This window comes from Lampropedia puyangensis (genome assembly GCF_004833285.1).
GTDB lineage: Bacteria > Pseudomonadota > Gammaproteobacteria > Burkholderiales > Burkholderiaceae_C > Lampropedia > Lampropedia puyangensis.
Window position 1 is genome coordinate 1 of record NZ_STFG01000024.1, and the last position, 49890, is coordinate 49890.

Annotated in this window: 33 protein-coding genes, 2 tRNA genes and 2 pseudogenes; 15 read left to right on the forward strand and 22 right to left on the reverse strand. The window is 51.3% G+C overall.

Annotated elements, in window-relative coordinates; translation table 11 throughout:
• Positions 1-280: pseudogene (locus E9531_RS15105) on the reverse strand (IS481 family transposase); the annotation flags it as partial.
• Positions 281-610: 330 nt separating this feature from the next.
• Between E9531_RS15105 and ftsH the strand changes: the two are divergent.
• The 5 genes from ftsH (at position 611) to E9531_RS15130 (ending at position 8557) form a co-directional block, all read left to right on the forward strand.
• Positions 611-2539 carry an ATP-dependent zinc metalloprotease FtsH gene (ftsH, locus tag E9531_RS15110; protein ID WP_136574605.1) on the forward strand — a complete coding sequence of 643 codons (1929 nt, stop codon included), beginning with the start codon at positions 611-613 and terminating at the stop codon, positions 2537-2539.
• Positions 2540-2708: 169 nt separating this feature from the next.
• On the forward strand, positions 2709-3566 hold the full coding sequence (gene folP / locus E9531_RS15115) for a dihydropteroate synthase (RefSeq protein ID WP_136574637.1): 858 nt from the start codon (positions 2709-2711) through the stop codon (positions 3564-3566).
• Positions 3567-3709: 143 nt separating this feature from the next.
• On the forward strand, positions 3710-5050 hold the full coding sequence (gene glmM, locus E9531_RS15120) for a phosphoglucosamine mutase (RefSeq protein ID WP_136574606.1): 1341 nt from the start codon (positions 3710-3712) through the stop codon (positions 5048-5050).
• Positions 5051-5222: 172 nt separating this feature from the next.
• Positions 5223-7604 carry a Tex family protein gene (locus E9531_RS15125; protein ID WP_136574607.1) on the forward strand — a complete coding sequence of 794 codons (2382 nt, stop codon included), beginning with the start codon at positions 5223-5225 and terminating at the stop codon, positions 7602-7604.
• Positions 7605-7768: 164 nt separating this feature from the next.
• Positions 7769-8557, forward strand: a complete 789-nt coding sequence (locus E9531_RS15130) for an HDOD domain-containing protein (protein WP_158291812.1) — start codon at positions 7769-7771, stop codon at positions 8555-8557.
• 47 nt (positions 8558-8604) lie between these two features.
• On the opposite strand, the gene E9531_RS15135 is transcribed toward E9531_RS15130, so the two are convergent.
• Positions 8605-8919, reverse strand: a complete 315-nt coding sequence (locus E9531_RS15135) for a c-type cytochrome (protein ID WP_136574609.1) — start codon at positions 8917-8919, stop codon at positions 8605-8607.
• A gap of 188 nt (positions 8920-9107) precedes the next feature.
• Here E9531_RS15135 and E9531_RS15140 point away from each other — a divergent pair, with 188 nt between their 5' ends.
• A complete protein-coding gene (locus E9531_RS15140) occupies positions 9108-9800 on the forward strand; it encodes a dienelactone hydrolase family protein (protein WP_136574610.1) in 693 nt (230 codons plus the stop codon).
• Between the two features lie 77 nt (positions 9801-9877).
• Here the strand turns inward: E9531_RS15140 and E9531_RS15145 are convergent, their stop codons facing one another.
• Entirely contained in the window at positions 9878-11263 is a 1386-nt protein-coding gene (locus E9531_RS15145; protein ID WP_136574611.1) for a class I SAM-dependent methyltransferase, read from the reverse strand.
• Between the two features lie 140 nt (positions 11264-11403).
• Entirely contained in the window at positions 11404-13611 is a 2208-nt protein-coding gene (locus E9531_RS15150) for a FepA family TonB-dependent siderophore receptor (protein WP_136574612.1), read from the reverse strand.
• A gap of 520 nt (positions 13612-14131) precedes the next feature.
• On the opposite strand from E9531_RS15150, the gene E9531_RS15155 reads away from it, so the two are divergent.
• Positions 14132-15091: a glycosyltransferase family 2 protein gene (locus tag E9531_RS15155; RefSeq protein WP_136574613.1), complete on the forward strand. Its 960-nt coding sequence runs from the start codon at positions 14132-14134 to the stop codon at positions 15089-15091.
• Between the two features lie 16 nt (positions 15092-15107).
• On the opposite strand, the gene E9531_RS15160 is transcribed toward E9531_RS15155, so the two are convergent.
• Positions 15108-15410, reverse strand: coding sequence for an Rdx family protein (locus tag E9531_RS15160; protein ID WP_136574614.1), 303 nt, complete (start codon positions 15408-15410; stop codon positions 15108-15110).
• Complete coding sequence (locus E9531_RS15165) at positions 15407-16327, reverse strand: 23S rRNA (adenine(2030)-N(6))-methyltransferase RlmJ (protein ID WP_136574615.1); 921 nt, start codon at positions 16325-16327, stop codon at positions 15407-15409. Before E9531_RS15165 ends, E9531_RS15160 begins: the two co-directional genes overlap by 4 nt.
• Positions 16328-16515: 188 nt before the next feature.
• On the opposite strand from E9531_RS15165, the gene E9531_RS15170 reads away from it, so the two are divergent.
• Positions 16516-17469, forward strand: a complete 954-nt coding sequence (locus E9531_RS15170) for an aldo/keto reductase (protein WP_136574616.1) — start codon at positions 16516-16518, stop codon at positions 17467-17469.
• 71 nt (positions 17470-17540) lie between these two features.
• Here the strand turns inward: E9531_RS15170 and greB are convergent, their stop codons facing one another.
• The 7 genes from greB to E9531_RS15205 form a co-directional block, all read right to left on the reverse strand.
• Complete coding sequence (gene greB, locus E9531_RS15175; RefSeq protein WP_136574617.1) at positions 17541-18098, reverse strand: transcription elongation factor GreB; 558 nt, start codon at positions 18096-18098, stop codon at positions 17541-17543.
• Between the two features lie 82 nt (positions 18099-18180).
• Positions 18181-18258, reverse strand: a tRNA-Arg gene (locus E9531_RS15180).
• Between the two features lie 55 nt (positions 18259-18313).
• Positions 18314-18391: transfer RNA gene (locus tag E9531_RS15185), tRNA-Arg, on the reverse strand.
• Between the two features lie 146 nt (positions 18392-18537).
• Positions 18538-19206, reverse strand: a complete 669-nt coding sequence (gene leuD, locus E9531_RS15190; protein ID WP_136574618.1) for a 3-isopropylmalate dehydratase small subunit — start codon at positions 19204-19206, stop codon at positions 18538-18540.
• A gap of 191 nt (positions 19207-19397) precedes the next feature.
• Positions 19398-19529: an entericidin A/B family lipoprotein gene (locus tag E9531_RS15195; protein WP_136574619.1), complete on the reverse strand. Its 132-nt coding sequence runs from the start codon at positions 19527-19529 to the stop codon at positions 19398-19400.
• Positions 19530-19666: 137 nt separating this feature from the next.
• Positions 19667-21118: a 3-isopropylmalate dehydratase large subunit gene (gene leuC, locus E9531_RS15200; protein WP_136574620.1), complete on the reverse strand. Its 1452-nt coding sequence runs from the start codon at positions 21116-21118 to the stop codon at positions 19667-19669.
• Between the two features lie 85 nt (positions 21119-21203).
• Complete coding sequence (locus tag E9531_RS15205) at positions 21204-22235, reverse strand: LysR family transcriptional regulator (protein ID WP_136574621.1); 1032 nt, start codon at positions 22233-22235, stop codon at positions 21204-21206.
• Between the two features lie 338 nt (positions 22236-22573).
• Between E9531_RS15205 and E9531_RS15210 the strand changes: the two genes are divergently transcribed.
• Positions 22574-24385, forward strand: a complete 1812-nt coding sequence (locus E9531_RS15210; RefSeq protein ID WP_244610143.1) for a PHA/PHB synthase family protein — start codon at positions 22574-22576, stop codon at positions 24383-24385.
• Positions 24386-24528: 143 nt separating this feature from the next.
• Positions 24529-25266, forward strand: a complete 738-nt coding sequence (gene phbB, locus E9531_RS15215; protein WP_136574622.1) for an acetoacetyl-CoA reductase — start codon at positions 24529-24531, stop codon at positions 25264-25266.
• 131 nt (positions 25267-25397) lie between these two features.
• Here the strand turns inward: phbB and E9531_RS15220 are convergent, their stop codons facing one another.
• The 5 genes from E9531_RS15220 to E9531_RS15240 all read right to left on the reverse strand — a co-directional run bounded on the left by E9531_RS15220 (position 25398) and on the right by E9531_RS15240 (position 32790).
• Positions 25398-26054, reverse strand: a complete 657-nt coding sequence (locus E9531_RS15220) for a glutaredoxin family protein (protein ID WP_211343458.1) — start codon at positions 26052-26054, stop codon at positions 25398-25400.
• A 235-nt stretch (positions 26055-26289) separates the two neighbouring features.
• Positions 26290-28344, reverse strand: a complete 2055-nt coding sequence (locus E9531_RS15225; RefSeq protein ID WP_136574624.1) for a M3 family metallopeptidase — start codon at positions 28342-28344, stop codon at positions 26290-26292.
• A 108-nt stretch (positions 28345-28452) separates the two neighbouring features.
• Positions 28453-29301, reverse strand: a complete 849-nt coding sequence (folD, locus tag E9531_RS15230; RefSeq protein ID WP_136574625.1) for a bifunctional methylenetetrahydrofolate dehydrogenase/methenyltetrahydrofolate cyclohydrolase FolD — start codon at positions 29299-29301, stop codon at positions 28453-28455.
• Between the two features lie 233 nt (positions 29302-29534).
• Positions 29535-30170 carry a response regulator transcription factor gene (locus E9531_RS15235; RefSeq protein WP_136574626.1) on the reverse strand — a complete coding sequence of 212 codons (636 nt, stop codon included), beginning with the start codon at positions 30168-30170 and terminating at the stop codon, positions 29535-29537.
• 73 nt (positions 30171-30243) lie between these two features.
• Entirely contained in the window at positions 30244-32790 is a 2547-nt protein-coding gene (locus tag E9531_RS15240; protein ID WP_136574627.1) for a PAS domain-containing sensor histidine kinase, read from the reverse strand.
• 475 nt (positions 32791-33265) lie between these two features.
• Here E9531_RS15240 and aceE point away from each other — a divergent pair, with 475 nt between their 5' ends.
• The 3 genes from aceE to lpdA are packed head-to-tail and all read left to right on the forward strand — an operon-like array spanning position 33266 to position 39554.
• Positions 33266-35977, forward strand: coding sequence for a pyruvate dehydrogenase (acetyl-transferring), homodimeric type (aceE, locus tag E9531_RS15245; protein WP_136574628.1), 2712 nt, complete (start codon positions 33266-33268; stop codon positions 35975-35977).
• Positions 35978-36011: 34 nt separating this feature from the next.
• On the forward strand, positions 36012-37685 hold the full coding sequence (gene aceF / locus E9531_RS15250) for a dihydrolipoyllysine-residue acetyltransferase (protein WP_136574629.1): 1674 nt from the start codon (positions 36012-36014) through the stop codon (positions 37683-37685).
• An 18-nt stretch (positions 37686-37703) separates the two neighbouring features.
• Complete coding sequence (gene lpdA, locus E9531_RS15255; protein ID WP_136574630.1) at positions 37704-39554, forward strand: dihydrolipoyl dehydrogenase; 1851 nt, start codon at positions 37704-37706, stop codon at positions 39552-39554.
• Between the two features lie 153 nt (positions 39555-39707).
• On the opposite strand, the gene E9531_RS15260 is transcribed toward lpdA, so the two are convergent.
• Positions 39708-40553 (reverse strand): alpha/beta fold hydrolase, encoded by an 846-nt coding sequence (locus E9531_RS15260; RefSeq protein ID WP_136574631.1) that lies wholly within the window; start codon positions 40551-40553, stop codon positions 39708-39710.
• Complete coding sequence (locus tag E9531_RS15265; RefSeq protein WP_136574632.1) at positions 40553-41854, reverse strand: O-acetylhomoserine aminocarboxypropyltransferase; 1302 nt, start codon at positions 41852-41854, stop codon at positions 40553-40555. Before E9531_RS15265 ends, E9531_RS15260 begins: the two co-directional genes overlap by 1 nt.
• 183 nt (positions 41855-42037) lie before the next feature.
• Between E9531_RS15265 and E9531_RS15270 the strand changes: the two genes are divergently transcribed.
• A complete protein-coding gene (locus tag E9531_RS15270; protein ID WP_136574633.1) occupies positions 42038-42490 on the forward strand; it encodes a CBS domain-containing protein in 453 nt (150 codons plus the stop codon).
• A 226-nt stretch (positions 42491-42716) separates the two neighbouring features.
• Here E9531_RS15270 and E9531_RS15275 read toward each other — a convergent pair whose 3' ends face one another.
• Entirely contained in the window at positions 42717-47369 is a 4653-nt protein-coding gene (locus E9531_RS15275; protein WP_158291814.1) for an isopeptide-forming domain-containing fimbrial protein, read from the reverse strand.
• Positions 47370-47788: 419 nt separating this feature from the next.
• Entirely contained in the window at positions 47789-48823 is a 1035-nt protein-coding gene (locus E9531_RS15280) for a helix-turn-helix domain-containing protein (RefSeq protein WP_136574635.1), read from the reverse strand.
• Between the two features lie 564 nt (positions 48824-49387).
• On the opposite strand from E9531_RS15280, the pseudogene E9531_RS15285 reads away from it, so the two are divergent.
• Positions 49388-49856 (forward strand): annotated as a pseudogene (locus E9531_RS15285) (transposase); the annotation flags it as partial.
• Positions 49857-49890: the final 34 nt, after the last annotated feature.

Below are 49890 nucleotides of genomic sequence, written 5' to 3' on the forward strand. Positions count from 1 at the left end.
GTAAGTATTTGATGTCCACATGCACATAGCCAGGCGCATAGGCTTTGAACTTCTTGGCCCTGGGTTTTTCTACCTTGGGCTGCATGGTGCGCAGGTTGCCAACGCCGTGGCGCTGCTGGCTTCGATCCAAGCCAGAGCGCGAGACATCTGGGCACACGAACTCACGCATGACAGCCAGCAGATCGTCCAACGATAGCAACAAGCTCTTGCGCAGGTGCACCGCAATGGCCTCTTGCGCGGTATTCATCGTGGTCTGCAGCCGGTGGGCTGTATGACTGCGATNCAAGGCGACACTGTTGGTTCATTGACGCCGCTTTGTTGCGCTGCTAGCACTAGATTGGAGTGTGGCGATTTACCGATTTAAGCAAAACGAGGTTGTAGTAGACGGTGTTCTTACGGGTCAATCCCCTACTGGGGCAGTAACCATTTAAGCGGCTCGGAGCCTTGAAAAGCATAGAATTGGGCTTAATTGAAACAGTAAATCAACCCACGGTGCGCTTGTAAGCCATCTGATACAGTGAATGCAGCGCTTTTCTATGCAATGGACAGCGCAAATGCGTGGGTTGAACGTGCAGACAATTGTCGGTGAAATATTTTCAGGAGCAATGGCTTGAATAATCAATGGATCTCCAAAGTGGCGATGTGGCTTGTCCTCATTGTTGTTTTGTTTACGGTATTCAAACAGTTTGATACCAGTGGCAGTGGTGGTGCGCAACAAAAGCCGTACTCTGATTTCATCAGCATGGTGCAAAACCACCAGATCCAAGAGGCTGCCATTCAAGAGACTGGTGCAGGTGGGGTGGAAATCATGGCCACTACTACTGATGGCGCCAAAGTGCGGACTACTGGGACGTTTTTTGACCGTGGGCTGATTGACGATTTGATCAATGCCAATGTCAAGTTCAATATCAAAGAGCGTGAACAGCGTTCGCTGTTGGGATCCATTCTGATCAGTTGGGGCCCCATGTTGCTTTTGATTGCTGTATGGGTGTACTTCATGCGGCAGATGCAAGGTGGCGGCAAGGGAGGGGCTTTTAGCTTCGGCAAGAGCAAAGCGCGCATGCTTGATGAGAGTAACAATACCGTGACTTTCGCAGACGTGGCCGGCGCGGATGAAGCGAAAGAAGAGGTCAAAGAAGTTGTTGATTTCTTAAAGGATCCTCAGAAATTCCAACGCTTGGGTGGTCGTATTCCTCGTGGTCTCTTATTGGTTGGGCCTCCTGGAACCGGCAAAACTTTGTTGGCGAAGTCGATTGCAGGCGAGGCCAAAGTTCCATTCTTCAGCATTTCTGGTTCTGATTTCGTTGAAATGTTTGTGGGCGTTGGCGCCGCTCGCGTGCGCGATATGTTTGAGAACGCCAAAAAAAATGCGCCTTGCATCATCTTCATTGATGAAATTGATGCCGTTGGTCGTCAGCGTGGTGCTGGCCTGGGCGGAGGCAATGACGAGCGCGAGCAGACTCTTAATCAGATGCTGGTTGAGATGGATGGATTTGAAACCAACATGGGCGTGATTGTGGTCGCGGCTACAAACCGACCCGATATTTTGGATGCAGCACTTTTGCGTCCAGGGCGTTTCGATCGTCAGGTTTATGTGACACTGCCAGACGTCAAAGGACGTGAGCAAATTTTGAGCGTGCACATGCGCAAAATTCCTGTGGGACAAGACGTGAATGCCAATGTGATTGCGCGTGGCACACCTGGGATGTCTGGTGCTGACTTGGCTAACTTGTGTAATGAGGCAGCCTTGATGGCAGCGCGCCGTAATGCGCGTGTTGTGGAGATGCAAGACTTTGAGTCTGCCAAAGACAAAATTTTCATGGGGCCAGAGCGCCGCTCTGCGGTGATGGACCCAGAGGAATTGAAAAACACGGCCTACCATGAAGCAGGGCATGCTCTAATTGGTCGGTTGCTGCCTAAGTCTGACCCGGTGCATAAAGTGACTATCGTTCCACGTGGTCGTGCGTTGGGCGTGACTTTTACGCTGCCTGAAAAGGATCGCTATGGCTACGATAAGGAATGGGCGTTGAGCCGTATTTCTATGCTCTTTGGTGGCCGCATTGCTGAAGAAGTGTTCATGAATCAGATGACCACTGGGGCTTCGGATGACTTCAATAAGGCGACCCAATTGGCCCGCGACATGGTGACTCGTTACGGCATGTCTGATGAATTGGGGCCAATGGTTTACGCCGAAAATGAGGGCGAGGTGTTTTTGGGGCGCTCAGTAACCAAAACAACCAATGTCAGTGAGGCTACGATGCAAAAAGTAGACACTGAGGTGCGTCGTATCATTGATGAGCAATATTCCTTGGCGCGTCGTCTGATCGAAGAGAACCAAGACAAGATGCATGCCATGGCGAAAGCCTTGTTGGATTGGGAAACTATTGATTCGACTCAGCTTGATGAAATCATGGCAGGTAAGGCGCCAACACCTCCGAAGGATTGGGTGCCAAAACATCCTTCTGTTGGAGGTGGCAACAACAATTCAGATGGCGGAACGCCATCTGTGACAACAGATCCATCGCCTTCTGCTGCGTAATTACGTGGTTTCAGTTGGTAGGGCGATGAGTTAAACATGCGGGGCTTTCATGCCCCGTTTCTTATTGGTGGGCGCGGCTACTCTCCTACGTGAATGCCATTTGCGTGAGTCCAGTGCGCGTGCATCCTCTCAATCTTTCTGTGATGAATTTCAAAACCGTATCATGCATATGAATACGCCCCAGCCGTATTGGCAAACATCTCGTTTCGATCTCAGCTTGCAGCGCCCACTGGTAATGGGCATTGTCAATTTGACTCCAGATTCGTTTTCTGATGGCGGGCGTTACAACGAGGTGCGAGCTGCGGTGTTGCATGCCGAGTCTTTGCTGGCACAAGGAGCTGATATCTTGGATCTTGGGGCTGAGTCAACCCGACCTGGCAGCCCTGCCGTATCTTTAGAGGATGAGCTTGCACGTCTTATCCCTGTACTCAAGGAGTTGGTGTGCTTGGGGAAACCAATTTCTATCGATACCTATAAGCCTGAGGTGATGCGTGCTTGCCTTGATCTTGGTGCTGACATCATCAATGACATTTGGGCGCTACGACAAAACGGTGCTCTGGAGGCTGTGAGTCAACATCCAAGATGTGGCGTGTGCCTGATGCACATGCACCGCACACCGCAAGACATGCAAGTGCAGCCTATGGCTGGTCCTGTTGTGCAGGATGTGCGCCTTTTTTTGCAGCAGCATGCACAAAAGGTTATGGATGCTGGTGTCGCAGCAGAACGCATCACGTTAGATCCAGGTATCGGTTTTGGTAAAACCGTCGAGCAAAATTTTTCATTAATAGATGGACAGGCCGAATTGTTGTCTTTGGGGTTTCCTGTGCTGGCGGGGTGGTCCCGTAAATCGGCGCTGGGGGCTGTTACTGGCCTAGATGTTGGGCAGCGGTTAGTGGCCAGCGTGACCGCAGCAATGCTGGCAGTTGATAGAGGGGCCCGTATCGTGCGGGTTCATGACGTCGCAAAAACAGTTGAAGCGTTGCAGGTGTGGCAAGCCATGCATGATGCAGGGTTGAGTTTGCGATAAAGGCTTTTTGTGCATGCTGTTGATGCGTGGTCGCAGTTGGCCTGTTTTGTCTATAAAACGTATCAAGTCTGGTAACGTCACGAATGGTTTCAAGGACATTATTTGCCCATGGAACGACTGATTTTTGATTGAAAATACAGCCTATGAGTAAACAATTTTTCGGCACGGATGGCATTCGAGGCACTGTGGGGCAAGAACCCATTACACCTGATTTCATCTTGCAGCTTGGGCATACGGTAGGCCGTTTATTAAAAAAAACACAGGCTAGTCCAACGGTCTTGATTGGAAAGGACACCCGTATTTCGGGCTATATGCTCGAAAGCGCGTTGGAGTCCGGATTCAATTCCGCTGGTGTAGATGTAATTTTGTTAGGCCCCATCCCCACGCCGGCGGTCGCTTACCTCACACGCGCTATTCGCGCTGATTTGGGAGTTGTCATCAGTGCTAGCCACAATCCCTTTGAAGACAATGGAATCAAATTTTTCAGCGCGCAAGGCACTAAGCTGTCGGATGACTGGGAGGCTTTGGTTGAGAGAGGTCTTGGTCAGGCGCCTCAATGGGCGCCTTCGGCCGCGCTGGGTAAGGCACGGCGCCTGAGTGATGCAGCTGGGCGCTATATTGAGTTTTGTAAGAGCACCTTTGCGCACGACTTGAGCCTCAAAGGATTGAAGTTGGTGGTGGATGCGGCGCATGGTGCGGCTTATCAAGTCGCACCCCAGGTGTTCCATGAGCTTGGCGCAGAAGTGATCAGTATTGGTGTGGAGCCCGATGGCCTCAATATCAACAAAGGAGTGGGGGCGACTGCGCCCCAGGCGTTGATAGCCAAAGTCAGAGAAAGCGGTGCTGATTACGGTATCGCATTAGACGGTGATGCTGATCGCCTACAGATGGTTGATGCCAGTGGACGTCTTTTCAACGGGGATGAATTGCTGTATGTGATGGCGTGTGACCGTTTGGAAATGGGTGAATCTGTGCCTGGCGTGGTGGGCACATTGATGACCAATATGGCCATCGAGGAAGCCCTCAAGCAAAAACATGTGGCATTGCTGCGTGCCAAAGTGGGGGATCGTTATGTGCTGGAGGGGTTGGCGCAAAAAGGCTGGCAACTCGGCGGGGAGAGTTCAGGTCATTTGCTGGCACTGGACAAGCATACGACAGGCGATGGCATCATCAGCGCTTTGCAAGTGCTCTTGCGTGTGGTGCGCAGCGGTAAAAGTGTGGCCGATTCTTTGGTTGATGCGGCCTTGTTTCCGCAAACACTGATTAACGTTCGACTCGACAGTCGCGATGGTTGGATGCAGCATGCGAGCTTTCAACAGCGTATACGCGATGCTGAACAAGCGCTGCAGGGGCAGGGCAGGCTATTGGTGCGCCCCAGTGGAACGGAGCCTGTGCTGCGTTTGATGGTGGAGGCCAGAGACGCTAACGTGGCGCAACGTTGGGCGCAAGAATTAGCCGATACGCTGCAACGAGCAGCAGGCTAAGCAGGTATGGTATGCGATGCATGTGTTCATGTTCTCCCAGTGGGAGACACATGTATAGACATGCAAATTTTTCAACCGTTTTCTATTTTATTTTGATGCAGTGATTGTCCGTTTTGCCCTACCGCTTTTGTGAAGCTTTGAGGCAAACGGCTTCATTGACGTGAATTTGCTCATGGCCACGATCGATCTCGCAACACAACAACGCATTACCCAACTGATTGCTCAAGAGTTGAGCGCCTCTGCAAGGCAAGTTGAGTCTGCCATTGCCCTTTTGGATGAAGGCGCTACAGTGCCATTCATTGCCCGCTATCGGAAAGAAGCAACGGGCGGCTTGGATGATGTGCAGCTGAGGGCTTTGGATGAGCGTTTGGGTTACTTGAGAGAGCTCGAACAGCGACGCCAAGCGATTGTAAAAAGCATCGAAGAGCAAGGCAAACTCACACCGATTTTGGCGACTCATCTTGCCCAGGTGATGACCAAGCAAGAATTGGAAGATATCTATTTGCCTTACAAGCCAAAGCGCCGAACAAAAGGGCAAATTGCTAAAGAGGCAGGCTTAGAACCATTGGCGTTGTCGCTTTTTGCAGACCCGAATCTGGTTCCAATTGAGGCAGCTCAAGCTTTTGTGAAAGCGGAAAAAAGTGAGGATGGTGCTGATTTCACAACGGTCAATGCAGTGCTGGATGGTGCGCGGGACATTTTGGTCGAGGCTTGGGCAGAGGATGCGGCACTGGTGCAGCATATGCGGCAATGGCTTTGGGATACCGGGGTACTGGTTAGCCAGTTGATAGACGGCAAGAACCCTGATGAGTCTGAAACAGCCAAATTCAAAGATTATTTTGCTTACGATGAACCGATTGCGCGCATTCCATCGCATCGTGCATTGGCTGTATTTCGTGGCCGCAGTTTGGACATTTTGCACGTTCGCCTGACGCAAGAGATTGAGCCTGAACCAGGCAAACCCAGCTTGGCCGAAGGGCGTTTAGCGTTGCAATTGAAATGGAGTCATCAGCAACGTGCTGCTGATGACTGGCTGCGCAAGGCCGTTGCCTGGCTGTGGCGTGTCAAGCTCAGTTTGTCTTTGGAACGGGACTTGTTTGCTAAATTGCGCGAGGCAGCTGAGGGCGTTGCTATCAAAGTGTTTGGAGACAATTTGCGCGACTTGTTGTTGGCTGCGCCTGCAGGCTCTCACACCGTGATGGGATTGGATCCTGGCATTCGAACCGGCGTCAAGGTTGCCGTTGTGGATGCCACAGGCAAGTTGTTGGACACGGCAACAGTTTTTCCACATGAACCACGCCGCGATTGGCAAGGAGCCTTGCACACCTTGGCAGCATTGTGTGCCAAGCATCGAGTGGTTCTGATCGCGATTGGCAATGGGACGGCCAGTCGTGAGACCGATAAGTTAGCGGCTGAATTGGTCAAAATGCTCGCAGACAAGACTGGGCACCATATGCAAAAAGTGGTGGTCAGTGAGGCTGGGGCATCGGTTTATTCTGCCAGCGCATTCGCGAGTGAGGAAATGCCTGATGTCGATGTCAGTTTGCGCGGCGCTGCCAGTATCGCGCGTCGTTTGCAGGATCCTTTGGCTGAGCTTGTCAAGATCGACCCGAAATCTATTGGTGTGGGCCAATACCAGCACGATGTGAACCAGACTGAGTTGGCACGTGCTTTGGATGCCGTGGTGGAGGATTGCGTCAACGGTGTTGGCGTGGATCTGAATACTGCCAGTGCACCGTTGCTGGCACGAGTGTCTGGGCTGAGTAACACCGTTGCGCGGGCGGTGGTGCGTTGGCGCGAAGCCAATGGGGCGTTTAAAAATCGCCAGCAACTGCTCAAGGTTTCTGGCCTCGGGCCTAAGGCATTTGAGCAAAGTGCAGGCTTTCTGCGTATTCGTGATGGGGACAATCCGCTTGATACCACAGGCGTGCACCCGGAAACCTATCCCATCGTTGAAGCCATTTTGCAGACCACGGGTAAGCCTGTTGACCAGCTCATGGGCAATACGCAATTTTTGAAGACCCTCAAACCCGAGCAGTTTGCGCGCGATGGAGTGGGTTCCATTACGGTCAAAGATATCTTGAGTGAACTTGAGAAGCCTGGGCGTGATCCACGGCCTGATTTTGTTGTTGCCCGCTTCAATGATGGCGTTGAGGATATTGCTGATTTAAGACCTGATATGGTCCTTGAGGGGACGGTGAGCAATGTCGCTCAGTTTGGTGCTTTCGTTGATTTGGGGGTGCACCAAGATGGTTTGATTCACGTCAGTCAGTTGGCCAACCGCTTTGTGGAAGATGCTCGCGAAGTGGTCAAAACTGGGCAAGTCGTCAAGGTCAAAGTGCTGGAAGTTGATGTGCCTCGCAAGCGAATCAGCTTAACAATGCGTCTGGATGCTGTCGTCACTCGCGCTGGTGACCGATCAACAACATCAGACCCGAAAAGCAACATGAGTGCGGGGCGCGATGCAAAAGTGAAAGCTTCTTCACGCGGATCGCAACAGGCCCCGCAGTCGGCCATGCAGTCTGCATTTGCCAAATTGAAGGGCTTGAAATAGTAGATCAGTGGGCAAGTGATCATATGTCACAATGTGTGACATATGATGTTCTTGTTTGCCTTCTAAAATGTTAATTTTGTGCAAATAATTTATTGTGCTTACTTCAATTAATTCGTGTTTCCTAAGAATTTGCTTGACGCGCTCTGGAGATAAAGGGGGCAAGTGTGGCTGATGGCTCGATACTGCCGTCATTGCCATTTTTTGCTGGCAGCTTGGCTTTTTTGCAGCAGGAGTTGCAATCTGCACGACCCCGCATGGACCAGCTTAACCAAGGTTTTGCCAATGAACCAGCATTGACTGCACGTTTATTGGTTGTTTGCAGCCAGCGCTGGCCGCAAACCTGTTCCCATGCGAGCGCAGCGTTAGCATTACTGTCCATAGATGATTTGCGTGCTGCGTTGGTGGGACCTCTTGGGTCTCCGTATGCCAATGCGGTGAACAAGGATAGCCATTACCTAGCATGGCGAAAATATGTATTGGAAGTAGCGCGCATTGCCCGGTCGTTGGCGAGGGACTTACTTCTTAATGAGCAATTGGCCTATAGCGCTGGGCTATTGCATGCAATTCATATGATTGGCTCGACCAATGGTGGGGGGCTGAATGATTTTCCTGAAAAGAAAAAATCCAGTCCGTTGGCTTCGCTGCGAAAGCAGGCATTTGCGTTTATTGCCTCAATGCCATCTGGCAGCAGCTTTAAAGACAGTGCGCTTTTTATAAAACAGTGGGGTATGCCTGAGATTTTGAGCAATATTGTTCAAAATTGTGAAGCGCCGTTAGAGGACGATGAAAACATTAGCCCTTTGGCTGCAGTACTGCATTTGGCTGTATGGCGTGCATGCATTTCAAGTCTTGGCATGACATATAGCACCTCAACCTATCCCGCTGAGGTGGCGCTGTCGCTGGGGATGGATATGGACATGGTCTTGCATCAAGAGCCTATCCGTTGGAAATAATCCAACGGTGTATTTAACGAGTTTTTTTAAATCACAGTTGAAGACCGTTACTTCAACTGCAAAATCCATTCCGCTAGTTTTTTCGCTTCTTCTTCATTGACCCGGGTGTTGGGGGGCATGGGTACAGGCCCGTATACGCCTTTACTGCCGTTGCGAATATGGTCCACCAAAATCTGGAGCGCGCCATCTTCGCCTTGCCGTTTGGCCGCCACATCTTTGAATGCAGGTCCCACAATTTTTCGTTCTACGCTGTGGCATGCGATGCATGCCTTGGACTTCATCAGACTTTCATCTGCCCACGCCGCCGGGCTGAGGCCGTACAGGCTAGTCAGTAAGGGTATGCAAACGAGCAAATAACGCATAGTCGAGAAAGCATCACTTTCGCAATGCAGAAAAGGTAGTCAATACAGCGGCAGCAAGCGTAACACATCCGATCATGACTATGATTTGCCGTGTACAGCGACCTATACTGAGGCGAAGTAAATGGCAATTGCTGCGATGAATGCACTATTGTTGATCAGAGTTAATGTCGATTGGTAAAGGATGTTTTATGGGCGAATGGATCAAACTCACTAGCGCAGATGGTTTTGAATTGGATGCGTACTTGGCGCAGCCGGAAAAACATGCAAAAGGCGCACTAGTGGTTTTGCAAGAGATCTTTGGCGTTAATGCACATATTCGTGATGTAGCTGATCGCTTTGCCAAGGAAGGCTTTATGGTGGTTGCCCCCTCAACGTTTGCGCGAGTGAAATCTGGCATAGAGCTTGGTTATGATGAAGCGGCAATGCAAGATGGGATTGCGCTGAAATCAGCCGTAGAGGCATTGCCAGGCAAAGGTGTGGTGCAAGACATTCAAGCGGCGGTGGATTTTGCGGGCCAGCAGCATGTTGGGAAAGTGGGGGTGACCGGATTTTGTTGGGGGGGACTGCTTACCTGGCGCTCCGCAGAGCTGGTTAGTGGCTTATCGGCTGCTGTAACTTATTATGGTGGTGGTATGACTGGCCCCGATGAGCTCACTCGTCAGCCCAAAGTCCCTGTGATGGCGCATTTTGGTACTAAAGACCATTGGATATCTCTCGACAGCGTGAGTGCATTTGAACAAGTTCAGCCTTCAGTACAAGTACATGTGTACGAGGCGGATCATGGGTTCAATTGTGATCCGCGTGCTGCTTTTGACGCTACTGCAGCTGATCTCGCGTGGCAACGTACGGTGGCCTTCTTCTCCCAACATTTATCGCTGTAAGACATAACCAATTGCCAATTGCCATTTGCTTTATGCGAATTAAGCCTGAAACGGGCTTGTGTTATGGGGTTAAGCAACTAGATCTGACTTGCTAAGTCTGGTTGATTGGCTGCAATGAATATGTTGCGTAGCTGTTGTAAACGTTGGGCAATTGCGTTTGTTTGGGCGTGGTCTTGCTCTGCTGCTGCAAACTGAAGCCAGCCAGCCCAAGCCAATGTTTGTAGCACTGGGTTGAGCGAGCCAGGTGCTGTGCAATAGGGCTCTAATCGGGTTAGTTCGGCATAGGTTTGGCTGCCATTTCGCAGTTTTTGCACAATTGGTTGAACGTGCCCTGCAGGTAATTCCACAGGGCCAATACGTGTAGGGATGCGGATGGATATGTCTCGCTTGCCTGCTGTTTGAGCTGCAGGCAATAGAGCTACGCGTTGTTTCATCAGTTTGGCGCGATGCTCTTGGGCTGAGAGTTGTATTGGACTTTTTTCGGGGGCAGCGGTGGATGCTTGGGGGAGTTTTTGGTACAAATCGCGCCGCATCGTTTGATTGCGTGCGATGTCCTTGGTGGTTTCAATTTGTGCAATGCCTATGCCTTGGTGGTGCATATGGCTGACCAAGTTGCGCAGTTTGGTTGGTAATGAAAACGCGTCGATATTTTCAATTGGAGTGGCACTGCCTGCGTATACACAGTTGCTCTGTGTTAAATCGGCCATGACATCGGAGACGTGCAGCGCCGACCAATTGCGATTGAAAAATTCATGAGCCAGATAAGCTGTGTCCATGTGGCGTATACGCTCAAGTTCGCGCCAGGCGGCAGGTTGTTCTACAAAATAGCCTGCACCTCCTTGGGCTACAGTGAGTGCCAAATCCAGACTATTGTGAATGTGGTCTGCGTGTGCGCCGCCTAGGCGCTGTGCATTCAGGTACATCAACCTCTGAGTAGCTGCGAATGTGGCTGCGCCTGGCTGGCAGTTGTACGCCAGATAAGCGATGCCTTTGGGTTTCAAGTACTGGCCAATGATGGCATGCATGGCATGCCTTGTTTGCACATTTACCCATGAATACACCCCGTGTGAGACGATATAGTCAAATGCAGATACCTGTGCTTGACGCCATTCGTTACCCAGTAGTCTTGGCAAAACACCTTCAGGTGACAGTGCTTCAAAGTTGGCACAGAGAAAATGCACATTCTCGAGTGCGCAAGCTTTTGCCCATTGGCGCGCCTGTTCTATTTCGCGCTCACTGAGGTCTATCCCAACAAATACACTGTGAGGGTATCGTGCTGCTGCGGCCAACAAGTTCACAGCACTGCCACATCCTAATTCCAGCCAAGTAAAAGGGCGCTCGATTGATGGCGCATCAATGCCAATACCGGTCAATGTGGCATGTAGCCAGAGCGGCATCATTTCCCGGTGAAAGTGGGCAGGGTATGCCACATCAGTAATGTAGGCGTTGGCAGGAGTAGTCATCGGAACAATAGCTTGGAAAGTCGCTGCGATTGATCATAAAAGAAAAAGCCACTTGGACATCAAAATGCCCAAGTGGCTGCAGCTCAGTATTCTGGGGCAGAGAAGTGCTGATCAAAACACCTTCACTGTTGTCGTCAGACTCAGAATGAGCCAGTCAATGTGAAGTAATAGGCACGGCCTGGCTCGTTGTAAGAGGCAGCACCTGCAGATTCAGAGTTGGCCGTGCGGTACAAGCGCTTATTACCTAGGTTTTCAACACCAAAGCCTGCGCGCAGATTTTTGTTGATCGTGTAGTTGGCTCGCAAACCAAATAATGCATAGGAGCCACGGCCCTCAGTGGTTAGTTCCTGGCCACGCGAGCCCAGCGTACGAGGTTTTTGCTTGCCATACACAGTCGCAGTCAACTCAGTGTTGAATTTGTCATTGATGCGCCAATCAAGCGTGCTGTTGAGTGTGTACTTAGGAATGATCGACAGCGGTTGACCTGTTTCCTTGTTCTTGTTCTGATCCATTACAGTCAGGTTGTTGAACAGTTTCAGGGTATCACCATGGTTACCCAGCAACGGAATATTCAAGCTGCCTTCCAAGCCGCGTACTTTGGCCTTGCCGGCATTGAACCATTGGAAGCGACGAAATGTTCCATAGTCGTCAGGAGCTGCGTTGGGCATGTCGGCCACGATTTTATTTTTGTAATCGTTGTCGAAGAATGCCAGGCTTGCATCCCAGCCTTGGTGGTTGTTCCAAGCCACACCAATTTCTTTGTTGATGCTGGTTTCCGGTTTCAAATCAGGATTGCCTTGAATGTAGCAAGGACCACTGATGCCAATTGGACAGCCATTGCCCATGGTGGTGTACCAATACTCAGGGTTTGATTGGTAAATATTTGGCGCTTTGAATGCGCGCGCAACACCACCGTTGATAGACCATTGGTCATTGAGTTGGTAGGTGGCATTCAGGCTGGGGCTCCAGTTGCTGCCGAAATTGTCGTGGTGGTCTAGTCGAACACCAGGAGTCAGTACCAAGGCTTCACTCAAAGCAATATTGTCTTCCAGGTAAACGGCCCATGTGTCTGCGCTGGCTTTACCTGTGCCACTGGATTCAAAGCCAGCAGGAGGATTGGCATTTTGTGATCCTGGATCTTTGATCTTTTCCTTGCGGTACTCCACACCAGTGGTTAACACATGGCTCATGCCACCCAAGTTCAATGGCGTGTACATCTCACCATTGAGGTAGTAGTTTTTCAGCTCGGAGTTGTTCCAGGTGATAGGATCGGTGAATGCACCTTCGCTGGAGCCGGCAGCACCTTCGTTGATGTAACGGCGATTGGTGTCTTCGTATTGGAAGATCACGCGGGAATTGCCCAAGTCGCCCCAGTTGCCTCGGTGTGTGACTGATGCGGTGCGGCGCAAAGTGCGATTCGTTTCTGCACCACTGTCTGTCAATTGCTGCTGAATGGGGTTCAATGCGCCTTGGATAAAACGCTCACCAGTGTAGATACTGCCTTGGCGACTCAAACCTGCCTCGAATTCCAACACTTGGTCAGGAGTCAGATCCCAGCGCAGCAAACCATCAATATCCCGGTTGCGTACACCTTCACGACCTGCAGCAGGGCTTGCTTGTTCACCGACCCCGAGGTTGATTCCTGGCTCGTCACGGTCTGTTTTAGCCACATTGCCGTAGAGGCGGAAAGACAAGTTCTCGGCCAATGGTCCTGCTAAATTAAAGCCCAGACGTTTACTGTCGCCCTCATTGCCTTCTTGTGGTGTGCGGTAGTAAACCGTCGCTTCACCGGTGAGTTGGTCGGTCGGTTTCTTGGTAACAATGTTTACCACACCACCGGCCGCACCTGAGCCATAGCGCGCAGCTGCAGGGCCACGCAACACTTCAATACGTTCGACTGCACTGGCAGGAACCCAGTTGCTGTCGCCACGCGTATTGCGCTCGCCTGTGCGGCGCATCATGGAGGAACTGCGTGATTGAACGGGTTTTCCATCAATCAAAATCAGGGTGTTCTCAGGGCCCATGCCGCGGATATCAATTTGGCGTTGGTTGCCAAATGCCCCGGTAGAGCTTGCTCCTGTCAAGTTGACGCCAGGCATGGTGCGAATCAATTCTGACAGGTCATTAGCCGGAGGACGGTTTTCGATGTCTTGCGCCGTGATGGTAGAGACACCGACTGCTTGGCGCAGTTGATCTTCTGCTGTAATCGTGACTTCTTGCAAAATGCTGTCTTCTTCAGCATTAGCGGTTTGCGCCACCAGTGGCTGAGCGAGTAGGCTTGCTGTTGCAGCAGCTGCAACAGAGATTAAAGGGCGACGAAAACGATGGCGTAGAGGAGCGTATGGCATAGCACTAACAGAGAAGAAGTTGAGAACAATGATTTAAATTATTGTAATGAAAATAACTCGCATTAACTGTGTTTGTTGATTTTTGTGCTGCTTTTGTAATGTAAAGATGTGGAAAATTGCCAATTGTTGTCAATACATCACGATAGATGACGCTGAAGAAATGAAGGTGGATTCATCTCCTACATCTGACATTCACAAATGTGAGCGTTTTGTTGAGCGGTGTTTTTAAAAAAGGCTGTTGACCACTTTAAGCCTTTGAACGTTTGTTCGGCTTTGGCTTTTCAGGTGCTGTCTATACTTGGGTTAGTATCGGCTGGTTGGTGGATTGCCTTAAGGCCATATCACCAAGCTGCCAGTTGGCTGAATTGATATGCAGGAACCTAACTTAGGGTTCAGTATCTACGGTTGGTCGGCATGGTTTTGTGTACAGCACTTGATGTGTTTTGTCATGGTTTCAACGGGCTTTTAACCACAACAATTCAGTGTGTTGTTTCTTTCATCTTTGAATATTGTGTAAGCCATGTCAGCTCCCTTAGTTGCCGTTGTCATTCCTTCTTATAAAGTTACACGCCATATCATGGACGTACTGGCTGGCATGCCAGACTGCGTGCAGCGTATTTATGTGGTGGATGATGCATGCCCAGATGGGAGTGGGCAGTTCGTGCAAGAGCACAACCAAGATCCTCGCGTTCAAGTGCTGTTTCATGAGCAAAACCAAGGTGTAGGTGGCGCTGTGATGACCGGCTACCGTCAAGCGCTTGAGGATGGCGTTGCGGTGGTGGTTAAAGTCGATGGTGATGGGCAAATGGATCCGAGTTTGATTCCGCGCTTTATCAAGCCGATTTTGTCTGGGCAGGCCGATTACACCAAGGGCAATCGGTTTTACCGTCCACAATCATTGCAGGTCATGCCAAAGGTACGCTTATTTGGCAATTTGGCGTTGTCGTTCATGACAAAACTCAGTAGTGGGTATTGGCCCAATATGGACCCTACCAATGGCTATACCGCTATTGCCACCAATGTATTGAAGGTGTTGCCGTTGGAAAAAATTGCGAAACGGTATTTTTTCGAGACGGATCTTTTGTTTCGGCTCAATACGGTTCGTGCCGTGGTTAAAGATATCCCTATGGAGGCCGTGTATGGCGATGAAGTCTCTAACTTGAATGTGCGCAAGGTGTTGCCGGAATTTCTAATGGGTAATCTTTCACGCATGGTTAAGCGATACGTGTATACCTATTGGATTCGTGACTTCAATTTAGGATCGCTATACAGTTTGTTTGCCAGTTTGTTTTTGCTCTTTGGTTGTGTGTTTGGCGCGTTGAAGTGGATTGCAAGCTGGTCCAGCCATGTGCCATCAAGCAACGGTACTGTGATGCTGGCTGGTTTGACGGTTTTGATCGGTGTGCAGTTTTTGGTTGCATTTTTGCACTTTGATGTGAATAACGTGCCAAGTCAGCCGGTAGCGCAAGAGTTGGAATAGTATCTAGATACGATGCTCAGCTGTTGCGGTCAATGTGGCCAAGGTCACGCGCAGGATCAATGCAGTCGCGCACGCGCTGTTTGAGTGTTTTCACATCAGGAAAACCTCCGTCAGTCGCACGGTCCCAAATCAGGGTTTCATCGCAGTAGATCTGAAAAATGCCTCCCGTGTCAGGAAGCAAGGCCACTTCTTGCACGTCCGTGCCAAACGTGGAGAGCAGCTCTTGCGCCATCCAGCCAGCACGCAGCAGCCATTGGCACAGTGTGCAATAGCGGATAGTGATGCGCGGTTTGGGGGTGCGGCTGGATATGGAGGTCATGGCGCTTCAGCGCTTTCCAAGGTGTGGGCGGCCAAATGGTCTTGTCCCAATGCGCGAACCAATTCGGGCAATGCTTTTTGCAGCTGCTCCCGCAGAATGTACGGTGGATTGATGACGACCATGCCGCTGGCCACCATTCCTGTGCGCTCGACTTTTTCGCCGGGCAACTGCACGCCTGGTTTCCCACCACTCTTGATGGCTAAGGTTGTATGCAACCAACCTCTGCCTGCTTGTCGCGCAATGGCTTTGAGTTTTCTTGGCAGTTCATGGGCCTCAGGCCTTGGAATGACGGGGTACCAGATCAGATACGTTCCGGTGGCAAATTTACGCAGCGCCTCACTAAGCCATTGGCTTACTTGTTGGTAGTCTGTTTTGAGTTCGTAGCTTGGGTCACACAGCACTAAGCCTCGGCGCGATGGAGGTGGCAAGAAGCGTAAACTGCCTTTGAAACTCTCTTCGTGCCAGACGTGAGTGTGGTTCGCATAAGGCCCTTGCTCCATATTGCCTTGCAGTGCGCGCATGTCTGCGGGTTGGAGTTCAAACAAATGCAGTTGATCCTGCGAACGCATGGAGTGCTGCAGCAAGGCTGGCGAGCCGGGGTACACCAGTCGCTTCGTACGGCTGCTTAACTCATCATTGAATTGGCGAACCATGTCCAGATAACGGGCAACAGTGGGGTCTAATGCTTCTTGCGCATTTGTGGCGGTGGCTATCAATTGTTGTATGCCACTTGCGCTTTCGTTGCTGGTTTGCGCAAAATCTCCGTCTAAGCGATAAATGCCATTACCAGCATGGGTATCAATCAGGGTAAGAGCGACGTCCTTTTGCTTAAGGTAGTCGAGGGTGGCAAGGAGTACGGTGTGTTTAAGCACATCGGCGTGGTTTCCTGCGTGGAAGGCGTGTCGGTAACTGAACATATGCAGCGCATTATCTCAAAGATGTGAGTCTTGACGCGGTGTTATTTATCAGCAGTAGGCCCAGGGCCCAGCCTTTCAAACTACGAAAACCGGCGTTTTTAACATCTGGACGCAGACCTCTCGCACACGTTTGCTGTAGGCGTTATAGACTGTGGTTAACATTGCATCAATCAAATAAGGAGGTCTACATGCCTGAAATGCGCGCACTAGGACAAACTGGTATCAATGTTTCACCCCTATGTTTTGGCGGTAATGTTTTTGGATGGACGGTTGATGAAGGCCAGTCGCATCGTTTGTTAGACGCTTTTGTGGATGCTGGATTTAACTTCATTGATACCGCTGATGTGTACTCGCGCTGGGTGCCTGGGCACCAAGGCGGTGAATCAGAAAGCATTTTGGGTCAATGGTTTAAACAATCCGGCAAGAGGGATAAGGTGGTGCTTGCCACCAAAGTCGGTAAACCTATGGGCGAAGGAAAGTCGGGGTTGAAGGCTGCTTATATCCGAGAAGCTGTGGATGCCTCGCTTAAGCGTTTGCAGACAGACTACATTGATTTGTATTACACGCATGAGGATGATCTTGCAACGCCATTGGAAGAAACTTTGGAAGCGCTGAGCGGCTTGATTCAAGCAGGCAAGGTTCGTAGCTTAGGGGCTTCTAACTACAGTGGAGCAAGGCTTGCCCAAGCGGCACGGGTAGCCAAGGGCCTCAATGTCACCGGCTTTCAAGTTCTGCAGCCGGGGTACAACTTGTACGATCGGACAGAATACGAAAAGGAATTGCTCCCTGTGGTGCAAGAACAGGGCTTGGCTGTCGCACCGTTTTATGCGCTGGCTGCAGGCTTTCTAACCGGAAAGTACCGAAGTACTGCCGATGCGGCTAAAAGCGTGCGTGGGGCGAAGGTGGTTGAAACCTATTTGAATGAGCGCGGACAACTGATTCTACAAAAGCTCGATGAGGTGGCTAGCCGTTATGTGGCAACGCCAGGTCAAGTGGCGATCGCCTGGTTGCTGAAACAGCCTGGCATTGTTGCTCCGATTGCAAGTGCAACGACGTCAGAGCAGCTGGATGAACTGCTGTTCGCCGCAAGATTGCGATTGGATAATGATGCGTTGCAAGAGCTGACGATGGTCAGTGCGTGATGCTGTTTGTGGCATAACCTTGAGCTTTGATGCTTGTGCCTGCGGGGTGTGGCTGCATTGCACAGGATTTTTTATTCTGGGGCAGGGTAGCGCACATCCACGACCAAGAGATGTTGCAATCCTGATGGGGTATTTAACGTGACCTCATCATCTATGCGTGCTTTGAGTAGGGCTCGGGCGACAGGCGCTATCCAACTGATGTGCTGATTTAAGCTGTCAGCCTCATCAACACCTACGATGGTGATTGTGTGAAGTGTGCCATCGTCGGTTTCATAGTCTACCGTAGCACCAAAAAATACTTGCTCTTTGCCGTAGTGCACTGATGCATTCACGACTTCGGCAATTTCAAGCCTTTTGGTGAGAAAGCGCACCCGTCGATCGATTTCACGCAACCGTTTTTTTCCATAGAGATAATCGCCATTTTCTGAGCGATCTCCGTTTTTTGCCGCCCAATGCACGGTTTCTACAATTTTTGGGCGTTCTAATTCGAGCAGGGTTTTAAGCTCTTGCTGCAGGCGGAGGTAGCCTGCCGGAGTCAGATAGTTTTTCGTGCCTTGTGGAAGGGCTGGTGGCTGCGAAGTGTCATCTTCTAGCTGTTCACTGTCTTCTTTTACAAATGCTTTATTCATAACAGTGATTGTGCATGACTGCGGCAGTGTATGCGCATTAGGCAAACAAAAAGCCCGCTTGTTAGTACAAGCGGGCTTTAATTGGTGCGGCTGGCAGGATTCGAACCCACGACCCCTTGGTTCGTAGCCAAGTACTCTAATCCAACTGAGCTACAGCCGCAAAAAGCAAAGAACCATCAAAAAAACTTGCTGCGATGAGCAAGTTTTGTTTTAGTTGGTGCGGCTGGCAGGATTCGAACCCACGACCCCTTGGTTCGTAGCCAAGTACTCTAATCCAACTGAGCTACAGCCGCTGAAAGATGAAATTCTAGCACAGAAAAAACCAACGATTAGCGAATTTGGCGCAATTGCAAATTTGATTGCGCATTCTTTTTTGGGGGAAGACTGCTACTAAAGGAGGTTCATCCTATGTCAGGAATTAGATGGTTACGGTTGGCTATTATTGCGGAGCCTGTTCAACCGCCATGGTGTGTGCCAGCCAAGGTTTGCTCGCCAAGCGAGAGGCTTCAAAGGCTTTGATTTTGTCCGAATGGCGTAAGGTCAGACCAATGTCATCGAATCCATTAATCAGACAGTACTTGCGAAATGGAATTACGTCAAAAGGCAATTCTTCTCCGCCAGGGCGGATGATGACTTGGCGCTCCAGATCGATGGTTAATTCGTAGCCGGGAAAGGCGTAGACTTCATTGAAGAGGGCGTCGACCACACTTTCAGGCTGGACAATGGGCAGTAAGCCGTTTTTGAAGCTGTTATTGAAAAAAATGTCCGCGTAACTGGGGGCGATGATGGCGCGAAAGCCATATTGATCCAATGCCCAAGGAGCATGTTCGCGTGAGGAGCCGCAACCAAAATTTTGCCGAGTCAACAGCACGGACGCATTTTTATAACGCGGTTGGTTTAAGACAAAATCTGGATTGGGGTTGCGCTGTGATTCTGGCACACCGGGCTGACCTGGTTGGTCAAGATAGCGCCACTCATCAAACAGATTGGGACCAAATCCTGTGCGTTTAATGGATTTGAGAAATTGCTTGGGGATGATGGCGTCAGTGTCGACGTTTTCCCGATCAAGCGGGGCAACAAGGCCTTTATGTACAGTGAACTTTTGCATGGGGAGAGGGACTGGCCGTTCGAGAGACAAATTACCCCCACTGAAGTGGACGTATTCGATGACTTCTCGTGATTTATAGATGTTGCGGTGTTGCTGCGCGATGAATCATTGCAAAAAAGCACATCCAGTTTGCCAAGAGGCGTTCATTGTCAGACTGGATGTACTGGCGCAATAAGCGTCAAGTAGACTGCTTATTTAGCGGCTTTTTCAATTGCCTTGCCACCTTGTTGAACGTCTTGACCAACGCCCTGAACGGTATTGCAGCCAGCCAGAGATGCGATGGAAATGAAGGATGCGAGAACGATGGAAACGACTTTTTTCATCAAAAACTCCCTTTTGAAAGTGACATAAAAATCTGAGTAAAGCACCAAAATGGAGCGAAATGTATATGCAGATCCGTCCTTTTTGGTATGTATGAATTGCTTCACTCATTGAGTGCAAACATACACGGTTTTGTACGTTATGAAAAGCGGCGAATGTCTACAAAATGGCCGTGAATAGCGGCTGCGGCGGCCATTGCTGGGCTGACTAAGTGTGTGCGTCCACCGGCGCCTTGACGACCTTCAAAATTGCGGTTGCTGGTTGATGCGCAACGTTCTCCAGGATCGAGTCGATCTGCATTCATGGCCAGGCACATAGAGCAGCCTGGTTCACGCCATTCGAAACCGGCGGCGGTAAAGATTTTGTCCAGACCTTCACGCTCAGCTTGCTCGCGCACCAAACCAGAGCCAGGGACAACCATGGCTAGTTTGACGTTTTTGGCTACTTTTTGTCCTAAACGCTTGACCACCGCCGCAGCCTCACGCATGTCTTCAATGCGGCTATTGGTGCATGAACCAATGAAGATTTTATCGACATGAATATCTGACAATGGCTTTCCGGGCTCGAGATTCATGTAGGTCAGGGCTCGTTCCATGGCGTTGCGCTTGACGGCATCTTTTTCTTTATCAGGATCTGGTACGCGAGCGTCAACGCCGAGCACCATTTCGGGTGAAGTGCCCCAAGTGACCTGCGGGACGATATCTTTGGCGTGGAGTTCAATGACTTTGTCGAATACTGCATCGGGGTCGGAATGCAGTGTGCGCCAGTACGCGACAGCTTGATCCCATTCAAGGCCGCCGACAAATTGACTTGTTTTTTCATCGTAACCGGGAGCCAGTGGGCGGCCTTTGAGGTATTCGATGGTTTTGTCATCTACTGCCACCATTCCTGCGCGGGCGCCTGCTTCAATGGCCATGTTGCAAACGGTCATACGGCCTTCGACAGAGAGGGCGCGGATTGCTGAGCCGCCAAATTCAATGGTGTAACCGGTGCCCCCTGCCGTTCCAATTTTGCCAATGATGGCTAACACGATATCTTTAGCGGTGATGCCTGGTGCAACATCACCTTCGACTTTGATCAACATGTTTTTGGCTTTTTTAGCCAGCAAAGTTTGCGTGGCCATAACGTGTTCGACTTCACTGGTGCCAATCCCATGCGCCAGTGCTCCGAAAGCGCCATGCGTTGAGGTATGGCTATCGCCACACACCACAGTCATGCCGGGCAGGGTGGCTCCGTTTTCAGGCCCGATGACGTGAACAATGCCTTGACGTTGACTCATGAATGGGAAAAAAGCGGCCGCACCGAATTCATTGATGTTGTGGTTAAGGGTAACGATTTGCTCTTTGCTGATGGGGTCGTCGATGCCGTCATAACCACGCTCCCAGCCTGTGGTTGGGGTGTTGTGGTCGGCGGTGGCGACGATAGAGCTGACGCGCCAGACGCTACGACCGGCTTCGCGCAAACCTTCAAATGCCTGTGGGCTAGTGACTTCATGAACCAGATGGCGATCAATATAGAGAACGGCGGTGCCATCTTCTTCCGTATGCACAACGTGTTCGTCAAAGACTTTGTCGTAGAGAGTTTTGCTCATGGGGTACTCGTTTTGCTGTTTCTGAAAATAACTGGGGTGGCTCATACGCATGCATCAAGGCTGTTTGCGCGATGCCTGTATTGGGTTATTGTAGGTGCCCGCCCAATGGTGAGGATGGGATAGGCCAACTCGAATGGGCTGCATTTTTGTTGCGCAGGCGTGTTTGATGTTGTGCCTGCTCTTCTAGGTGTGAGACCAATAGCTGCGTGGCAGCAGGCAGCGAGGTGAAATCGCGCGCAATCATCCAAGATTGGCGCCATGACCAGGGATCGCTCAGTGGAATGGCGGCCAAGTTGCCTAAGGGTTGCATCAGTGCAAATGCACGATCAGGCATTACGCCAATGCCTAAGCCATTGTCAATCATGCGGCACATGGTATCGAGTCCAGTAACTTGAATGCGCTGGCGTAACCCTTTGCCTGTTGCCGCCGCAGCTTGGCGCATCAGTAAGCCAATGCTGCTTTGGCGATTGAGGCCGACGAGATCAAAATCCAGCACTTCAGCGAATGCGATTTCAGGTGCATGACTGTTCGCAGTCGTTTGTTCTGAGAATGTCTTGTTTAAAGGATGTTTTGTGGGCATGACGACCATGAGGCGATCTCGATGGTACGGGCGCGATTGCAAGCCAGTGGGCGCAGCACCAGGCGTATAGCAAATACCCAACTCGACTGCCCCTTCCTGAACTGCTTGCAAGGTTTCATAGCTCATTCGCTCTTGCAAATCAATTTTGATAGCCGGTTGTTGCTGTGCAAACAGACCTAAATCTTCTGGAAGAAATTGCACAATCGCAGACAGATTGGCATGTACACGAACATGTCCGCGCACACCTTCTGCATACTCTTGCAAATCGCTGTGCAGGCGACCGACATCATGAAGAATGCTGCGTGCATGTTGCAAGAAGCTTTCTCCGGCTGGTGTGGGTTTGACGCCTCGGCTGTGGCGCTCTAAGAGCACAACACCAACCTCGCCCTCAAGATCTGAGAGGCGCTTACTTACTGCGGAGGGCGCAATGAATTCGCGCTCTGCTGCTTGTGCAATGCTTCCAGTTTCGCACACGGCAATAAACAGCTCCAGAGTGGTGAGGCTGAGATGGCGAGATAAGCGATAGTTTTCTGACATGAAGACGTGCTCGTGGGAAAAGGGGTCGTCTAATGCGATATCTGAATATTTTGCCTTCTATTTTATTGCTTGTGTTTCGTGAAATGCGATGGCTGATGTGTTGTATAGCGATTGAATTGGCTTTCTTCTATGTTGTGCCTGCATGCCGTTTGAATCCGGTTTGCGCCTGCGTTTAAGAAGCAACAGAGAATTTCGAGTCTATACGTAGAGGTTGTTGCTGATTGAGTGGCATACTGTTTGCATAGCATTTGCTGTGGCGCGCACAAGAGGGGCATGCATGCCATGGCTTTAGCGAACCGGGACACTGCCCAGAGCATTTTGATGAGGAGACATCACCTATGAGCAGCAAGAAAAGTGACAACACTGGCCCGCGTACGGATTACTGGCAGCAATTCCATGGGATTCAGCAGGCTGCACTGCAACAATGGATGCAACTGCTGGCGAACGTGAAGCCGCCAATAATGGCGAACCAACACGACGCGGAAGGCCACTCTGCAGTGAACAATGCCAATCCATTTGCATTTTTTACTCAGGCTGCTCAGCAGTTAGGAATAAACACATCTACGGTGAATTTTTCGATTCCACCGTCTGCATTGCAGCAACTGCAGCAAGAATACATGGAGCAGATTGCGCACTTGATGAAGCGTGAATCTAAAGATTTGGCTGATGTGTTGCGCTCTGATCGCCGTTTTTCTAGTGACAACTGGCTGCAAAGCGCCCCTGCCGCAACTACAGCTGCGCTCTACCAGATTAATGCCAGTGCTTTGCAAAAAATGGTAGAGATTACACAGACCGATGAGAAAACGCGAGCACGATTACAGTTCTCTGTAGACCAATGGTTGGCCGCTGCGGCACCAACCAACTTCCTCGCTCTGAACCCCGATGTGCAAGCTAAGGCGATTGCCTCCAAAGGCGAAAGCATCTCCAAAGGCTTGCTTAATATGTGGCAAGACGTTCAGCGTGGCCATATCTCGATGACTGATGAGGCGCAGTTTGAGGTTGGCAAGAATCTGGCCCTGACTCCAGGTTCTGTCGTTTTTGAGAATGCGTTTTTTCAGCTGATTGAGTACGCGCCTGTCACCGAAAAAGTGTATGAGAGACCACTTTTGTTGGTGCCGCCTTGTATTAATAAATACTACATTCTGGATTTGCAGCCGGGTAATTCATTGATTGAATATGCGGTTGCACAAGGGCATCGCACCTTTGTAGTGAGTTGGCGCAATCCTGATGCGTTGATGGATACGGCCACTTGGGACGACTATATTGAGCACGGCGCCATTCGTGCCATTGAAGCCGTGCAAGACATTTGCGCTGCTCCGACTGTCAATGCACTGGGCTTTTGCGTGGGAGGCACGATTCTTTCTACTGCAATGGCTGTTTGGGCTGCTCGTGGGCAACAACCTGTTGCAAGTGCCACGCTATTGACGACATTCGTAGATTTTTCCGATACCGGTGTTTTGGATATCTTCATTGATGAAAATGTCGTCAGATTTCGAGAAATGCAGATGGGAGAGAAGGGACTGATGAAAGGTCAGGATCTGGCCGCTACGTTCAGTTTTTTGCGCCCTAACGAATTGGTATGGAACTATGTGGTTGGCAACTACCTGAAGGGTGAAACGCCACCGCCGTTTGACTTGCTGTACTGGAACAGCGATGGAACAAACCTTCCAGGCCCGTTTTATGCGTGGTATTTGCGCAATACCTATCTGGAAAACAATTTGGTGCAACCCGGCAAGGTTCAGGTCTGCGGTGAGCCCGTCGACTTTACTAAAGTGAAGGCTTCTTTTTATATTTACGGCTCACGCGAAGACCATATCGTGCCCATTCGCGGAGCTTATGCCAGCACACAGGTATTTTCTGGCGACAAGCGTTTTGTCATGGGCGCATCAGGCCATATTGCTGGCGTCATTAACCCGCCAGCCAGAGGTAAACGCCATTATTGGGTTGCACCAGATGCAGCATATCCTACCCAGTGGAATGCATGGCTGGAGCATGCTGAGCAAATGCCAGGCAGTTGGTGGCCCGATTGGGCTAAGTGGCTGCATGATCGTGCAGGCAAGCAAATTGCTGCCCCAAAGAAAGCGGGCAAAGGCACCCAGTACCGTGTTTTGGAGCCGGCGCCTGGCACTTACGTTAAACAACGGGCGTGAACCGATTTGTGCCAATCAGTGTGCTTGGCGTTAACCCTTTAAGGATTTTCCCTTTTGCCCCATGCGGGAAGGGTTTATGCGCTGGGGAAAGTGGCCGTGCTTAGATAGATTACAACTGTTTGTATTAATAAGGAGATCACAACATGAGTCAGAAAGTCGCCTACGTCACTGGGGGAATGGGGGGAATTGGAACCGCCATTTGCCAGCGTTTGCATCAAGAGGGGTTTAAAGTGATTGCAGGCTGTGGTCCTAAGCGGGACTTCCAAACATGGCTCAACGAGCAAAAAGCGTTAGGCTTTGAGTTCCATGCTTCTGTGGGGAATGTCGCCCATTGGGATTCGACCGTGGAGGCTTTCAACAAGGCCAAAGCAGAGCATGGCACGATTGACGTGCTAGTGAACAATGCGGGCATTACGCGAGACAAGATGTTTATCAAAATGACGCCGGAAGACTGGGGGGCAGTGATTGAGACTAACCTCAACTCCATGTTCAATGTCACCAAACAGGTCGTTGGAGATATGGTGGAGAAAGGCTGGGGGCGCATTATCAACATCAGCTCAGTCAATGGTGCCAAAGGGCAGGCGGGGCAGACCAACTATTCAGCGGCTAAAGCTGGTATGCATGGCTTTACCATGGCGTTGGCGCAAGAACTGGCGAGCAAAGGCGTGACGGTCAATACAGTCAGTCCTGGCTATATTGGGACTGACATGGTCAAGGCCATTCGCGAAGATGTGCTGGAAAAAATTGTGGGCACGATCCCAGTCAAGCGCTTGGGTGATCCCAGCGAAATTGCTTCTATCATCGCGTGGCTAGCCTCCAATGAGGGCGGGTACTCCACCGGTGCAGATTTCCCCGTCAATGGCGGCTTGCATATGCATTGAGACCGTTATTGCCTAGTGCATGGCTGGAACCCTCTCATGCCGCTCACCAGCAGAAGGTGCGCGGCATTTTTTGTGGTGAAGCGTTTGGCTGCCTTGGCACTCGCAACGATGCGTTGCGTTCGATGGTCGCTTTAGAAACGAAAACCTGTGCTGCTGTTATTGTCTTCTGCAGGTGCTATCGGTGTGGCAGACGACGAATCGCTGTTTTCGGTGGCGATTCCGTCGCTGGTGCTTTGTTCCGACGTTTGCGCTAAATGGCGCGCCGGCTGTTGGCGGTATTGAGCAGGAAGTGCAGAGATTTCAGGGTAGCCGGCAGCGCTCAGGTATTGCGCCCACTGTTGCGAGTCAAAGCCTTTAAGAGCTTGCGCACCAATAGTGAGATGGGGGGGAGATTTGATACCAAGTCCTTGGGCTGCGAGTTGATCTTGCGCCGTGCTGATGTTGATTTCTTGGTAAGGAATGCCGCGCTCATTGAGCAGATTGCGACCCAACGTACATGGTGCGCAATCAGGCGCGACGTATATTTTGACGGGATAACGCGCGCTGGCTTGCTGTAATGCAGGTGGCAACATCGAATGGCTTGGCGCAACAGGGATGGTCGAAACACGCTGGCTGTTCGAGCCAGCTGATTGGTCGGAGTAAACGGTGGTTCCGTTGGGCGATTGACCGCGAAACACCTCTTGTGCATAGGTGGCAGGGGGGTGTGCTGCGGAAAGCCACACAGCGATTACTGCAGTGAGTAGCGATGGGTGCGCTATGGCGCGAGGATTTTTTTGCATTGCTGGCATGCCACTGCCCCTCATGGTGTGAAGTACGAAATTCGTGAGCACGAACAATATAGCGCAGCCTGTTTGTGCATCAAACCGTTTTTAATTATCAGTGATGGCAAAGCCCCTGCTCAGTGGGGTGCTTGTCTGTTCAGTTTTTTTACAGATGAGTTGGCCGGCACAGTCGAGAACACCCGACCATGCCAGCAGATTTCAATGTGCTCAAACAATGTGAAATACTGTGCGACGCATTGAATCAGGCTTGCACCAACGCAGTTTCGCTCATTCCTTGGTGCCGCAATAGTGCATCGAGTTGAGGCTCGCGTCCCCGGAAGGCTCTGAATGACTCCATCGCTGGGCGGCTGCCGCCTGCTTCCAGAATGTTGTGCAAGTAGCGCAGGCCTGTAGCTGGGTTGGGCTCACCTGGGGCGGTGGCTTCCTCTTCAAATGCGGCGTATGCATCAGCGCTGAGCACTTCTGCCCATTTATAGCTGTAGTAACCGGCGGCATAGCCTCCCGCAAAAATGTGCGAGAAGGCATGTGGTGTGCGGCTGTATGGCGCAGCAGGCAATACACTGACTTCAGCGCGGACCTGCTTGAGCAACTCCAGCACTTGTGGTTCGCTGGCGCGGTGCAGCAACATATCAAATAACGCGAATTCGACCTGACGCAAGGTTTGCATGCCACTTTGGTAATTTTTGGCGGCAATCATCTTGTCATACAGTGCGCGTGGCAACGGTTCGCCAGTTTTGACGTGCGCAGTCATGTTTTGCAGGACGGGCCATTCCCAGCAGAAATTTTCCATAAACTGGCTGGGCAACTCGACAGCATCCCATTCCACGCCGCTAATGCCCGATACATCACGCTCGTTGACCTGGGTGAGCATGTGGTGCAAACCATGGCCAAATTCATGGAAGAGGGTGATGACATCATCATGCGTTAGTAATGCAGGCTGCCCATCCGTGCCTGATGAGAAATTGCATACCAAATAGGCCACGGGTGTTTGCAGTTCGCCTGTGTCAGGGCGCAACCAACGGCCACGCATGTCATCCATCCATGCGCCGCCACGCTTGCCTGATCGCGCAGGTTGATCCAGATAGAACTGGCCAATCAATTGACCATCGCGCTCAATCCGGTAGAACTCCACTGCGGGGTGCCAGACGGCAGCCAACTCCGGTTTGATTACAACATTGAAAAGCTTTTGAATGATGGCAAACAAACCATCAACAACCTTAGGCGCTGAGAAGTATTGACGTAGCTCTTGGTCGCTGAAGCTGTAACGCGCTTCTTTGAATTTTTCAGAGATATACGTCCAGTCCCAAGGTTGCGGGTCGTCCAGCTGCAGTTGTTCTTTTGCGAAAAGCCTCAGATCATGCGCATCTTGCTCGCCAAATGGACGTGCGCGTTGAGCCAGATCGCGCAGGAAGTCAACCACTTGAGTTGAAGTGTCGGCCATTTTGGGTGCGAGGGAGAGTTCCGCATAGTTGTCGTAGCCGAGCAGTTTGGCTTCCTCGGCACGCAATTGCAAAATGGCCTCAATGATCTGGGTGTTGTCGAGGTGTTTTTGCTCTGCTGGTGCTAAGTCCGAGGCGCGAATGGCATTCGCATGGAATAGGCGCTCGCGCAAGGCGCGGTTTTCTGCGTATTGCAACACAGGCAAGTACACGGGCATTTTGAGTGATAGCTTGTATTGTCCTGGCTTGCCGTCTTCCTCTGCCGCTTCAGCTGTTGCTTCAAGTACATCTTCCGGCAAACCTTGCACCTCATCGGCAGATGCGAAATAGGCGTACGCATCGGTCGCATCGAGTACGTTTTCGCTGAATTTTTGCTGCAATGCAGCCAGGCGCTCCTGAATCTCTGCAAAACGTGTGCGGTCGGCGCCTTGCAACTCCGCACCAGAAAGCACAAAGCCACGCAGTGACAAATCCAATGCGCGGCGCTGTTCGGCGTTCAGGGATGCAGGATCGAGTTGTTTGTACTTGGCATATAAGCCTTCGTTGGCACCAAGGCGAGTCCAGAAATCAGTGACGATGGGCAACGCCTCGTTGTAAGCCGCACGCAGCTCTGGCGTGTCTGCAACACCATTGAGGTGGTTGATGGTGCCCCATGCTTTCGAGAGGCGTTCGGTGGCAACATCCAATACCTTGGCCAGTTCATTCCAGTCGACAGGAAAATCTGCAGCCGTGACCGTATCAAGTGCTGCATCTGCCTGCTCAATCAAGGTTTGAATTGCAGGCAAGACATGCTCTGGCTGGATGCGATCAAACGCGGGCAAGTCAGTGATAGAGAGCAGGGGATTTTGGGATGACACGGTAAACCTCAGATTCAATAATGGCTACGTACTGACATTAGATAAAGCCAAAGCCATGGCTTTCAAGCGGCCTGCTGCAGAGCAAGACCGCATTCATGCGGCAATTGTTTAAGCGCGCTTGGCTGACTCGATTGTGTTGGCCAGTAGCATCGTGATGGTCATAGGGCCAACGCCACCTGGAACAGGCGTAATCCAGGATGCCACCTCTTTGACGCCGTCAAAGTCCACATCTCCGCAAAGCTTGCCTTCGGCGTTGCGATTCATTCCCACGTCAAGTACCACTGCACCTGGTTTCACCATGTCGGCGGTGATCAGATTGACTTTTCCTACGGCAGCCACGATGACATCGGCTTGGCGGGTCATGGCGGCCAAGTCTGGCGTGGCGCTATGGCAGATGGTGACGGTGGCGCTGCGCCCCAGCAGCATCATGGCCATAGGCTTACCCACAATATTGCTGCGTCCAACCACAACAGCATGCTTGCCGCGCAATTCATAGCCAATGTCATCCAGCATTTTTAAACAGCCGTGGGGGGTGCAGGGCCAGAAGCCGTGCGGCAAGCCTGTCATCAAGGCGCCTGCACTGGAAATATGGAAGCCGTCAACGTCTTTCTCTGGGGCAATGGCTTCAATGACTGTGTCGGCATCAATGTGTTTGGGCAGCGGCAATTGCACCAAAATACCATGGATGTTTGGGTCTTTGTTGAGCGCGTCAATGTGGGCCAGCAATTGCACTTGTGTTGTTTCTGCCTCGAGCTTTTGTAAAACGGAATGGATTCCGGTGTCTTCGCACGCCTTGATTTTGTTGCGAACATAGACTTGGGAGGCAGGGTCCTCTCCTACCAGTACCACGGCTAAACCGGGACGTTTGCCTTGTGCGGTTAAGGTTGCAACTTCTTCTTTGAAGCTGGCGCGGAGTTTTTTAGAGAGGGCGAGGCCATCAATGATTTGAGCTGTCATGGAGATAAAGCGTAGGGGTCAATGCATTTAAAAGGAGTCACCTGCAGGCAAACGCGCAATAGCAGCGGGTTGCCGCGCCAAGTGAAAAGCGGCCAAATGGCCGCTTGTACGAATTTTTGGGTGTGTGCCGCGTGCTTCGTGCAGATGTATTGTGCCGCACACCTGAATGACGTGCACGCATGTACCTACATCAAGTGGGTGGCATGCCCCCTGTGGTAACTGGCATAGAGCCATTAGCTGGTTTTGGCTGCAGCTTGGCTGTTGCCTAAGGCGACTTTGAGCAAATCGGCAACGGTGTTGGCTCCCAATTTTTCCATGATGTTGGCGCGATGGGCTTCAACTGTTTTGATGCTGATATTGAGATCATCAGCGATTTGCTTGTTCAGTCGGCCAGCCACAATGCGTTCAAGCACTTGTGACTCTCTTGCAGTCAATTTAGCGAGCAGCGCATCTCGGGTGGCAGCTTGTTGCTGGTCAGAGAAATTGCTCTGCGCTTGTTCCAGCATACGGGCGACTAAAGAGGTAATGGCCTCTTCATCAAACGGTTTTTGAATGAAGTCGATCGCGCCTTTTTTCATCGTATCCACAGCCATAGGTACATCGCCGTGGCCTGTGATGATGGCAATAGGTAGCGCCGAGTTGCGTGCAACCAGCTTTTCTTGAAGTTCCAGCCCAGACATGCCATTCATGCGGATATCTGTAATCAGGCAGGCGACTTCGCGGGCGTCGTAGTGGCTCAGAAAGGCTTCGGCACTGTCAAAACAGCGTACATGAAAATCACGCCCTTCCAATAGCCATTGCAGTGAATCGCGAATCGCCTCATCGTCATCTACGATGTATACGGTGCCTTTTTTGTTGCCAATGCTCATAAGTCTCTCTAGAAGGTTATTAGTCAAGAAGCCTGCATCAAGGCAGTGCCACGATAGGAGAAAGAGGATGCCTCTAACCCAAAATCGGTTCTGGCAGGGTTTCTGTTGGATCTGCTTTTGCCGAAGAGGCCGGCAGCCAGAACGAGAACTCACAGCCTGTTACCAAGTCCCCATTGTAGAGGTTGCGAACTTGCATTTTCCCTTGATGCGACTCGACAATGCTGCGGCATAGATTCAAGCCAATGCCCATGCCGTCTTTTTTGGTTGAGTAAAAGGCATCGAAAAGCTGTTTGAGCGCGTCTTCCGGCAGTCCTGGACCTTGGTCTGTGATGGTGAAAAGAACACCACCTTGGTCTTTGCGCACATCCAGATCGATGCCGCGTTGCCCCATGGGGCGATTGGCGCTGTTGATGGCTTCTGCTGCATTTTTGAGCAAATTAATTAGCACCTGTTCAATCAAAATGGCATCGACTTCAAGCTCAGGCAAATGGGGCGCTAGATGCAGGCTCAAGCGGGCATTGTGCTTGCGAATTTCTATATTGGCCAACTCTACCGCTTCTGCTACAAGGCGCTGCGGCGTACAGATTTCCTGGTTGGAGGCACTGCGTTTGACAAACGATCGAATGCGGTGAATCACTTGCCCTGCACGTATGGCCTGGTGCGCCGTTTTCTCCAGTGGAGGCAGCAATTGTTCGCCAGTGATGGTGCCGGCTTTGAGGCGTGAAATCATCCCGTTGGTGTAATTGCTGATAGCAGCCAGCGGCTGGTTGAGTTCATGCGCAACACTGGAGGCCATTTCCCCCATGGTCATCAGCCTGCTGACGGTTTCCATTTTTTCAACCTGCCTAGCTGCTTGGTCTTCTGCTTGCTTGCGCTTGGTGATATCGGTGGCAATCAGCATTTGCGCCAAGCGTCCATCTACCCAGTCCAGATAACGAGAGCGCACTTCCAGCCATTTACCCAGTGACTCCACGAAAATTTCTGCGCGTTCAGCATTGGCTGCAGTAATCACATCGGTGGGCAGTCCCATCAACGCATCTTCTTCGTTGGTGTTGTCGTCTGACTCCTGGCTGTTGCTGGCACCTGCCTGGGCCAGCATTTGCAAATGCCCTTGGCTTTGCGAACCAAACCACTGGCGGTACAGGCGATTGGCGAATACAAGCTCATTGCTGCCTAGAGGTGCCACGGTGATGGAGGCATCCAATGATTCAAGCACCAGCGTAAAGCGGTCATGCGCAGCTGCCAATTGCTGGCGTATGCGATTGGGCTCTGTGATGTCATTGATCGTTGTTAGCCAGCCTGTTTGTGCGCCGCGTTCATTCATCAGTGGTGATAAGAAGATGCGGGCATCGAATGTGGTGCCATTTTTGCGGCGCATACGCAATTGCAGGCCGCCAGGGTAATGGTTACCTGCAAGCTCTGCTTGAAAGCGTTCGCTAAGTATTTCGCGGTCTTTGCGCGGCCAGTAAGGGAAGGGCGCTTTCATGCCCACCATTTCGGCCTGGCTCCAGCCAACCATGCGACTGAATGCTGCGTTGGTGTATGTGGTGGTGCCTTGCAAGTCAAGCACACGAATGCCCGTGGTCAGCGAGTTTTCAATAGCCAAACGAAAGCTCGATTCTTCTTCCAGGCGCCTTTGCGCATGCAGGCGTCTTCGGCTCAAGCGCCAGTTCATCAACAGCATGCCTGCCGTGGTGAGCCCCAAGACAACCAGCAAAATCATGATGGCACGGCGCGTAATACTGCGGTCAGACCGGTAAACGGCCGTGCTCAGTTGCAAATGATCTCCAAGAACCCCAATGGGCAAGACCAGATGCGATGGCGCAATCACACCGGCGATATCTTTTGAAAAGGAGTTGTCTGTGCTGATGCGCTCCAGTGCTGAAGATCCAGCCACCAACGCGCCTGATTGATTGATCAGCGCCACGGCCAAATTCGGATCTGTGTTTTGGCTCAATGCTTCATTGAGTAGCATTTGCGGCGCGTATTCAGCAATAACGGTGCCCAAGTACACACCATTGACGCGAATGGGAATGAAGAGCCGCAGCACAGGCGGCTCGCTTTCGATACTGCCGTTCACTGCTGTATTGCTGCTTTGGCCAGTCACTGCCCAATGCCCTTGAGGCATGTCTTTGAGGGTGACGTCTTCCCATATTTGCCCCACTATTCTGCGCAAGCGACTGGGAAGCATGGCCGATTGGTGGGTGCTGATGACACGCTGGTGCGTATCAAACCAAGTTAGCGCGTACAGGGATAAATCTTGCGTCATCAATGCCCTGGCGCCTTGATCGAACCCTACGCCAGATGCGGGTGTCACCATGTCATAGACCAAGCGCTGCACTTCTTCCTGCTTTTTGAAGAGCTGTTCATTCAAGCGCAATGCCAGAAACTGGCTTTGCTGGTGCAGCATTTGTTCTTCACGTGCCTTTTCTTCTGTGCGCAAAAACAGGTATGCCCCCAGCAAAATCACGATAAACAGGGCCACTGTCATCAATGGAATGACATAACTCAAACGTTCTTGTGTCCGTTGAGACAAACTTGACCACTTGCGCCATAAGGCCATACGAGCGCGCGTGCGCTGGCGATTTGGGGACGAGGGGATGGGCGTGCTTTGTGTCATGTAGATCTGTTGTTGCAGCAGTCGTTGTCTCAGTAGTGCCTTGCCAATGTAGTTACTGTTTGGTGCACGAAGTGATTGTGAAGGCTCCGCGTAATCTCTGCTGTCATTTCGTGAACGTTAGCCGCTTAAATAACAGCACTTGAAATTTAAATTTCATATTATAAAAATAGAAATCTTAATTTGAAAAAATGTCATTCTCGTGCGACACTCCGCATGTTCCAGTAAAGCGTCAAGTTGATGTCAAAACCACAGGCTACAGTTGCTGAGGTCGTTTTGTGGTGCCCGATAGCTAGGCAGATGCGTATTCCTTTGTGGGGATTTCCTCTGTCACGGTGCCGTGTTGGAACGGAGTAGATTCATTGCAGAGCAATCGGGGAAGGTAAGCCCAATAGGGCAGAAAGGGCGGAAATGGACCGCCTGATTCTCCGCTGAGCGCCTGCAAGCAATGGTTTCAACCCCTTGGAGACTTATACAAATGAGTACGACTGACAAAGATGCAGCCGCGCGCCAGGCTGCGGATATCGATAACCAAGAAACCCGCGAATGGCTGGACGCTTTGTCCGCCGTCATTGACCGCGAGGGCGCTGAGCGCGCACATTTCTTGATTGAGCAAATGCTTGAGCTGGCGCGTCAGAACAGCATTGATCTGCCGTTTTCAGCCAATACGGGCTATGTCAACACGATTGAGCCTACACAAGAGGCGCGTTGTCCTGGCAATATTGCGATTGAAAAGCGCTTGCGCGCATACATGCGCTGGAACGCCATGGCCATGGTCGTGCGCGCCAACCGTATCAATCCTGCCGACGGCGGCGATTTGGGTGGCCATATCGGCTCCTTCGCATCTGTGGCCAGCATGTTTGGTGCCGGTTTTAACCACTTCTGGCATGCCGCTAACGAAAACCATGGCGGTGATTTGCTTTACATCCAAGGCCATAGCGCCCCAGGCATTTACGCCCGAGCCTTCCTGGAAGGCCGCTTGAGTGAAGAGCAATTGGATAACTTCCGTCAGGAAGTCGATGGCAAGGGGCTCTCAAGCTACCCACACCCTAAATTGATGCCGGAGTTCTGGCAATTCCCGACCGTATCGATGGGCTTGGGCCCGTTGATGGCGATTTACCAAGCCCGTTTCCTGAAGTATTTGCACGCTCGCGGCATTGCTAATACCGAAAACCGTAAGGTTTGGGTGTTCTGCGGTGATGGTGAGATGGACGAACCAGAATCGTTAGGCGCTATCAGTTTGGCTGCGCGTGAGAACTTGGACAATCTCGTGTTCGTGGTGAACTGCAACCTGCAGCGTCTCGATGGCCCGGTGCGCGGCAATGGCAAAATCATCCAAGAGCTTGAGGGCGAGTTCCGTGGTTCAGGCTGGAACGTGATCAAATTGCTGTGGGGCTACGGCTGGGATGAGTTGTTGGCGCGAGACAAGAGCGGTAAGCTCAAACAGCTGATGATGGAAACGCTTGATGGCGATTACCAAGCCATGAAGGCCAATGATGGCGCCTTTGTGCGCAAGAATTTCTTTGGCAAGTACCCAGAAACGGCCAAGTTGGTTGAGCACATGACCGACGAAGAAATTTTTGATTTGCGCCGTGGTGGCCATGAACCAGCCAAGGTATATGCCGCATTCCATGCTGCGCACAATAACAATACGGGGCAGCCAACCGTGTTGTTGGTGAAAACCGTTAAAGGTTACGGCATGGGCAAGGCCGGTGAAGGTAAAAATACCGTTCACCAAACCAAGAAGCTCAGTGACGAAGACATCAAGTACATTCGTGACCGCTTCAATATCCCAATTCCTGACAGCGAACTGGACAAAATTCCGTACTACAAACCAGCGGAAGACACGCCAGAAATGCGCTACCTGCATGAGCGTCGTGAAGCGTTGGGTGGTTATTTGCCTAAACGCCGCCCACAAGCGGAAGAGCAATTCACTGTGCCCGCGTTGGAGACTTTCAAGGCGGTTTTGGAACCCACAGCGGAAGGCCGTGAAATCTCTACGACTCAGGCGTATGTTCGCTTCCTGAACACGTTGTTGCGCGATCAGGCACTGGGCCCACGCGTGGTGCCGATTTTGGTGGATGAGGCTCGTACTTTCGGTATGGAAGGCTTGTTCCGCCAAATCGGGATTTACAACCCCAAAGGCCAGTTGTATACGCCTGTCGATAAAGACCAGGTGATGTACTACAAAGAGGACAAAGCCGGTCAAATTCTGCAAGAAGGCATCAACGAAGCCGGCGGTATGGCCAGCTGGATTGCGGCTGCCACGTCGTACTCGACGAACAACCGCATCATGATTCCGTTCTATGTGTATTACTCCATGTTCGGCTTCCAGCGTATTGGTGACTTCGCATGGGCAGCTGGCGACATGCAGGCGCGCGGCTTCTTGCTGGGTGGCACTTCTGGCCGTACCACATTGAATGGTGAAGGCTTGCAGCATGAAGATGGCCACAGCCATATCTTGGCAGGCACGATTCCGAACTGTATTAGCTATGACCCAACTTTTGCGCACGAAGTCGCCGTCATCATGCAAGACGGTTTGAAGCGCATGGTCGAGAAGCAAGAGAACGTGTTCTATTACATCACCTTGCTGAACGAAAACTACGCCATGCCTGGCTTGACTGCAGGCACCGAAGCGCAAATTCTCAAAGGCATGTACTTGCTCCAGCCTGCTGCAGAAGGCAAAGCACATCGCGTGAATTTGCTGGGTTCCGGCACCATTTTGCGTGAGTCAATGGCAGCGAAAGAGCTGCTCGAATCCGAATGGAATATTGCAGCAGATGTGTGGAGCTGCCCAAGCTTTAACGAGCTGACTCGCGATGGCCAAGATGTCGATCGCTGGAATTTGCTGCATCCCACAGAAACAGCGAAGAAATCGTTTGTGGAAGAGCAACTCTCTAAAACCAGTGGCCCCGTAATTGCTTCTACTGATTACATGAAGAACTATGCGGAGCAGATTCGCCAGTTCATTCCAAAAGGTCGTAGCTATAAGGTACTGGGCACTGACGGTTTTGGTCGCAGTGACTTCCGCTACAAACTGCGTGAGCACTTTGAGATCAATCGCCACTACATCGTGGTTGCAGCGCTCAAATCACTGGCTGATGAAGGTGCAATCCCAGCTGCGAAAGTCGCTGAGGCTATTGCCAAATACGGCATCAAGACCGACAAGATCAACCCTCTGTACGCGTAAATCAGCGCTACGTTCGTGATAAGGAGATAACACAATGGCACTGATAGACGTGAAAGTCCCTGACATTGGCGACTTCGATGAAGTGGCGGTGATTGAGGTTTTGGTGAAAGTGGGCGATACGGTGAAAGCCGAACAAAGCCTGATTACGGTGGAGTCTGACAAAGCCTCCATGGAGATTCCTTCCAGCCACGCGGGGGTGGTCAAGTCCATCTCCGTCAAATTGGGTGATAAAGTCAAACAAGGCTCGGTGATTGTTCAGGTTGAAGCAGAAGGTGCGGCTGATGCGGCTGCACCTGCCTCGGCGGCCCCAGCACCTGCGACTGCAGCCCCTGTTGCCGCCGCGCCTGTGCATGCACCCGCTAGCGCTCCTGCGGCCAAAGCAGCAGGCCCTGTAGAAGTGCGCGTGCCCGACATCGGTGACTTCAGCGATGTGGCGGTGATTGAGATTCTGGTCAAGGCAGGCGATACCGTGAAAGAGGAGCAAAGCCTGATCACGGTTGAGTCTGATAAAGCCTCGATGGAAATCCCTTCCAGCGCAGCTGGCGTGGTCGAGTCCCTCGCCATTAAGGTGGGCGACAAAATCAACAAAGGCGACTTGGTTGCCGTTTTGCAAGGCGTAGCAGGGGCAGCCGCTTCTGCCGTGGCTCCCGCTCCAGCAACAGTAGCCGCCCCCGTGGCCGCGCCTGTTCAGGCTTCTGCAGCGGTTAGTGCAGCACCAGCTGCAGTGGCCAATGTGCCGGCGCACCAGCCCACCACAACACCAGCGAGCAACCAGTTGCCACATGCATCGCCTTCGATTCGCAAGGCCGCACGTGAATTAGGCGTGCCGCTGGCAGAAGTCAAAGGCAGTGGCAGCAAAGGCCGTATCACGCTGGATGATTTGCAAAATTTCGTCAAAGCTGTCATGAGCGGCTCTGTGCGCACTGCAGCGCAAGGCGCAGCCCCTGCTGCTGGCGGCTCCGGCGTAGGGTTGGATTTGCTGCCTTGGCCGAAAGTGGATTTCACCAAGTTCGGCGAAGTGGAAGCCAAGCCGCTGTCGCGCATCAAGAAAATTTCTGGCGCTAATTTGTCGCGCAACTGGGTGATGATTCCTCATGTCACCAACAATGAGGAAGCCGACATCACTGAGTTGGAAGCGCTGCGCGTGCAGCTCAATGCAGAAAATGCCAAAGCCAAGAGCGATGTGAAGTTCACGATGCTGGCTTTCTTGATCAAGGCCTCGGTGGCTGCGCTCAAGAAGTTCCCCGAGTTCAATACCAGCTTGGATGGCGATAACCTCGTCTACAAGAAGTACTACAACATTGGTTTTGCTGCGGATACACCCAATGGCTTGGTCGTACCGGTGATTAAAAATGCAGACCAGAAAAGCTTGAGCCAAATCGCACTGGAGATGACGGAGCTCTCTGGAAAAGCACGTGCAGGCAAGTTGAGCCCCGCAGAAATGACTGGCGGTTGCTTCTCCATTTCGTCTTTGGGCGGGATTGGTGGCACCAGCTTCACGCCGATCATCAACGCGCCCGAAGTGGCTATTTTGGGTGTCAGCCGCTCAGCCATGAAACCCGTATGGAATGGCAAAGAGTTCGAGCCCCGCTTGATGTGCCCGCTGTCACTGTCGTATGACCATCGCGTGATCGACGGCGCTTCAGCTGCGCGTTTTAACGCTTATTTGGCACAAGTGCTGGCGGACTTCCGCCGCGTTCTGCTGTAATCGGGAAGGAGACTACTGATGGCAACCGTAGAAGTCAAAGTTCCTGATATTGGTGATTTCGATGAAGTCGCTGTGATTGAGGTGCTCGTCAAAGAAGGCGATACCGTCAAGGCCGAACAAAGCCTGATTACCGTCGAATCTGACAAGGCCTCAATGGAAATCCCCTCTAGTCATGCTGGCGTGGTCAAGTCTGTATTGGTCAAACTCGGCGACAAAGTCAAGCAAGGCTCCGTCATCATCGCAGTAGAGGCTGCAGAGGGTGGGGCAGTAGCGCCTACACTGACTGTTGCACCGGCAGCGCAAGCACCCGCCCCGAGCGCGGCGACAGCTGCACCTGTTGCTGCTGCAGTTCCTGCACCGGCAGGCTCCACCTACAGTGGTGCAGTGGATGTAGAGGCTGATGTGGTCGTGTTGGGTGGTGGTCCTGGCGGTTACTCGGCCGCTTTCCGCGCCGCCGACTTGGGTCTGAATGTCGTCCTGATCGAGCGCTACGCCAACTTGGGCGGCGTGTGCTTGAACGTGGGTTGCATTCCATCCAAAGCATTGCTGCACGTCGCGGCTGTGGTCGATGAGGTCAAGCACTTGGAAGTGGCTGGCGTCAAGTTTGGCGCGCCTGAGGTCAATATCGACCAACTGCGTGGTCATAAAGAAAAAGTCATCAGCAAACTGACTGGTGGCTTAGGGCAAATGGCCAAAATGCGCAAAGTCACCGTACTGCGCGGTTATGGGCAGTTTGTCGGCTCACACCACATTGAAGTGCAAGAAACCGCAGGCGAAGGCCAAGAGAAAACCGGCAGCAAGAAAATCGTTCAATTCAAGAACGCCATCATTGCCGCTGGTTCACAAGCCGTGCACCTGCCATTCATGCCCAAAGATGAACGGGTGGTTGACTCTACCGGCGCGCTGGACTTGAAGAGCGTGCCCAAACGCATGCTCATTTTGGGCGGCGGCATCATCGGCTTGGAAATGGGCACCGTATACAGCACGCTGGGCGCACGCCTAGATGTGGTGGAAATGATGGATGGCCTCATGCAGGGGGCTGACCGTGACTTGGTCAAAGTGTGGCAAAAAATGAATGCGCCGCGCTTTGACAACATCATGGTCAACACCAAAACTGTCGCAGCAGAAGCCACGCCTGAAGGCATCAAAGTTACTTTTGAACCTGCCAAAGAAGGCGTGACCGTGCCCGAGCCACAAACCTACGACCTCGTTCTTCAAGCCGTGGGCCGCACGCCCAATGGCAAGAAAATCGGTGCTGAGGCAGCGGGCGTGGCCGTGACGGACCGTGGCTTTATCGACGTCAACATTCAAATGCGCACCAATGTGCCGCACATCTTTGCCATTGGCGACATCGTAGGCCAGCCCATGTTGGCGCACAAAGCGGTGCACGAAGCGCACGTCGCAGCGGAAGTCATCGCCGGGGAGCAACAAGGCAATAAGGAGCTGGCATCCGCCGCGTTCAATGCTCGCGTGATTCCAAGCGTGGCGTACACCGACCCTGAAGTCGCATGGGTGGGCTTGACTGAAGACCAAGCCAAAATCCAAGGCATCAAAGTCAAAAAAGGCTTGTTCCCATGGGTGGCATCAGGCCGCGCCATTGCCAATGGCCGTGACGAAGGCGTAACCAAACTGCTGTTTGATGACAGCCCTGAGGCACATGGCCATGGCCGTATCTTGGGCGGCGGCATCGTCGGCACCCATGCGGGAGACATGATTGGAGAGATTGCACTGGCCATTGAAATGGGCGCTGACGAAGTGGACATTGGTAAGACCATCCACCCGCACCCAACGCTGGGTGAGTCCATCGGCATGGCTGCAGAGGTGGCGCATGGTTCTTGTACGGACGTGCCTCCGGTGAAAAAGCGCTGAATCAACACATTCAGTGTGTGATCAAAGCCCCTTGTGTAGATACGCCAAGGGGTTTTTTTACGAGTTTGCTGTGCTGAAAACTGAGTCGCACTGTTGATTGGCACACAACACGAATACGGTGTTTTTGGCTGTGCTGCCGGTTGTCCGCGGGCTTCAGCGTAAAATTGATTGCAATACTTGTAACGTTGCTTCGGGGGCTTCTGTCATCATGTTGTGGCCAGCATGAATGCTTTGACTTTGCAGCGCAACTGCTGCATTTTGTGCGGCTTCAACCAATGGTCGTGCGGCTCTGGCTGGTGTCATTTGGTCTAGCGTACCGCTGAGAATGAGTGTTTCCGCTTTGACAGCCGCCATGGAGGTTGGTCCGTTGTTGTAGCTGTTGCATGCAACAAAGCCTTTGTGAAACACGTTTTCTTGTTGGTTGCTGCGCAGTACGCGTCTGCCCAACGCCATGCCCATACCATAAGGCCAAGTGCCTGGGCCAAGGGCTGATGGTGGCGGTGCTAAGGTATGGCGCGAAAATACGTTGACCAAATGCAGGGCTTTTTCTGGCGCGTTGAGTGACCAGTCGAGCAGTACATCAGAGACGGCCATAGGCGCAGCTGTCCCCAGTAGCGCAAGTTTGCCAATACGATGGCCTAAGCGTGCCGCGACCTCAAGTGCAATGAGCGAGCCAAAGCTATGGCCTATAAGCGAAACAGTGTTTTGTGCGGGTAACTGTGCAATCAAGGTTTCAACCGTGCTGGCTGCATCTTCCACAGAGGCAGGGGCCGCGCCTGTGCTTTTACTGTGGCCGGGCAGGTCAATGGCCAATACATTCCAGCCATGGTGTGCAAAGTAGCGGCTTTGCAGTGCCCAGACGGAATGGTCGTTGAGCACACCGTGAATGAAGATGAGATAGGGTTGCTCAGGGCGATGCGGGGTGCCTCCTGTGTAGGCATAAAGGACGTTGTTGCCAATAGCGTAGCGCTGCGAAGTTTGGGTGGTTTGTTTAGCCATTACACACCTGCCTTTTCTGCCACTTTGAGCGCGCGTTTGAGGTCGTCAATCAGGTCGCTTGGATCTTCCAGGCCAATAGACAGGCGAATAGTACCTTGGCTGATGCCTGCGCCTTGAAGTGCTTGGTCGTCCATTCTGAAATGTGTGGTACTGGCCGGATGGATGACCAAGCTACGGCAGTCACCGACATTGGCTAAATGGCTGAAAATGCGCAATGCGTCTACAAAAGCTTTACCCTGTGCACGAGAGCCTTTGATGTCAAAGCTAAATACCGAGGCAACTCCTTTGGGGAGTAAGCGTTGGGCTAATTGGTGGCTGGGGTGCGACTCCAGCAAAGGGTGTCCAACGCGAGTAACCATGGGGTGTTGCGCCAGAAATTCCACGACCTTCTCGGTATTTGCAATGTGTTGGCGCATGCGCAGCGATAAGGTTTCTACGCCTTGCAAAATCAGCCATGCGGTGTGCGGACTCATACTGGCGCCAAAGTCGCGCAGACCTTCGCGGCGTGCGCGCAAAGAAAAGGCGCCTACCGTAGCTTCTTCGCTGAAAACCATCTGATGGAAACCATCGTAAGGCGCACTCAACTCAGGAAAGAGGCCTGATGATTCCCAGTCAAATGTGCCGCCATCAACAACTACTCCACCAATGACCGTGCCATGGCCTGAGAGAAATTTGGTGGCGGAGTGGTACACCAAGTCCGCCCCCAATGCGAGTGGTTGCATCAAGTAGGGCGTGGTGAAGGTTGAATCCACCAAGAGTGGCACGCGTGCTTGATGGGCGATATCCGCCACAGCGGGAATGTTCAGGACATCCAGGCCTGGGTTGCCCACGGTTTCGCCAAAAAGCAGGCGCGTGTTGGGCCGAATGGCGGCTTTCCATGCATCAAGATCGCTTGGGTGCACGAAGGTGGTTTCAATACCAAAGCGGCGCAAGGTGTAGTTCAGCAGGTTTTGAGAGCCGCCATAAATGGCGCTACTGGCCACAATGTGTGCGCCAGCGCCCATCAAAGTGGCAACGCTCAAGTGCAATGCGGCTTGGCCGCTCGCGGTGGCAATGGCGCTTGCTGCTCCCTCCAATGCGGCTATACGCTGCTCAAAGACCGCATTGGTAGGGTTGCTGATGCGCGAGTAAACATGGCCTGCGCGCTCCATATTGAACAGCGATGCAGCATGCTCGGATGATTCAAAAACGAATGATGTACTGAGGTGAATGGGGACTGCTCTGGCCCCGGTGCTGGGGTCTGGGGCTGCACCAGCATGTAGACTGAGCGTATCAAAGCCTGGATCGTTGTAACCAGCCATAGGGTCAATGTCTCCTGATATTTGCAGGTAAAAATACGATGAATACAGCCATTGTGGGCTATATTCCTGTCAATTTCTGTCACGCATGAAAGAGGTTTCTTTTACATGCGTTTTTGCATTGCAAGATGTGCGCAAATAGGCCCAAATAGCGCACACATACCCAGATGATAAGGAGATCAGAAAATGAAAGTCAGCGACATCCTGCGCGTCAAAGGCAATACGCTGTATACCGTCCATGCCGATGAGTCCTTATCGGTTGCGGTTGAAACCATGGCAGAACGCGATATTGGCTCTTTGGTCGTGGTTGAGCATGGCGAGGTGGTTGGCATTTTGACCTTCCGTGAAGTGATTGTGGCGATGGTCAAACATGCCAACGTGCTGGATAAAGTCTCTGTTCGTGCGCATATGGATGAAGCGCCGATGAGCTGTACCCAAGAAACGTCACTGGACGAAGTGCGCCGCATGATGCTCGATCGCCATGCGCGCTACATGCCCGTGATTGACAACCGCACGTTGATGGGGGTAATCAGCTTTTACGATGTAGCCAAGGCAGTGGTAGATAGCCAAAATCTGGAAAACAAATTACTCAAAGCTTATATCCGTGACTGGCCGGAAGAGGGCGCTGAGCTGAAGTAAGCAAACCAAATTTGAGCTACGATCCGAGAGACTGCCTTAGCCACTACCGTTTCTGTCATCTCTCCCTATCTGTATGGATGGTGAATACTCAATAAAAAAAGCGCCTGTTTAGGCGCTTTTTTGTTAGGAAGAGGGCCGACGCAAGCATTCTTGTATGGCGTCGGCGGTAATGGTTTTGGCATTGAAAGTGCCAAAACCATTCATGCTAAAGCGGCAATTTTTGCGCTTAGTTTTGGCGTGCCACAGAGCGGCGACGGGCTGCAAAAGCAAAGATGATTGCCATCAAGCCCAGTAAGGCGCCAGGGTGGTTGACAGGAACGGCCACAACTTCTTTTCTCTCCATTGGCAAGTCAACCTCGTCAATGTTGTTGTCAGGGTTGTAGTCTTTGTCATTGGAGACAACCGCTTTTGCTGGCAAGGTGATTTCTTTGATGTCTTCCTTGACTTTCACTGGCAGTGAGAAATCAACGCTTTCACCTGGCATCAGCTCGCCGACTTGGCAGAGGACAATATGGCTGTCTTCATCGTAGGTGCAGGCTGGAGGCAGTTTTGTCAGGTCTAACTCAGTGCCTGGGGGCAGGGTGATCGTCACGGTCGATGGAGTACTGGTCCGGGTTGGATCGGTTTCAACGTTGGTAACGGTAACCAAGTAAGTCAACTCTTCGCCCGGTTTGACTGGTGTTTTGTTGTCGCGGTCGACGACGGTGATGCCGACAGACAAATCAACCTCCACGTTGCGGGTCGGAACCGTAATGGTGCTGGTGTCATTGTCAGGATTGGTATCCTTAGGTGCACTCACTGTTGCGGTATTGCTGATTTCTTGCCCAATGCTGATGACTTGCGTTTCGAGTTGGATGCTGGTGCTTTGCTCAGGAGCAAGAACACCAACTTGGCACACCAAAGTGCGACTGGTTTCGGTGTAAGCACAGCGATCGTTAGGGAAAGCAGTCAACTCCAACGCGGGTGGAATCACATCCGTCGCGGTGGCCGAGCGACTGGTGTCGCTGGTCGATTCGTTGCGAATGGTCAATGAATAAGTCAACGTATCGCCCACATCTAGGATTGCATCGTTAGCCACGCCTACGGTTGTCTTAAAAATAGAGAGATCCGCTTCTTCTTTGGGCAGCGTGACTGAGGCTTTGTCCTCGTTATTGCTTTCATCGGGGTCGCCCGGGCTGACTAATTGCGCTGTGTTGGTGATCTCGTCTGCATTTGCAGGCAAGTTCACAACACGTGCCTTAAATTCAAATGAGGTTTCAGCTCCTGCAGCCAAATCGGTCACAGTACAGGTGAGTGTGCGGGAGCTTTCTTCATAACGGCAACCGTTTGGCGGTGCTCCATCGAGCGCCAAATAAGGTGGCAGCACATCGGTCACAATCGCATTGCCATTGACCAAATCATTTCGAGGGTCGCCTTGTGGGTCTTCCTCATTCTTCACAACGAGGCGGTAGGTGATGACATCTTCCATGCTCACTGCAGCGGGTTGAGGCGCTTGAACAGTTTTGGTGAGCGACAAATCCACGAAACGCAATGCGTCAGGATCACTGACCGAGGCGGGGTCGTAGGTCGAGGTACGATCGCGTGTGCTGTTGTTGCGGCTAGTGTCTAGACCGCTGTTGAGTCTTTCCACATCAGCAGAAACAGTGGCGTTGTGGTTAACAGTGCCTACAGCGCGGCCATCCAGCAGTTCAACGGGCTTCATTGTGAAGCGAATTTGAACGGTCTCGTTTGGCGCCATCCAAGGGAAATCACACACGACGGCACCAGAGGTAGCTCCTTGAGCAGGCACTTTGCAATTGTCTGCACTGAATCGGCTAACACCTGTTACGCCTACCAATTTGACGAATTCAAACGCGGCGGTTGAGCCACTGGCAGGGAATGCGTTTTCCATGTGAACGCCCGTGGCATAAGACGTAGATGCGCCACTATTGGTTACCGTGATGGTGTATTGGGTTTCTTCGTCTTTTAACTTAAGACCATCATCGGAGTGTTGCATGCTGATGAGAACATCCACATTGGGTTCATCCAACGGGATGGATGTATTGGCTGTGTTGTTGTCCTTGGTAATCTCAGGGGTAACTGTGCTAACTACCGCAGAGGATTTGAGCGTATCCGCATAGCCTTCACCTGCTGAGCGTACAAGATAACTAATGGCTTCCTGATTGTTTTCAGTTAAAACAAAAGATTCAGGCCAAGTGCAAGTTAAGGTGTTGTTACTGGCGGTGATCTCCATGCCGTCTGTAGGAGCGAGTCCTCCGTTCAGTGTGCATTCGCCACCCCCTCCGACTGTTGCTGCAGAACCGACCCAGAATGTACCAATAGGCAGTGTTTCAACCACCTTAATGCCACGAGCGGCAGACGGGCCATGGTTTTTTGCTGTTATGGTGTAAGTAATCGCTTGACCAGCAGCAGCTTTTTCAAGAGAGGCTGTACGTGACAAACGCACATCGGTCAATGCTGTAAGTGTGACTTCTGCACTGTCTGAGTTGTTTTTAGAATTGCTGTCTGCCGTGTCTTCTGAGCTAACAGTTGCGGTATTCGTAATCTTGTTGCTTGGCTCGGAATTACTGGTTGGATCGACGTACTGGCGTGCCTTGATGACAACGGTGTATTCATCGGTATCGCTAACGGGGACGTTAGTGAATGTGCAGGTGACTTTGGCACTTTTATCGTTGTTGGTTCCTGAGAGCTTGCAAAGGCCTGTTGCGTCATCTCCATTGGGGTGTGCTGCTGTCACTTCAATAAATCGATCGTTGTCGTACTTGGGGAAATTCCAAGGCGCACCAGCATAGTTATCGATAATCAGATTATTGATTGTGTCTTCCACAACCACTGTTTTCGCTGTTTGGGTGAATTCTGTACTAACCGTCTGGTTTTTCATTTTCAAGGTGTAGACCACCTCTGCGCCACTGACCGCATTACCAGATACCTGTGCAGATTTTTCAATCATCAGGTCTGCAGATTTTGTAGAGAAGTTAACGCTCGCTTCATTCGATACGGCATTCTCGAAATTCCCTCCACGCCCGTCGACACCAACCAGTTTCGCCGTGTTTTTCACAGTGGCAAAGCTGTTGGGGTCAGCAAGTGTGGCGTGCACATTCAGCTTGAGCTGCGTGGTGGCATTTTTGGCAAGGCCGTTGGCAAAGGTGCAGGTCACGAGGTTGCTCGCATCGGCATCTGCGCATTTCCAGCCAGCTGTGGCTGAGTCTGTATCTAGGCCATCAAAAGTCAGGCGTTCGTCTAGTTGGTCGTGGACCGTGATGGTTTGCCCAGGCAGCACATCAAGGGGGCCTTCATTTTTGACAGTGATGGTGTAGCTGTATGGCTGGCCTGAGGCAACTACAGAATCAGAGCGGGTTTTGTTGATGGATAACCGCACATTGTTAGAGATTTCAACGACAGCTTTAGCGCTATTGTTGATTTTTGCGACATCGGTTTCATTGCTTGCGGAAACAGCAGCGTTGTTTTCAACCTTTTCACCAGCTTTGGTAGCCGATACGGCAAGTTCGCCTTTAATAGTGACGACTGGATAAGTGCCATTGCTTGGCATAACACCTTCGTAGTCGCAGGTGACGGTTTGGCCAGCGACCGTACAATTCCAGTCTGCGCCACCACTGGCTTCGATACCGCTGATGCTGTCAGGCAACGTATCTTTCAGCTGGACGTTTTCTGGTATAGCAACGCTGCCTGATACCCGACTGGCTGTCAGTGTGTAGGTGACGGGGACAGATCCGCCGGCTGCCAAAGCATCAACTACGCTAGGCGAAACCCGTTTGGCTAACGCCATGTCCAGTGCATTGTTGGTTGCAACAGCAATACTGACATGAGTACTGTTGTTGTCGCTTTCTGATTCTTCAAACGTTTGCCCTCCTGCGCGTAGTCCTGTGACCGATGCGGTAGCAGCAACGGTGCCTGATGCATTGAGCAATACGGGGATTGTCAATGGGGGCAGCGAACTTCCTTTTGCAATTTTTTGACCAGCGGGTACTGTGTATGTGCACTCCTGCACTGCTACAGGCGGGTTTGTCTCGCTATCTTCTTTTTGTTGACAGTTCCAACCGTTCCCGCTGGGTGTGCTCTGAAAGGCTGTGCCGCTAGGCAATGGAAAACGCACAACAGCCATTTCCCCAGCCTTGAGATCAAAGGCGTACTCGCTGTTGGCGTTGCTTGCTACCAAGGTGTAGAAAACCACATCGCCTTGTTTATAGGAGCCTGATTCCGTAGGCGATGTGAATGCAATAGCCAAATCGGCGGCTTCGTAGGTTGTTACGTTGCGTTCGATATTGCTATGATTGGGGCTTTCAGAACTTTGATCAGGATCGACATTGCTTGCGCTGCTGGCCGATGCGTAGGCTTTCCATTCAGTTCCTTCACTAGGCAAGCGTACATGAAAGTCGACCTCCACGAATTTAGTGAAATTCACGCCTGATACGGTGCAGTGAATTGGAGTGGTGAATTCCCCCTCCAGAGTCGGGGCTGCAATGACAGCTCCAATAGTTGGCGCATCTGTGCACTTCACGTTAGCAGAAGCTTCCGTCGAAGAAGTACCTAGAAACAGTGCTCCTGCAGGCAGCGATTGCGATAGCACTACATCATCGAGAACGGCATCTGTAGCGGCGCCGTTCAATTTAATTTTTGCACGGTAGACGAATTCACCCCCGGCTGGCCCATCTACAACACCTGTAACCGATTCGGTCGTTGGATTGGCAAAAAATGCTTCGTGATTAACCAGAATGTCATAGTTTGTAGCGGCATGTGCCGTACATGCAAGGCCAAGACTGATGACTAATGCACTGGTTTTTGCCAGTGGTGCGTAGCGCAGGTTCTTCAAGACAGAAAAATGCGCGCGATTGCTCGCGCGCCATTCACGGTGTTTCATTAGAGTCCTCATAAAGTTCACAAATGAAACATCAATGCTTTCCTTGCAGTGTGGAGATGGCCTCTCTTTCCAACTCCGTTGTGCATGCTGCCATGCCTGAACCCCATTCAATTCAGTATTTTTTAACCTGCTCACTACAACAGGCCTAATGCATTTCGTTCACGAAACACGCGGATGCCTAACAAGCGAAAGTGTCGGCATCAATACTTGAGTTGGATGTTGTCGATGGGTGGGGACGCTTTGACGCTGCAGGACGCCTGCAGACGATGGGGAAGCATCAATATTTCTAATTTAATTGTGAAATTTTTGATAAAAATTGTCCCATCAGTCTGTCTCTATTCATCAGGCATTTCATCTCAATTGATGGTCTGGCTTGTCATGTTCGGCCCATGAGTGCATGACACCAACAGCACGAGGGGTTATACGGTACTTAATTTTTTTTGATGCAGATTGGCGAGCATTTCGTGTGCCAATGTTGAGTCCTCATGCAGGTTTGCTGTTTTACGTTTTTTACGTAACTCAGAAGGAGTCGTGCCATACCGCCCTGTGAATGCGCGTAGAAACTGCTGGTCGCTTGAAAACCCCCAGCTATACAGCAGGCTGCTCAAGTTAAGCTCGAAGTCAGCTTGCAATAAGTCGCGATAGCAGCCATCGAGGCGCTGATCCCGTATGTAGGCTACGACGCCTCCGTGTTCGGCAAAGAGCCTGTAGAGCGTTGCTCTTGCAACATGAAATTCGTCCAGTAAGCCTTGAACACCAAGCTCTTGCTCTCGCAAATGTTGTCGAATGAAAGTTTTAATGCGTTGCCGAAGCACTTCATCTGGAGACGAGTGCATCGCACTGATGAGACTGCGGAATTGGCTGTTCAGGATGTCGACAGTCATTTCTTGTGCAGCAATGAATTCCTCTTCAGGCATTTGTTTGGTCTCGCGGTGTAAGCCTTGTAGGTAATGGCGAAACAGGCGAGCGCCGGTAACTTGATCATGTAGCACAAACCCATGAAGACGCTCTGTTTGTAAGCTGCTGTCGAGCGCATTTTTAGGGAGAAATAGTGTTTGACTATGACCGCCGTTTGGTGATGCAAGGTCGTAGCCATAAGCGAGATCCGAGACCAGTATCTCGCCGGATTTCACTTCTATTTTCTTAATTTCTCCGGCTGTTGACTCTGAGTGACCAAAGACCCCCCCGTCAACCATCAGGCTAATGCCAATTTGATCGCGCGTTGCCATCTGTGTTTGGCGTTTCCCGCGCTTCACCCGAGTGGCATTGAAATGGTTCTGGCCAAGGGTCATTCCTGCCCAGATCGTCATATCAACTTGTATATCTAATTCTGCACCTTGTTGCAGTGGACTAAGTTCAAAAACCGGCTCCATTAATGCCACTGCTGCATCATTCCTAATTGCTGCAGGCAGTGTTTTTGTTGAGAAATGCAGATGCTGTAATCGGGAAGGCATTGAGAATGTCTCTTAAGCAAAATGAACTTGAATTGTTTTGCTTATGGCTTAATGAAACACTTTGATGCAATAGCATCAAAAATGTTATAAAACTGCAAACGATAGGGAGCGTGCCTTTTGAAAGCAACTAGAAAGTAAAACAATTGGTGATTTTACCGTCATTAACATTGTTGTGCGATGTTCTTACTTGTCTCTAATTTGAATTGTGATTGGGAAATTGGGGTGAGTTGAACTTATAGAGTAAGTTACTCAACGTAAAGTAAAATTTTTTATCGTTAAGGCGGAGTATTGTTTTCTTTGTGTTGTTTCTTTAATTACAATTTATTTCTTGTTTTATCTGCGTGAAAGTGTTATTTTGCATTTAATTGACATTTCCATTTAATCAATGGAGGTTTAATTTTTTTATCTTTTTGGGGGTGTTAGTGATTTGGAAGATTATTTATTTTTTGCAATAAAAAATTGCAAATTAATACAGTCAAAGATTTCATGTTTTTCTGGGGAATTGATTTAGGTAACCCTACAAAAGTGCGTTACACCGGTTGAGTCTGTGAAATATTCCGTTTCATGACACAAACAAGTCTTGGAGGTGGGGTTGAGTTGAGCAGCAAGAGAGCATGTAAACGTGAGTTTCTTGAAGAGATGGAGCGCGCAGTTCCCTGGGCTGAGCTGGTGGCGCTGGTTCAAGCCCATCAAAGCCCAAAGGGACATGGCAGACCCAGCTTTGCCATCGAAAACATGTTGCGTATTCACTTTCTGCAGCAATGGTTCAACCTCTCAGACCCAGCCATGGAGAGGTGTTGTATGACACGCCCCTTTCAGCCACTTCGCACAGCTCGATGCCAGCAATCTTTGCCTGCGAATTTTGGCAACAGTCAACGCCATTCTCAAAGAGAAAAATCTACTGCTGCAGCGCGGCACGGTGGTTGACGCCACACTGATAGCCGCGCCCAGCTCCACCAAGAACAAAGAAGGTCAACGAGACCCGCAGATGCATCAAAGCAAGAAAGGCCATCAGTGGTACTTTGGAATGAAGTGAATCGCACCGGTATCCGTGGAGGCTGAATCTC

What these genes read in the sequence shown, in the direction of transcription:
- leuD (WP_136574618.1), bottom strand. Translation starts at nt 19,206, where the DNA reads ATGCAAAAGTTCACTGTACATAAAGGCCTTGTTGCCCCGCTTGATCGG.
- lpdA (WP_136574630.1), top strand. Translation starts at nt 37,704, where the DNA reads ATGGCAACCGTAGAAGTCAAAGTTCCTGATATTGGTGATTTCGATGAA.
- phbB (WP_136574622.1), top strand. Translation starts at nt 24,529, where the DNA reads ATGAGTCAGAAAGTCGCCTACGTCACTGGGGGAATGGGGGGAATTGGA.
- leuC (WP_136574620.1), bottom strand. Translation starts at nt 21,118, where the DNA reads ATGAGCAAAACTCTCTACGACAAAGTCTTTGACGAACACGTTGTGCAT.
- E9531_RS15140 (WP_136574610.1), top strand. Translation starts at nt 9,108, where the DNA reads ATGGGCGAATGGATCAAACTCACTAGCGCAGATGGTTTTGAATTGGAT.
- E9531_RS15280 (WP_136574635.1), bottom strand. Translation starts at nt 48,823, where the DNA reads ATGCCTTCCCGATTACAGCATCTGCATTTCTCAACAAAAACACTGCCT.
- E9531_RS15240 (WP_136574627.1), bottom strand. Translation starts at nt 32,790, where the DNA reads ATGACACAAAGCACGCCCATCCCCTCGTCCCCAAATCGCCAGCGCACG.
- E9531_RS15150 (WP_136574612.1), bottom strand. Translation starts at nt 13,611, where the DNA reads ATGCCATACGCTCCTCTACGCCATCGTTTTCGTCGCCCTTTAATCTCT.
- E9531_RS15145 (WP_136574611.1), bottom strand. Translation starts at nt 11,263, where the DNA reads ATGACTACTCCTGCCAACGCCTACATTACTGATGTGGCATACCCTGCC.
- E9531_RS15265 (WP_136574632.1), bottom strand. Translation starts at nt 41,854, where the DNA reads ATGGCTGGTTACAACGATCCAGGCTTTGATACGCTCAGTCTACATGCT.
- E9531_RS15195 (WP_136574619.1), bottom strand. Translation starts at nt 19,529, where the DNA reads ATGAAAAAAGTCGTTTCCATCGTTCTCGCATCCTTCATTTCCATCGCA.
- aceE (WP_136574628.1), top strand. Translation starts at nt 33,266, where the DNA reads ATGAGTACGACTGACAAAGATGCAGCCGCGCGCCAGGCTGCGGATATC.
- E9531_RS15125 (WP_136574607.1), top strand. Translation starts at nt 5,223, where the DNA reads ATGGCCACGATCGATCTCGCAACACAACAACGCATTACCCAACTGATT.
- E9531_RS15260 (WP_136574631.1), bottom strand. Translation starts at nt 40,553, where the DNA reads ATGGCTAAACAAACCACCCAAACTTCGCAGCGCTACGCTATTGGCAAC.
- E9531_RS15155 (WP_136574613.1), top strand. Translation starts at nt 14,132, where the DNA reads ATGTCAGCTCCCTTAGTTGCCGTTGTCATTCCTTCTTATAAAGTTACA.
- E9531_RS15135 (WP_136574609.1), bottom strand. Translation starts at nt 8,919, where the DNA reads ATGCGTTATTTGCTCGTTTGCATACCCTTACTGACTAGCCTGTACGGC.
- folD (WP_136574625.1), bottom strand. Translation starts at nt 29,301, where the DNA reads ATGACAGCTCAAATCATTGATGGCCTCGCCCTCTCTAAAAAACTCCGC.
- aceF (WP_136574629.1), top strand. Translation starts at nt 36,012, where the DNA reads ATGGCACTGATAGACGTGAAAGTCCCTGACATTGGCGACTTCGATGAA.
- folP (WP_136574637.1), top strand. Translation starts at nt 2,709, where the DNA reads ATGAATACGCCCCAGCCGTATTGGCAAACATCTCGTTTCGATCTCAGC.
- E9531_RS15205 (WP_136574621.1), bottom strand. Translation starts at nt 22,235, where the DNA reads ATGTCAGAAAACTATCGCTTATCTCGCCATCTCAGCCTCACCACTCTG.
- E9531_RS15275 (WP_158291814.1), bottom strand. Translation starts at nt 47,369, where the DNA reads ATGAAACACCGTGAATGGCGCGCGAGCAATCGCGCGCATTTTTCTGTC.
- E9531_RS15210 (WP_244610143.1), top strand. Translation starts at nt 22,574, where the DNA reads ATGAGCAGCAAGAAAAGTGACAACACTGGCCCGCGTACGGATTACTGG.
- greB (WP_136574617.1), bottom strand. Translation starts at nt 18,098, where the DNA reads ATGAATAAAGCATTTGTAAAAGAAGACAGTGAACAGCTAGAAGATGAC.
- glmM (WP_136574606.1), top strand. Translation starts at nt 3,710, where the DNA reads ATGAGTAAACAATTTTTCGGCACGGATGGCATTCGAGGCACTGTGGGG.
- E9531_RS15165 (WP_136574615.1), bottom strand. Translation starts at nt 16,327, where the DNA reads ATGTTCAGTTACCGACACGCCTTCCACGCAGGAAACCACGCCGATGTG.
- E9531_RS15235 (WP_136574626.1), bottom strand. Translation starts at nt 30,170, where the DNA reads ATGAGCATTGGCAACAAAAAAGGCACCGTATACATCGTAGATGACGAT.
- E9531_RS15270 (WP_136574633.1), top strand. Translation starts at nt 42,038, where the DNA reads ATGAAAGTCAGCGACATCCTGCGCGTCAAAGGCAATACGCTGTATACC.
- E9531_RS15160 (WP_136574614.1), bottom strand. Translation starts at nt 15,410, where the DNA reads ATGACCTCCATATCCAGCCGCACCCCCAAACCGCGCATCACTATCCGC.
- E9531_RS15220 (WP_211343458.1), bottom strand. Translation starts at nt 26,054, where the DNA reads ATGCCAGCAATGCAAAAAAATCCTCGCGCCATAGCGCACCCATCGCTA.
- E9531_RS15170 (WP_136574616.1), top strand. Translation starts at nt 16,516, where the DNA reads ATGCCTGAAATGCGCGCACTAGGACAAACTGGTATCAATGTTTCACCC.